Source organism: Paenibacillus aestuarii, assembly GCF_027789125.1.
GTDB classification, from domain to species: domain Bacteria; phylum Bacillota; class Bacilli; order Paenibacillales; family NBRC-103111; genus Paenibacillus_E; species Paenibacillus_E aestuarii.
The window spans coordinates 1-57,671 of record NZ_JAQFVF010000030.1; the positions used below are offsets into that span (position 1 = coordinate 1).

Annotated in this window: 45 protein-coding genes, 15 tRNA genes, 2 rRNA genes and 1 pseudogene (1 of these 63 running past the window's edge); 52 read left to right on the plus strand and 11 right to left on the minus strand. The window is 52.8% G+C overall.

Features of this window, described 5'->3' with window-relative positions; genetic code table 11:
- From O9139_RS14260 to O9139_RS14365, 22 genes are all read left to right on the plus strand, one after another.
- Positions 1–141: ribosomal RNA gene (locus tag O9139_RS14260) — 23S ribosomal RNA — on the plus strand; the annotation flags it as partial.
- Between the two features lie 114 nt (positions 142–255).
- Positions 256–372, plus strand: a 5S ribosomal RNA gene (gene rrf / locus O9139_RS14265).
- Between the two features lie 32 nt (positions 373–404).
- Positions 405–478: transfer RNA gene (locus O9139_RS14270), tRNA-Ile, on the plus strand.
- 7 nt (positions 479–485) lie between these two features.
- Positions 486–561: transfer RNA gene (locus O9139_RS14275), tRNA-Asn, on the plus strand.
- A gap of 3 nt (positions 562–564) precedes the next feature.
- Positions 565–638 (plus strand) — tRNA-Met (locus O9139_RS14280).
- A gap of 6 nt (positions 639–644) precedes the next feature.
- Positions 645–732, plus strand: a tRNA-Ser gene (locus O9139_RS14285).
- Between the two features lie 20 nt (positions 733–752).
- Positions 753–824: transfer RNA gene (locus O9139_RS14290), tRNA-Glu, on the plus strand.
- 8 nt (positions 825–832) lie between these two features.
- Positions 833–908: transfer RNA gene (locus O9139_RS14295), tRNA-Val, on the plus strand.
- A gap of 9 nt (positions 909–917) precedes the next feature.
- A tRNA-Asp gene (locus O9139_RS14300) sits at positions 918–994 on the plus strand.
- A gap of 10 nt (positions 995–1,004) precedes the next feature.
- A tRNA-Thr gene (locus O9139_RS14305) sits at positions 1,005–1,080 on the plus strand.
- 8 nt (positions 1,081–1,088) lie between these two features.
- Positions 1,089–1,162: transfer RNA gene (locus O9139_RS14310), tRNA-Trp, on the plus strand.
- Between the two features lie 10 nt (positions 1,163–1,172).
- Positions 1,173–1,245, plus strand: a tRNA-Lys gene (locus tag O9139_RS14315).
- Between the two features lie 20 nt (positions 1,246–1,265).
- Positions 1,266–1,345: transfer RNA gene (locus O9139_RS14320), tRNA-Leu, on the plus strand.
- A gap of 5 nt (positions 1,346–1,350) precedes the next feature.
- Positions 1,351–1,425 (plus strand) — tRNA-Gly (locus O9139_RS14325).
- A 7-nt stretch (positions 1,426–1,432) separates the two neighbouring features.
- A tRNA-Arg gene (locus tag O9139_RS14330) sits at positions 1,433–1,509 on the plus strand.
- Between the two features lie 20 nt (positions 1,510–1,529).
- Positions 1,530–1,603: transfer RNA gene (locus tag O9139_RS14335), tRNA-Pro, on the plus strand.
- 6 nt (positions 1,604–1,609) lie between these two features.
- Positions 1,610–1,680: transfer RNA gene (locus O9139_RS14340), tRNA-Gly, on the plus strand.
- A gap of 621 nt (positions 1,681–2,301) precedes the next feature.
- Positions 2,302–3,666 carry an acyclic terpene utilization AtuA family protein gene (locus O9139_RS14345; RefSeq protein ID WP_270880158.1) on the plus strand — a complete coding sequence of 455 codons (1,365 nt, stop codon included), beginning with the start codon at positions 2,302–2,304 and terminating at the stop codon, positions 3,664–3,666.
- Between the two features lie 3 nt (positions 3,667–3,669).
- On the plus strand, positions 3,670–4,008 hold the full coding sequence (locus O9139_RS14350) for an AtuA-related protein (protein ID WP_270880159.1): 339 nt from the start codon (positions 3,670–3,672) through the stop codon (positions 4,006–4,008).
- A gap of 22 nt (positions 4,009–4,030) precedes the next feature.
- Positions 4,031–5,170 (plus strand): acyl-CoA dehydrogenase, encoded by a 1,140-nt coding sequence (locus O9139_RS14355; RefSeq protein WP_270880160.1) that lies wholly within the window; start codon positions 4,031–4,033, stop codon positions 5,168–5,170.
- 4 nt (positions 5,171–5,174) lie between these two features.
- On the plus strand, positions 5,175–5,960 hold the full coding sequence (locus O9139_RS14360; protein ID WP_270880161.1) for an enoyl-CoA hydratase: 786 nt from the start codon (positions 5,175–5,177) through the stop codon (positions 5,958–5,960).
- Positions 5,960–7,510: an acyl-CoA carboxylase subunit beta gene (locus tag O9139_RS14365; protein WP_270880162.1), complete on the plus strand. Its 1,551-nt coding sequence runs from the start codon at positions 5,960–5,962 to the stop codon at positions 7,508–7,510. Before O9139_RS14360 ends, O9139_RS14365 begins: the two co-directional genes overlap by 1 nt.
- A gap of 205 nt (positions 7,511–7,715) precedes the next feature.
- Here O9139_RS14365 and O9139_RS14370 read toward each other — a convergent pair whose 3' ends face one another.
- Positions 7,716–7,799, minus strand: a complete 84-nt coding sequence (locus tag O9139_RS14370; RefSeq protein WP_270880235.1) for a putative holin-like toxin — start codon at positions 7,797–7,799, stop codon at positions 7,716–7,718.
- A 260-nt stretch (positions 7,800–8,059) separates the two neighbouring features.
- Here O9139_RS14370 and O9139_RS14375 point away from each other — a divergent pair, with 260 nt between their 5' ends.
- Positions 8,060–8,932 (plus strand): NAD-dependent epimerase/dehydratase family protein, encoded by an 873-nt coding sequence (locus O9139_RS14375; protein ID WP_270880163.1) that lies wholly within the window; start codon positions 8,060–8,062, stop codon positions 8,930–8,932.
- A gap of 52 nt (positions 8,933–8,984) precedes the next feature.
- Here the strand turns inward: O9139_RS14375 and O9139_RS14380 are convergent, their stop codons facing one another.
- The gene (locus O9139_RS14380) at positions 8,985–11,891 is read right to left on the minus strand and encodes a DEAD/DEAH box helicase (protein WP_270880164.1); all 2,907 of its coding nucleotides are present in this window, start codon (positions 11,889–11,891) and stop codon (positions 8,985–8,987) included.
- Positions 11,888–13,444, minus strand: coding sequence for an SWIM zinc finger family protein (locus tag O9139_RS14385; RefSeq protein WP_270880165.1), 1,557 nt, complete (start codon positions 13,442–13,444; stop codon positions 11,888–11,890). Before O9139_RS14385 ends, O9139_RS14380 begins: the two co-directional genes overlap by 4 nt.
- A gap of 177 nt (positions 13,445–13,621) precedes the next feature.
- Here O9139_RS14385 and htpG point away from each other — a divergent pair, with 177 nt between their 5' ends.
- From htpG to O9139_RS14400, 3 genes are all read left to right on the plus strand, one after another.
- Positions 13,622–15,505, plus strand: coding sequence for a molecular chaperone HtpG (gene htpG / locus O9139_RS14390; protein ID WP_270880166.1), 1,884 nt, complete (start codon positions 13,622–13,624; stop codon positions 15,503–15,505).
- Positions 15,506–15,599: 94 nt separating this feature from the next.
- Positions 15,600–16,700 (plus strand): glycosyltransferase, encoded by a 1,101-nt coding sequence (locus O9139_RS14395; protein ID WP_270880167.1) that lies wholly within the window; start codon positions 15,600–15,602, stop codon positions 16,698–16,700.
- Positions 16,697–17,296 (plus strand): glycerol-3-phosphate acyltransferase, encoded by a 600-nt coding sequence (locus O9139_RS14400; RefSeq protein ID WP_270880168.1) that lies wholly within the window; start codon positions 16,697–16,699, stop codon positions 17,294–17,296. The genes O9139_RS14395 and O9139_RS14400 overlap by 4 nt, the downstream gene beginning before the upstream one ends.
- A 10-nt stretch (positions 17,297–17,306) precedes the next feature.
- Here O9139_RS14400 and O9139_RS14405 read toward each other — a convergent pair whose 3' ends face one another.
- Positions 17,307–17,516: a cold-inducible protein YdjO-related protein gene (locus O9139_RS14405; RefSeq protein ID WP_333742646.1), complete on the minus strand. Its 210-nt coding sequence runs from the start codon at positions 17,514–17,516 to the stop codon at positions 17,307–17,309.
- 216 nt (positions 17,517–17,732) lie between these two features.
- Between O9139_RS14405 and rlmD the strand changes: the two are divergent.
- Positions 17,733–18,704 (plus strand): annotated as a pseudogene (gene rlmD / locus O9139_RS14410) (23S rRNA (uracil(1939)-C(5))-methyltransferase RlmD); the annotation flags it as partial.
- A 19-nt stretch (positions 18,705–18,723) separates the two neighbouring features.
- Positions 18,724–19,158 carry a class I SAM-dependent RNA methyltransferase gene (locus O9139_RS14415; protein WP_270880169.1) on the plus strand — a complete coding sequence of 145 codons (435 nt, stop codon included), beginning with the start codon at positions 18,724–18,726 and terminating at the stop codon, positions 19,156–19,158.
- Positions 19,159–19,318: 160 nt separating this feature from the next.
- Here the strand turns inward: O9139_RS14415 and O9139_RS14420 are convergent, their stop codons facing one another.
- Both O9139_RS14420 and O9139_RS14425 read right to left on the minus strand, forming a co-directional pair.
- The gene (locus O9139_RS14420) at positions 19,319–20,095 is read right to left on the minus strand and encodes an ABC transporter ATP-binding protein (protein WP_270880170.1); all 777 of its coding nucleotides are present in this window, start codon (positions 20,093–20,095) and stop codon (positions 19,319–19,321) included.
- A 145-nt stretch (positions 20,096–20,240) separates the two neighbouring features.
- On the minus strand, positions 20,241–20,417 hold the full coding sequence (locus O9139_RS14425; RefSeq protein ID WP_270880171.1) for a YjfB family protein: 177 nt from the start codon (positions 20,415–20,417) through the stop codon (positions 20,241–20,243).
- 166 nt (positions 20,418–20,583) lie between these two features.
- On the opposite strand from O9139_RS14425, the gene O9139_RS14430 reads away from it, so the two are divergent.
- The 10 genes from O9139_RS14430 (at position 20,584) to O9139_RS14475 (ending at position 33,341) form a co-directional block, all read left to right on the plus strand.
- Complete coding sequence (locus O9139_RS14430) at positions 20,584–20,982, plus strand: MerR family transcriptional regulator (protein ID WP_270880172.1); 399 nt, start codon at positions 20,584–20,586, stop codon at positions 20,980–20,982.
- Between the two features lies 1 nt (position 20,983).
- Positions 20,984–21,892: a DMT family transporter gene (locus tag O9139_RS14435; protein ID WP_270880173.1), complete on the plus strand. Its 909-nt coding sequence runs from the start codon at positions 20,984–20,986 to the stop codon at positions 21,890–21,892.
- A 70-nt stretch (positions 21,893–21,962) separates the two neighbouring features.
- Complete coding sequence (locus tag O9139_RS14440) at positions 21,963–22,766, plus strand: aminoglycoside N(3)-acetyltransferase (RefSeq protein WP_270880174.1); 804 nt, start codon at positions 21,963–21,965, stop codon at positions 22,764–22,766.
- A gap of 259 nt (positions 22,767–23,025) precedes the next feature.
- Positions 23,026–24,609 carry a histidine ammonia-lyase gene (gene hutH, locus O9139_RS14445; protein WP_270880237.1) on the plus strand — a complete coding sequence of 528 codons (1,584 nt, stop codon included), beginning with the start codon at positions 23,026–23,028 and terminating at the stop codon, positions 24,607–24,609.
- 36 nt (positions 24,610–24,645) lie between these two features.
- On the plus strand, positions 24,646–26,325 hold the full coding sequence (gene hutU, locus O9139_RS14450; RefSeq protein ID WP_270880175.1) for a urocanate hydratase: 1,680 nt from the start codon (positions 24,646–24,648) through the stop codon (positions 26,323–26,325).
- Between the two features lie 23 nt (positions 26,326–26,348).
- Positions 26,349–27,635 carry an imidazolonepropionase gene (gene hutI / locus O9139_RS14455; RefSeq protein ID WP_270880238.1) on the plus strand — a complete coding sequence of 429 codons (1,287 nt, stop codon included), beginning with the start codon at positions 26,349–26,351 and terminating at the stop codon, positions 27,633–27,635.
- Entirely contained in the window at positions 27,632–28,603 is a 972-nt protein-coding gene (hutG, locus tag O9139_RS14460; RefSeq protein WP_270880176.1) for a formimidoylglutamase, read from the plus strand. Before hutI ends, hutG begins: the two co-directional genes overlap by 4 nt.
- Positions 28,604–28,788: 185 nt before the next feature.
- Positions 28,789–29,946 (plus strand): YecA family protein, encoded by a 1,158-nt coding sequence (locus O9139_RS14465; protein ID WP_270880177.1) that lies wholly within the window; start codon positions 28,789–28,791, stop codon positions 29,944–29,946.
- Positions 29,947–30,084: 138 nt separating this feature from the next.
- Entirely contained in the window at positions 30,085–31,149 is a 1,065-nt protein-coding gene (locus tag O9139_RS14470; protein WP_270880178.1) for an FUSC family protein, read from the plus strand.
- Positions 31,150–31,352: 203 nt separating this feature from the next.
- Positions 31,353–33,341, plus strand: coding sequence for a transglycosylase domain-containing protein (locus O9139_RS14475; protein WP_270880179.1), 1,989 nt, complete (start codon positions 31,353–31,355; stop codon positions 33,339–33,341).
- Positions 33,342–33,451: 110 nt separating this feature from the next.
- On the opposite strand, the gene O9139_RS14480 is transcribed toward O9139_RS14475, so the two are convergent.
- Positions 33,452–34,444 (minus strand): hypothetical protein, encoded by a 993-nt coding sequence (locus O9139_RS14480; RefSeq protein ID WP_270880180.1) that lies wholly within the window; start codon positions 34,442–34,444, stop codon positions 33,452–33,454.
- A gap of 237 nt (positions 34,445–34,681) precedes the next feature.
- On the opposite strand from O9139_RS14480, the gene O9139_RS14485 reads away from it, so the two are divergent.
- The 12 genes from O9139_RS14485 (at position 34,682) to O9139_RS14540 (ending at position 50,227) form a co-directional block, all read left to right on the plus strand.
- Entirely contained in the window at positions 34,682–35,263 is a 582-nt protein-coding gene (locus O9139_RS14485; RefSeq protein WP_270880181.1) for a DUF5317 domain-containing protein, read from the plus strand.
- 346 nt (positions 35,264–35,609) lie between these two features.
- On the plus strand, positions 35,610–37,376 hold the full coding sequence (locus O9139_RS14490) for a bifunctional diguanylate cyclase/phosphohydrolase (RefSeq protein ID WP_270880182.1): 1,767 nt from the start codon (positions 35,610–35,612) through the stop codon (positions 37,374–37,376).
- Positions 37,377–37,569: 193 nt separating this feature from the next.
- Positions 37,570–38,328 carry an IclR family transcriptional regulator gene (locus O9139_RS14495; protein WP_270880183.1) on the plus strand — a complete coding sequence of 253 codons (759 nt, stop codon included), beginning with the start codon at positions 37,570–37,572 and terminating at the stop codon, positions 38,326–38,328.
- Between the two features lie 105 nt (positions 38,329–38,433).
- Positions 38,434–39,900: an alpha-ketoglutaric semialdehyde dehydrogenase GucD gene (gucD, locus tag O9139_RS14500; RefSeq protein WP_270880184.1), complete on the plus strand. Its 1,467-nt coding sequence runs from the start codon at positions 38,434–38,436 to the stop codon at positions 39,898–39,900.
- Between the two features lie 36 nt (positions 39,901–39,936).
- Positions 39,937–40,818: a fumarylacetoacetate hydrolase family protein gene (locus O9139_RS14505; protein WP_270880185.1), complete on the plus strand. Its 882-nt coding sequence runs from the start codon at positions 39,937–39,939 to the stop codon at positions 40,816–40,818.
- A gap of 100 nt (positions 40,819–40,918) precedes the next feature.
- Positions 40,919–42,868, plus strand: coding sequence for a YjhG/YagF family D-xylonate dehydratase (locus O9139_RS14510; RefSeq protein WP_270880239.1), 1,950 nt, complete (start codon positions 40,919–40,921; stop codon positions 42,866–42,868).
- A gap of 204 nt (positions 42,869–43,072) precedes the next feature.
- Positions 43,073–44,398, plus strand: coding sequence for an extracellular solute-binding protein (locus O9139_RS14515; RefSeq protein WP_270880186.1), 1,326 nt, complete (start codon positions 43,073–43,075; stop codon positions 44,396–44,398).
- Positions 44,399–44,486: 88 nt separating this feature from the next.
- On the plus strand, positions 44,487–45,425 hold the full coding sequence (locus O9139_RS14520) for a carbohydrate ABC transporter permease (protein ID WP_270880187.1): 939 nt from the start codon (positions 44,487–44,489) through the stop codon (positions 45,423–45,425).
- 20 nt (positions 45,426–45,445) lie between these two features.
- Complete coding sequence (locus tag O9139_RS14525) at positions 45,446–46,273, plus strand: carbohydrate ABC transporter permease (protein WP_270880188.1); 828 nt, start codon at positions 45,446–45,448, stop codon at positions 46,271–46,273.
- A 95-nt stretch (positions 46,274–46,368) separates the two neighbouring features.
- Complete coding sequence (locus O9139_RS14530) at positions 46,369–48,168, plus strand: cache domain-containing sensor histidine kinase (protein ID WP_270880189.1); 1,800 nt, start codon at positions 46,369–46,371, stop codon at positions 48,166–48,168.
- On the plus strand, positions 48,140–48,916 hold the full coding sequence (locus O9139_RS14535; protein ID WP_270880190.1) for a response regulator transcription factor: 777 nt from the start codon (positions 48,140–48,142) through the stop codon (positions 48,914–48,916). The genes O9139_RS14530 and O9139_RS14535 overlap by 29 nt, the downstream gene beginning before the upstream one ends.
- Positions 48,917–48,940: 24 nt before the next feature.
- Positions 48,941–50,227 carry an ABC transporter substrate-binding protein gene (locus O9139_RS14540; RefSeq protein WP_270880191.1) on the plus strand — a complete coding sequence of 429 codons (1,287 nt, stop codon included), beginning with the start codon at positions 48,941–48,943 and terminating at the stop codon, positions 50,225–50,227.
- Between the two features lie 71 nt (positions 50,228–50,298).
- Here the strand turns inward: O9139_RS14540 and O9139_RS14545 are convergent, their stop codons facing one another.
- The 4 genes from O9139_RS14545 to O9139_RS14560 form a co-directional block, all read right to left on the minus strand.
- Positions 50,299–50,466: a hypothetical protein gene (locus tag O9139_RS14545; protein WP_270880192.1), complete on the minus strand. Its 168-nt coding sequence runs from the start codon at positions 50,464–50,466 to the stop codon at positions 50,299–50,301.
- Positions 50,467–50,561: 95 nt separating this feature from the next.
- Positions 50,562–51,932: a DUF4129 domain-containing protein gene (locus O9139_RS14550; RefSeq protein WP_270880193.1), complete on the minus strand. Its 1,371-nt coding sequence runs from the start codon at positions 51,930–51,932 to the stop codon at positions 50,562–50,564.
- A complete protein-coding gene (locus O9139_RS14555) occupies positions 51,913–53,052 on the minus strand; it encodes a DUF58 domain-containing protein (RefSeq protein ID WP_270880194.1) in 1,140 nt (379 codons plus the stop codon). The genes O9139_RS14550 and O9139_RS14555 overlap by 20 nt, the downstream gene beginning before the upstream one ends.
- Before the next feature lie 3 nt (positions 53,053–53,055).
- A complete protein-coding gene (locus tag O9139_RS14560) occupies positions 53,056–54,012 on the minus strand; it encodes an AAA family ATPase (RefSeq protein ID WP_270880195.1) in 957 nt (318 codons plus the stop codon).
- 337 nt (positions 54,013–54,349) lie between these two features.
- Here O9139_RS14560 and O9139_RS14565 point away from each other — a divergent pair, with 337 nt between their 5' ends.
- The gene (locus O9139_RS14565; protein ID WP_270880196.1) at positions 54,350–56,005 is read left to right on the plus strand and encodes a response regulator; all 1,656 of its coding nucleotides are present in this window, start codon (positions 54,350–54,352) and stop codon (positions 56,003–56,005) included.
- A gap of 3 nt (positions 56,006–56,008) precedes the next feature.
- Positions 56,009–57,671: the 5' portion of a cache domain-containing sensor histidine kinase gene (locus tag O9139_RS14570; RefSeq protein WP_270880197.1), read on the plus strand. It continues 125 nt past the right edge of the window; the window shows 1,663 of its 1,788 coding nt (coding positions 1–1,663); its start codon is at positions 56,009–56,011; its stop codon lies beyond the right edge, outside the window.

Below are 57,671 nucleotides of genomic sequence, written 5' to 3' on the forward strand. Positions count from 1 at the left end.
GCATCTAAGCGTGAAGCCCCCCTCAAGATGAGATTTCCCAATTAGTAAGACCCCTTGTAGACGACGAGGTTGATAGGTTCGAGGTGGAAGTGCAGTAATGTATGGAGCTGACGAATACTAATCGGTCGAGGGCTTAACCTAATAGAGGGATCTTTGAACGGAGTTCAAAGTCTCTCAGATTTGCTTCTTACTCAAAGAAGCAACACACTTTACGTAAGTTTCGTATCTAGTTTTCAGGGTGCAAGTCTTGATTCGTTTGGTGATGATGGCGGAGGGGACCCACGCGTTCCCATCTCGAACACGACCGTTAAGCCCTCCAGCGTCGATGGTACTTGAACCGAAGGGTTCTGGGAGAGTAGAACGTTGCCAAGCGAACGCCCACCAGGTGGGCTTTTTTATTCCAAGGGCCCTTAGCTCAGCTGGTTAGAGCGCACCCCTGATAAGGGTGAGGTCGGTGGTTCGAGTCCACTAGGGCCCATTATTATTCCCTGATAGCTCAGTTGGTAGAGCACTCGACTGTTAATCGAGTTGTCACAGGTTCGAGTCCTGTTCGGGGAGCCATATGGCGGCGTAGCTCAGCTGGCTAGAGCGTACGGTTCATACCCGTAAGGTCGGGGGTTCGAGCCCCTCTGCCGCTATATTATGGAGAGATACCCAAGTGGCTCAAGGGGACCCTCTGCTAAGGGGTTAGACTGCGCAAGTGGTGCGAGGGTTCGAATCCCTCTCTCTCCGTTGGATAATTTGTTGGACAAGGCCCGTTGGTCAAGGGGTTAAGACACCTCCCTTTCACGGAGGTAACAGGGGTTCGAATCCCCTACGGGTCACTATTTCTGAACGCTTAGCTCAGCTGGGAGAGCATTACCTTGACAGGGTAAGGGTCGGCGGTTCGATCCCGTCAGCGTTCACCATATTTTCGCGGAGCCGTGGTGTAGAGGCCTAACATGCCTGCCTGTCACGCAGGAGACCGCGGGTTCGAATCCCGTCGGCTCCGCCATTTTTCATACGCCGTTGTAGCTCAACTGGTAGAGCAACTGACTTGTAATCAGTAGGTTGGGGGTTCAAGTCCTCTCGACGGCACCACATCCTTTAGGGGCATAGTTTAAAGGTAGAACAAAGGTCTCCAAAACCTTTGGTGTGGGTTCGATTCCTGCTGCCCCTGCCAGGATTACTAAGAGCCATTAGCTCAGTTGGTAGAGCACCTGACTTTTAATCAGGGTGTCGTAGGTTCGAGTCCTACATGGCTCACTTTTAACATGTTTACATGCGCGCGTATGGCGGAATTGGCAGACGCACTAGACTTAGGATCTAGCGGGCGACCGTGGGGGTTCAAGTCCCTCTACGCGCATCTTTGCGGAAGTGGCTCAGGGGTAGAGCATCGCCTTGCCAAGGCGAGGGTCGCGGGTTCGAATCCCGTCTTCCGCTCCATTTATTTGTGCCCTTAGCTCAGCTGGATAGAGTGTTTGACTACGAATCAAAAGGTCGGGAGTTCGAATCTCTCAGGGCACGCCATATTATTGCTCACAATTTATCGGGATGTAGCTCAGCTTGGTAGAGCACCTGCTTTGGGAGCAGGGGGTCGCATGTTCAAATCGTGTCATCCCGATAACACGCGGGTGTAGTTCAATGGTAGAACTCCAGCCTTCCAAGCTGGTAGCGTGGGTTCGATTCCCATCACCCGCTTAGCGTCAAAAAACTCTTGCTACTCTTGTGTAGCAAGAGTTTTTTCATTAGTAAAATATCATCCCGTTTCCGTCTTTGGAAACCTCCTGTTTTTCTCCGCTTTGTCAATCTCTGCGAAACAGCTTCTCTTTTTCCATGCCTGTCCATGCGCCTCTCTGGCGAACGATATTGGATTGTGAGGAATGTGGAATGTAGTGAGCTCTATAAGAATGAAATATGTTCAAGGTCGCCTTCTTGAAGGCGATCTTTTTTGCGTTTATTGGGTTTTGCCCAATTGCAGAGGAGGGATAGCGGCTAAATCTCACTGCAGTCGGAAAAAACACAACTAAATCGTGTCTTTGAGGCGTCATAGCAGATTAGGGGGCGTTTAGTTGGGCAAAGTCGGACTCAGAGGGGGAGGTAACAGATGTCGCCACTTTAACTGGGCAAAATCAGACTACAGTATCGTAAAGGATAGATTAGCCAATTTAGGCGGGCAGAATCGGATTAATGAGTTGGTCGAGGCGCTCGCATACAATACCAACTGTACGATGCGGTTTGCAATGACGATTAATTCGAATAAAACTCATTTCGGATTTCATAGAATGTACCAGATGTCTACAACTTGGAGAGGGGGACGACATGAAGACGATTCGGATCGGAGCAGGCCAGGGCTTTTATGGGGATTCAATTTTACCTGCCATTGAAACGGCAAAGAACGGAAACATTCAATACCTCTGTTTCGACTGCTTGGCGGAATTGACGCTGGCTATTCTGCAAAAAGACCGGCAGAGAGACCCGGCCAAAGGTTTTACCGGAGACATCACCCGAACGATGAGGGAATTGCTGCCTTTGGTTAAAGAGAAGGGCATCAAGCTCTTAACGAATGCCGGCGGCATGAACCCGCTTGGTGCCCAGCAGGAGATTCTGCGCATTGCAAGAGAGCTAGGCGTATATGGCTTTAAGGTAGCTGTAGTCACAGGCGACGATGTGCGCGAACGACTAGCCGGCTGGAAGGCGCAAGGGATATCGCTTGCGCATATGGAGGACGGCAGAGAGATCGAGCCCATTCTTGAGCGCATCGTATTTGCGAATGCGTATGTAGGGGCTGATCCCGTTGCCGAGGCGCTCCGTCAGGGAGCGGATATCGTGGTAACGGGACGCGTCGCGGATTCGGCGTTATTTGTGGCACCGCTGCTTTATGAGTTTGGCTGGGACCGAGAAGATTGGAATCGGCTGGCTCAAGGCATTCTGATGGGACACCTCATGGAATGTTCCGGGCAGGTGTCAGGCGGGAACTTCAGCGGGGATTGGCAGTCGATTGCCGATTTGGACCAGATCGGCTTTCCCGTGGCCGAGGTCAGCGAAGACGGCGAATTCGTGATAACCAAGACAGAAGGGACAGGCGGGCGTGTTTCCATCCAAACGGTTAAAGAGCAGCTGCTGTATGAGATTCACGATCCAGCCGCGTATTTGACACCGGATGTCGTGCTGGATGTGACGAAGGTTCAGCTTGAAGCAGCCGGCGATAATCGGGTGCGGGTCACAGGCGCACAAGGCTCTAAACGGCCGGATACGCTCAAAATTGTCATGGGCTACTCCGACGGATGGTTGGGGCAAGCGATATGCGGCTATTCGTGGCCGGATGCGCTAGAGAAGGCCAGAGCAGCCGATCGCATCATTCGGAAGCAGATGGAGCGAATCAGACTGCAGGTAGAGGAGATCCAGACGGACTATCTCGGGTATAATTCGCTGCACGGCCCCCTTGCTGCACCGCCTAAGGAAGAGCTGAACGAGATTTACTTGCGGATCGCTGTCCGCTCGAGAAGTAAGGAGAAAGCAGCAGCATTAGGCAGGCTGTTTCCTCCGTTAATGCTCAGTGGTCCTCCGGCATTAGGCGGGTTTTTGGGTGTTATGAAGCCGCGCGAGCTGCTGGGTATGTGGTCATGTCTTATTGCGCGGGATATGATCGAAGACGGCATTCAAGTGAATGTGCTGGAGGTGTGAGGCATGGCAAGAAGACAGTTGAGGCACCTGGTACAGGCTCGCTCTGGCGACAAAGGAAACACCATCAACATCGCTGTAATTGCCCTGAACGATGCGATCTATCATGTACTCGTGCGGGAATTGACGGCAGAGCGGGTGAAAGCTCATTTCGCGGGAATGATGTTGGGCGAAGTGAAGCGTTATTTGGTGCCGAATCTGCAGGCGATGAACTTCGTGTGCAAGGAGGCATTAGCTGGCGGAGGTTCTGCATCGCTACGTATGGATAATCTTGGAAAATGCTACGCTTCAAACCTGATGCGGCTCGAAATCGAGATCGAAGACGAGGCGCTCTCCCAAGTCTGACAGAAGAAGGGATGTGGAGACAATGCATTTCGATTTAACGCCGGAGCAGGCGATGATTCGCAAGATTATCCATGATTTTGCCGATGCGGAAGTTGCTCCGGGAGCTGTGGAAAGAGACCGCACCGGCGTGTTCCCGAAGGAGATATTTGAGAAGCTGGCGATACTCGGCTTCATGGGACTCCCGTTTCCTGAGGCATACGGGGGGGCTGGCGCGGATACGATCAGCTTTGCGATCGTTGTTGAGGAGCTGAGCCGGGCATGTGCCTCGACCGGGATTACGTATTCGGCGCATATCTCGCTAGGAGGCGCGCCTTTATATGCATTCGGGACGGAGGAGCAGAAAGTGCGCTATTTGACCCCGCTGTGCAAGGGGGAATATTTGGGCGCATTTGGCTTGACGGAACCGGATGCCGGGTCGGACGCGGCGGGCACGCGAACGACGGCTGTAAGAGATGGAGACGACTGGATAATTAGCGGCTCCAAATGCTTTATCACGAACGCGAGCTATGCGCGAAGTCTGGTTTTGACAGCCGTGACCGACCGCAGCAAGGGAGCTGGCGGCATTAGCGCTTTCATCGTGCCAACGGATGCGCCAGGGTTTACGGTGCTGAGCCATTATGAAAAAATGGGGCTGCACGCCTCTAACACGACGGAGCTGGTCCTGGACCAAGTGCGTGTTCCGAAGGAAAGCCTGTTGGGCACTCAGGGCAACGGCTATAGGCAGTTTCTGGCTACGCTGGACGGAGGGCGAATCGGCATTGGCGCTATGGCCGTGGGCATCGCCCAGAGCGCATTTGAGAAGGCCGTGCAGTATGCCAAGCAGCGTAAACAGTTCGGAAGCACGCTATCTGCCTTCCAGGCGATCCAGTTCAAGCTGGCGGACATGGCCATGCACATTGAAGTGGCCCGCAATATGGTCTATAAAGCTGCGTGGCTGAAAGATCAGGGCAGGGCTTTTAAGAAAGAGGCGGCAATAGCGAAATTGTTTGCTTCTGAAATGTGCATGCGGGTGTGCGATCAGGCGGTGCAAATTCATGGCGGGTATGGCTACATGAGGGAATATGAAGTGGAACGCTGCCTGCGGGACGCGAAGCTGCTGGAGATCGGAGAAGGGACCTCGGAAATTCAGCGAATGGTGATTGCCAGCCAGATTTTGAGGTGAAGGGATGAATCAACAAGTTGTGCTGCTGGAAAAAAAGGACGGGGGAATCGCTGTCATTACGCTAAACAGGCCGCATGCCGCCAACGCCTTATCGCTGCAAATGTTGAGTGAGCTGCAGGCGATTTGCGACGAGCTGCGGAGCGAAACGTCCGTACGTTGTGTCGTCATCACAGGGGCGGGCGGCGCTGTATTTTGCGCGGGGGCGGATCTGAAAGAAAGAGCAAGCATGAGCGAAGAGCAAGCACGCCAAGCCGTAGCGAGAATCGGGGAGACAATCCAATCACTGGAAGCGCTTCCCAAGCCAGTGATAGCGGCTATGCAGGGTGTGGCTTTTGGCGGAGGGCTGGAGCTGGCCTTAGCCTGTGATATCCGCATGGCCTCGCACAATGCCCAGTTCGGCCTGACGGAGACGTCGCTGGGCATTCTACCCGGCGCCGGGGGGACGCAGCGTCTGCCAAGACTCGTTGGGATCGGCCGGGCGAAGGAGCTGATTTTTACCGCAAGGCGGATCACGGCAGAGGAGGCGTTGCAAATCGGGCTTGTCGAATTCGTCACACCAGCCGGGTCCGTTCTGCATCAGGCGATGGAGATCGCCGGGCAAATCGTCCGAAATGCGCCGCTAGCGATTGCCGGAGCCAAGCTGGCGATAGATCAGGGGCTGCATCAGGATATTCAAACAGGCTTAGGGATTGAACGCCAAGCGTACGAAGCTATTCTTTCTACCAAGGATCGCCTGGAAGGGCTGCTAGCGTTCCGTGAGAAACGCCACCCGATTTTTAAAGGGGAGTAATGGAGATGTCAAGCGAATATGAATCCCAGGAAGCTGAGCTGCAAGCGCGTATCGATCGGATTAAAAAAGGAGGGGCGGCTAAATACCACGAAAAAAATGCGGAGCAGCGAAAGCTTTTTGTCCGTGATCGGTTGAAGCTGTTATTTGATCCTGATTTTGAGATTGAGGATGCGCTATTTGCCAACTGTGCAGATGCGGAGCTGCCTGCTGACGGGGTTGTCACCGCAATTGGGCGTATACATGGGCAATCTGTATGTGTGATTGCCAACGATTCGACAGTGAAAGCAGGCTCTTGGGGCGCGCGGACAGTCGAAAAAATCATTCGCATGCAGGAAACCGCCGATAAGCTGCGGGTACCTTTGCTGTATTTGGTTGACTCGGCGGGAGCGCGGATCACCGAACAGGTGGAGATGTACCCCGGACGGCGCGGGGCTGGGCGGATTTTTTACAATGAAGTGAAGCTGTCCGGAAAAATTCCGCAGGTATGCCTGTTGTTTGGGCCGTCCGCGGCAGGCGGCGCGTATATCCCAGCATTTTGCGATATCGTCATCATGGTGGAAGGCAATGCCTCGATGTATCTCGGGTCACCGCGTATTGTGGAGATCGTCACCGGCGAAAAAGCGACGCTGGAACAGCTCGGCGGCGCGAAGATGCACTGCTCAACGTCCGGTTGCGGCGATGTGCTCGCGTACAGCGAGGAAGAAGCGATTGCGCTGGCGCGGGAATATCTCGCTTTTTTCCCAGCAAGCTTTGCTGAAAAACCACGGAACGGGGAGCCGAAGCCACCCAGACCGACGAAAAAATCACTCGAAGAGATCATTCCCAACAATCAATATGCGTCGTTCGATATGTATGATCTGATCGAGCGGATCATTGATGAGCATTCTTTTTTCGAGATCAAAAAGCTGTTTGCCAAAGAGCTGATAACCGGTCTCGCCCGGTTTGACGGTAAGCCTGTGGGCATTATCGCGAATCAACCGCGGGTTAAGGGGGGCATTTTGTTCCACGATTCTGCGGATAAAGCGGCGAAGTTCATCTGCTTGTGCGATGCTTTTCACATACCGCTTCTATTTCTGGCAGATGTACCGGGGTTTATGGTCGGCACTAGCGTCGAACAGGCGGGGATTATTCGGCATGGCGCCAAAATGATTGCCGCCGTATCGGAAGCGACCGTACCGAAAATATCGATTATCGTCCGCAAAGCGTATGGCGCGGGTCTATATGCTATGGCTGGGCCGGCGTTCGAGCCCGACTGCTGTCTGGCGCTGCCGTCTGCGCAAATCGCCGTCATGGGCCCGGAAGCAGCGGTCAACGCAGTATACGCCAATAAGATTGCCGGGCTGCCGGAGCAGGAACGGTCGGATTTCATCACAAGCAAGCGGGAGGAGTACCGCAAGGATATCGATATCTACCATCTGGCTTCCGATATGGTGATTGACGGGATCATACCGGCTAATTCGCTGCGGGGCGAGCTGATCAAGCGTTTTGCGGCGTACGCCTCGAAAGATATCGTATTTACAGAACGGAAGCATCCGGTATATCCGGTTTGATGGGCAAATAGATGCGATTTATCTTAATTGAGAAAAATATATTAAAAATTGGGAAATGATGTGGTATACTGGAAGTATGATTTGTGTAGAATGCAAAATGGAGCCGGGTGCTAGCGACTCCATTGCGCAATAGCCGCTTTTAAGGGCGGTAGGCTTCTAAATTAGGTAGCTAGCGAAATAGACTGCATCCTTATCCCAGGGCGGTCTATTTCCGTTTCAGGTAGGTTAGCAACGCTAAGATGAACATTCCGAATAGGAACATTAACTGTAACGCTTGATGTACCTCCATAGGCTGCACCTCCCTTCCGGGAGACTAAGCCAGACCGCCCATAAAGCCTATTCTATTGCACAGTCTATTATAGCATGATTTGTATAAAATGTAATATTGTAGAAAAATAGTTTTAATGTTGACGCATCCTATAAGGGGTGCTTTTTTTATACTTACTTGCATGTAACTAACTGACAATTTTTTCAGTTCTTATCAGAACCCAGCATTCCTCGTATAATGGTTGGGATAGCAGCTAACCGAATTCATACCAGGAGGACGTTATGGGAAAACCACGCGTAATTGTAACAGGCGGCAGCGGAAAAGCGGGCCAATGGATTTTGAAAGATTTTGTTGAACACGGTTATGAAGTGATTAACTTGGATATGAAGCTGCCGGAGGAGCCGATTTGCCGGACGATCATTACCGATTTGAACGATTTGGGACAAGTTCATAATGCGCTCGCGCCTTACAGCCAGGGCAACCGCCAGGAAGTGGCGGGGATCGTGCATTTTGCTGCGATTCCGCAGGCTTATACCCATACGAATGACGTATGTTTCCGTAACAATGTAATGAGCACTTACAACATTCTCGAGGCAGCGGCTAACTTCGGTATTCAAAAAGTCGTGATCGCATCCAGCGAATCGTCTTATGGCATCTGCTTTGCCAGCGAGTTTTTTGAGCCGAAGTATTTGCCGATTGATGAGGAACACCCGCAGCTGCCGGAAGACAGCTATGGCCTGTCCAAAGTCGTGAACGAGGTGACAGCGCAAGCGTACCATCGGCGTACCGGCATGCAGGCTGTCAGCTTCCGTTTAGGCAATATTTTGGTGCCTGAAAGCTATGCGCAGCTGAAAGCTAATTTTGACAATACGGAAGCTCGCCTGCGGATTCTCTGGTCGTACATTGACGCAAGAGACGTTGCTTCGGCTTGCCGGAAAGCGATCGAAGCGGAAGGGCTGGGCGCGGAAGCACTCATTATTGCTGCAGACGACAGTTCGTCGAACCGCCAGACGAAGGAGCTCGTGGAGCAATATCTCCCTGGCGTCAAAGACATTCGCATGCCGCTGGAAGGTCGTGTGTCGCTGATCTCCAATGCGAAAGCGAAAAAGCTGTTAGGCTGGGAGCCGCATTATAAAGTGATGGAGCAAGAGTAAAAAAAAGGCAGCCTTCAGTCCGTAAAGAACGACTGAAGGTTGCCTTTTTATGTTACCAAGATTGCCGCAGCGTAAACAAGTCGCGCAGCTCCTCGTTGGATAGCTCCGTAATCCAGCCCTCGGAGGTGGAGATGACGTTCTCGCTGAGGCTCATTTTGCTCTCCAGCATCTCGTCGATCTTCTCCTCCAAGGTGCCGAAGGAGATAAACTTATGCACCTGCACGTTGCGCTTCTGGCCCATCCGATAGGCGCGATCGGTGGCCTGGTTCTCAACGGCAGGGTTCCACCAGCGGTCAAAGTGGAACACGTGATTGGCCGCCGTCAGGTTGAGGCCGACACCGCCGGCTTTCAAGGATAAAACGAAGATGCCAGGTCCGCTTCCAGACTGGAACCTGTCGATCATCTTATCGCGCTCCGTCTTCGGCACGCTGCCGTTCAAGAACAGCACAGGCTCGTCGCGCTGAGCCTGCAAAATATCAGCCAGCATGCGGCCCATGCCGACATACTGGGTAAAGATAAGGCACGAGTCGCCTTCATCACGAAGCTCGTCGACCATCGCGATCAGCCGCTCGAGCTTCGCCGACCGAGAGATAAACGCTTCGCGCTGCTCTTCGTCATGCAGCATCTCTTCGGGCAAAGCGGTTTCTTTGGTCATCAGGATCGGATGATCACACAGCTGCTTAAGCTTGGTCAGAGCCGCCAAGATCGCCCCCTTGCGCTCGATGCCCTCGAGCTCTTTCATCCGCTCCAGCAGATCCTTGACGGCTTGCTCGTAGAGGGCGCCTTGCTCAGCGGTCAGGTTGATGTAGACCTTCGTTTCCAGCTTATCCGGCAAGTCTAGCTGAATGCCGGGATCTTTCTTCTTGCGGCGCAGCATGAAGGGCTTGACCAGCTTCTGGAGCTGGGCGGTGCGCTCTTCGTCGCCGTGTTTTTCGATCGGATTGGCAAAACGGTGCTGGAAGCCCCGCTGATTCCCTAGATAGCCGGGATTAATAAAATCATAGATCGACCACAGCTCTGATAATCGATTCTCAATCGGTGTTCCGGTCAAGGCGATGCGATGCCGGGCGCGAAGTGAGCGAATGGCGATGGATTGTTTGTTTTGCGCGTTCTTGATGTTCTGGGCCTCGTCCAGGCAAAGCGAGCTCCACATCGTCTCTTGCAAGGTCTCTACATCCAGCAAAGCCGTTGTATAGGAAGTGATGACAACATCCGTATGTTTGAGTGCCTCAGCCAGAGCTTGACCGCTCAGCCGTCCTTTGCCATAGTGGAGCATGACGGTCAAATCGGGGGCAAATCGCGCCAGTTCTTTTTGCCAGTTGCCGAGCACGGAGGTCGGGCAGACCAACAGGGCGGGATGCTCCGATACTTCCTGATGATGCAATAGATAGGTGATGAACTGGATCGTTTTGCCGAGGCCCATATCGTCGGCCAGACAAGCGCCAAGGCCGAATTGGCGCAGGAAGCTCAGCCAAGTGAAACCTTCGCGCTGATAGCTCCGCAGCTCGGCGTGCAGCCCGGCAGGCACAGCCAGCTCCTGCAGCTCGGACGGCTTTTCCAATTGGCGAAGCAGTGCGGTCAGATGCGTATTCAGCTCAACTTCCATCTGAATGCGCGCCTCGTCCTCTTCATCCGTTGTCTCGTTGCGGGAGGACGCGGATGGCTGTCCGTTAGCTTCCTGTAGCAAATGGAGTTGCAGGACGTCCTGCAAGGACAAGCCTTCTTCCGGGCTCACGCTCTCCATGAGCCGGCGGATTTGTTCCAGCAGCGCCGGGTCGAGATAGACCCATTCCCCACGGAAACGGATGAGGCGCTGCTTGCGGCTGAGCAGATCGGCGAACTCACGTTCGCTAAGATCGGCGCTGCCGATGGCAATCCGCCAGTCGAAGTCGACGATGGCGTTCAGCCCGAACAGCGACTGGCGCTTGCCTTGGCCGCCACCGCTGCCGAACTCGTCGGCCACCTGCGCGCGCAGCCGCGGCCGGCGCTTGGATGCAGCTTCCCACCAGGCGGGAAGCATAACGTTCCAGCCGTCGCTGAGCAGCTGACGGCTGTCTGTCGTCAGGAACCGCCAAGCGTCTTCATCGCTAAGCGGTTCCGCAAACAGTTCGCCGCCGCTGTCCGTAGGCAGGGCGGCGGTCAGCCTCGCCGCCCATCCGGGAGCGCGCTCGCGGATGAACGGCGTCCACTCGCTGGACCATGTGCCATGGGCCAGACCGTCCGCCTCGAGGCAAATCGGCACGAGCGAGGCGCCGTCGGTTTTGTCCTGGAGGACGAGGCGCAGCTGCCAGTCGTACTGTTCGTGTTCGTCACTGGGCTCGAGCAGCTGCAGCGCAGGGCGGAATGGTGCCGTATCCGGCTTCCAGCCGAGGCTGACGAGCCATTCCTCTTCGGTGAAGCCCGCCGCCGCAGCGCTGCCATTAAACAGCGACGGATAGTCTCGCCGCAAGTCCGCGAGGGCAGCTTCATCAGCGTAGCGCTCTGCCGTGACGACGGCGGAGAACGCGGCGCGGAGGCCAGCGTTAGATCCGTCGCTTAGACCGTCCAGCTGCGAGAGTTCGCTCCGGCCGCTGTCCCAGCTCCACTGCAGCTTTCCTTCGCGGAAAGCTTGGTAGCTTGGCAGGAAGCGGCCTTCCTGCGCTTCGTGATACAGAACAGGCGCGACGTGCAGCAAGCTTGCCGCAGCTTCATTGCCGCTCTCCCAGCGCAGAACTTCCATGAAGTCCGGAGCGGCAAAGAACGGAAGCACCATCTCTGCGGGCAGAACCGTTACGGCTAGCTCTCCGGCTTGCTGGAGTTCGAGCATGGTGCCGTAGCAAGAGGGCTCGTGCCAAGTGAACAGCAGCCTCCGCAGCTTGTCCCCTGTCAGCTCAAGTCCATCCTGTGTGCCCCAGAGGAGGGCGTCTCCGCTGTCGGTCAACATGACGTGAAGCTGCATGTTATGCAATTTTGTGGTCATGGCAGCAGTTTTCCTTTCTTTAATTCCTCTTGCAGCGCACGCAGCCGGCTGTAACGCTCTGCGAAGGCTTGAAAGAAGCGGTTCCAAGCTTCTGGTTTCTTCATCTTTTTGTATATTTTTTCCAAACGCTTCAGCAGCTTGACGGCCGCTTTATAATCTTGTCTATTTTTCAGCCCGACATGCTGCTCCACGGCTTGATGGTAGTAAGGGAGCAGCAGTAGTGGGGATTCTTTCTCGATCGGCTGCAGGACGCTGACCCTATGGTGAAGCGGGGTCCGCCCTTGCACGATTTGCATTTCCAGCCAAGGTTTCCACTGTTCGCGCTCATATAGAATGTCCTCGATGATCCGCAGCGAATGCGGCAGCATCTCTTCCAGGACGATCCACATTTCCTGCTCGGCCGGCGGGTAATGCGCAGTGACATCCTTCCAGTAGGTCGTGTAGGCATCCAGCTCGTGAGTCCGTTTGCCATAGAAGCAGGAAGCGGTCTTCACCAGCCAGAACGTGAGGTCCTCCCACAGACCGGCGCTCTGCAGATGGCTCAGGAACGGGAGGAACACGCTTAGCTGCGCATGTTTCAAAGCTCCAGCCGCTTCTAAGGTCTGCCAAGCCATCTTGCCTTTGCCGAGCTGCATGAGTAGAAAGGACTCGGCTGCGGATAAGGAGGCGGAGAAGGGGGCAACTTCCATATGCCGAATGGCATCCAGCTCCTGCTCCGCCCAGCGGGCTGTATCGGCGTAAGGTGCAATCCAATGCGTCCAAAGCTCGGTGTATAAGCCGAATTCCAAATAGCGCTGCCCCGTTTCTCCGGCCAACTGCTCTCTCAAATAAGCGAGTGTCTGCGTTAACCGCTCTTCCGCAAGCGCAGGGTTGAAGGCGGATGATATTGCCGCCCTCAGCGATGCTTGGATATCGTCGTAGATCCGGTACAAGGCGAAGGATGTGTAATAGTTGACGCTGCCTAGCGCGTTTTGTTCTTTTACTTTTTTTAAAATAAACAGCTCCTGATGGAGAGCCCAAAATCGTTTGTCAGTTTCGGAAAACGGGATCTCCTTGAGCATCTGCAATTGAACCCGCAGCATGTCTGTATACATGCCTTGATCGTAGGCGGGCTTAATGGTAGCTGTGAATTCGCCCATCTTTTTGTGCCACTCGGGCACATCCATCGCAGGTAATTGCTGCTGTAAAGCCCCAAGCGCGGGAGCGGCAGCTGCCCGTTTCAGCTGGTGCTTGGCATTCATGATATGCGAAGCGGGATAGCCCATCCGGTCGGCGAGTTCCATCAGCACGGCTGCCATATGCTTGCAGGAAGCATGGACCGGGCACGTGCAGTGGCTGGAACGAGGCTTGTCGAGGCTGATCGTCACCTCATAGGATTCATTGCCCTCGACTCTGGCCTTCACGATGCGGTCCTCCGTCATGGTTACAGAGGTCACGTGCTGTTGTTTAAAATAGTTGAACCCCCGGCTCAGGGTGACCTCGTTATAGGCTTCAGCGACGTGTTCCAGCAGCTTGGACCACTGTGCGTCGTTCAATGCGGAAGTTGCGTTCATAGTTGGAAGGCTCCTTATAAAAAATAAAAAGGATGATTGCCTCTATTATAAAGGTACGAGCGCCTAAATACGACTTGACATCTAAAAAACCGATATGGTATATAAAAATTAGTAATTAGCACTCTTAATAAAAGAGTGCTAAACAATATGCCAGCCACTTTTGAAAGGAGTCTATTCATGACAACAAAGCAGCAGTTTAAAGCCGAGTCCAAACGATTATTGGAAATGATGATTAACTCCATTTATACGCAGCGAGAAATCTTTTTAAGAGAATTAATATCGAATGCCAGTGATGCGATCGACAAAATTTATTACAAGGCTTTAACTGATGATACGCTGGTATTTAACCAGGCCGATTACTACATTAAAGTTACGGCAGATCAAGCAAACCGGACGCTAACGATTTCGGATACGGGAATCGGGATGACGGAGGAAGAGCTGGAGAATCACCTGGGTGTGATTGCAAAGAGCGGCTCGCTCGCTTTTAAGAGTGAGAATGAAGCTAAAGACGGACACAACATTATTGGTCAGTTCGGGGTCGGCTTCTACTCCGCATTCATGGTGGCGGACGTGGTGACGGTCATCAGTAAAGCGCTGGGCAGCGATCAGGCGTACAAATGGGAGTCCGAAGGCGCGGACGGTTATACGATTGTGCCTTGCGAGAAGGCGACGGTCGGTACGGACATTATTTTGAAAATTAAAGATAACACAGAAGACGACCAGTACGATGAGTACTTGGAAGAGTACCGTTTGAAAGCGATTATTAAAAAGTACTCTGACTTCATCCGCTATCCGATTAAGATGGACGTCACAGGACGCAGGCCTAAGGAAGGCAGCGACGGCGAGTACGAGGACTACCGCGAAGAACAAACGGTGAACAGCATGGTGCCGATCTGGCGCAAAAATAAAAATGAGCTGACCACCGAAGATTATAATAACTTCTATTTTGAAAAGCGATACGGCTTTGATCAGCCTTTGAAGCATATCCATATCAGCGCAGACGGCGCGGTTGTCTACAACGCTATTCTGTTTATTCCGGAGAATACCCCGTTTGATTATTACACCAAGGAGTATGAAAAAGGGCTGGAGCTGTATTCCAACGGTGTGCTGATTATGAATAAATGCGCGGACCTGCTGCCGGATTATTTCAGCTTTGTCAAAGGGATGGTTGATTCCGAAGACTTGTCGCTGAATATTTCCCGGGAGATGCTGCAGCACGACCGTCAGCTGACTCTGATCGCAAAAAACATTAAGAATAAGATCAAAAGCCAACTGCAAAGCTTGCTGAAAGACGAAAGAGAGAAGTACGAGCAATTCTACAAATCGTTCGGCAGACAGTTGAAGTTCGGCGTTTACAGCGATTACGGCGCGAACAAGGATGTCTTGCAGGACCTGCTGCTGTTCTACTCCTCCAAGGAGAAAAAGCTGATTACCTTAGATGAGTACGTCTCGCGCATGCCGGAAGATCAGAAGTTCATTTACTACGCTTCAGGCGAGTCGATTGAACGCATTGACAAGTTGCCGCAAACCGAGCTCGTAGCGGATAAAGGTTACGAAATTCTGTACTTCACCGATGACATCGACGAGTTCGCGATCAAAATGCTCATGAACTACAAAGAGAAAGAGTTCAAATCCGTCTCCAGCGGCGACCTCGGGATCGAACCGGATACGAAAGATGCACCAACGGAAGCGGAGGAGAGCGACAACAAGGAGCTCTTTGAAGCGATGAAGGGCATTTTGAGCGATAAGGTGAAGCAGGTGAAAGCGTCCAAGCGCCTGAAGTCGCATCCGGTCTGCCTCTCGACGGAAGGTGAAGTGACGATCGAGATGGAGAAAATTCTGAAGGCGATGCCGAACAATCAAGATGTCAAAGCTGACAAAGTGTTGGAGATCAACGTCAACCACGACGTGTTTGGCGCTCTGAAGAACGCGCATCAGCACGATAAAGAAAAGCTTAGCCTGTACACGAACCTGCTGTATAACCAAGCGCTTCTGATCGAGGGCTTGACTGTTCAGGATCCTGTTGAGTTTACGAACAGCATTTGTAAAATTATGGTATAGATACTTAGGGATAACCCGCTCTGGCGCAAGCCGGGCGGGTTATTTGTTTTACCACTCACATATATATAGGTACTAGGAAAAGGAGTGATCATGGATGTGGATATTGGCGCTATGTATCGCCGGTTGTCTTTGCGGATTCGTCCTATTTCGCACACGCCTCCTTGCCACCCGTCACGGTCACGAGCCCTCCCTGAACGAGCGGAGGCTATCGGTTATTATTCCTGCCAGGAATGAAGCCTGTAACCTGCCTCATCTGCTCGAGTCGCTTCGCTTACAGACCGTGGCACCTTATGAAGTGATCGTCGTTGACGATGGTTCCGTGGATGGAACCAGAGAAATCGCCGAAAGCTATGGGGTTAAGGTCGTGACAGGCATGAGCCTTCCTGCAGGGTGGACAGGTAAGAACTGGGCGGTCTGGAACGGCAGGCAGCATGCTGCAGGAGAGCTCCTTCTTTTTCTAGACGCCGATATTCGGCTTGCTCCACAGGCGGTAGGCTCGTTGATCGAAGCGAGGGAGCGGTCAGGGGGCGTTATTTCCGTCGTTCCCTATCATCAAACGGAGAAGTTGTATGAGAAGCTGGCGCTGATCACCAATTTGCTCGGCGTTTTCGCTTTTACGTCGCCTGGGGAGCGGCGAAATCCGCGCAAAGGCTTGTATGGCGCCTGCATCCTGGCCACCAAAGAAGATTATGACCGCATCAACGGCCATGCGAGCATTAAGTCGGAAGTGCTGGACGATCTGTTTTTAGGTTCCAAATTTATGGAGGCCGGGATCCCGGTTACGAATTTTCTCGGCTGCGGCATGGTTTCATTTCGCATGTATCCGCAAGGGATTCGCAGTGAATTGGAGGGCTTCAGCAAAGGGGCGATTTTAAGCACCTCAACATTAAGCAAGTGGACGATTATTCCGATCGCCTTATGGGTGATTGGACTGATCGTGTCCGGGTCTGCTGTATGCTTGATGCACACACCATGGGCGCTGCCGCTTGCTATCGCCTATTTACTTTATATGCTGCAAATATTTTACCTCATTAAATATGTGGGGGCATTTGGCGTTGTAATGCCTGTCCTTCATTGCGTGTCATCGTTATTTTTTATTGTGATTATGCTTTATTCGGCGTATCAAGTGGTGTTTCTGAAGCGTGTCGCTTGGAAAGGCAGGCACATCCAGGTGGGGGGCCGACGAGACCGATGATCATTTGGCTGACGGCAGGCGCTTTTGTGTCGGGATCTCTGATGTTCTCCTATTGGTTGGGGCTGCTCATGAGCAAGAATCTAAAAACCGTTGGTGACGGCAATCCCGGCGCCCTGAATCTGTGGAAAGCATCCGGCTATAAATTTGGGCTGGCGGGCATTGTACTTGATTTTTTAAAAGGCTATCTTCCGGTCTATGCGGCACTCGGGCTTGTACAAGGGCTGGGGATGATCCCGATCGCGCTGGCGCCGATTGCCGGGCATGCCTTTTCTCCATTCCTCAAAGGGAAAGGGGGCAAAGCGATTGCCGTGACGTTCGGCGTCTGGAGCGGGCTTACGATGTTCGAGGTATCTTTGGCTTATGCAGTCATTATGGCGGTGCTTGTTGTGATTCTTCGTTTCGCCAATAGGGGCGGGCTCTCTATTACAGAGGCGGATGGCTTGCAGGTGGTGACCGGCATGCTGCTTGTTGGCGTTTATTTATATGCGCGTTCGTTCACGCTTGTTGTGTGGTGGGTATGGCTGGGGACGTTCGTGCTGCTCGTGTATACGCACAGGCGCGAGGTTTGGGCTTGCTGGAATAAAATAAAATCGTGAAGCGGAGGCTTCACGATTTTTTTCGGCTTTTTTTGTTCACCAGCTTTGGCAAATGCTTGATGCTTTTGACCATGCCGCCCTTGCACAGAGGGCATTCCGGCGAAGGGGAGGTGGCTAGTTCCTCACGCATCCATGCCTTGCATTCTTTGTCTTTGCATCTCCATATAGGTACTGGGGATAAATCCGGTTTGCTCACATCGGTATCCAAGCCAATTAACACCTCCTGCTTGCCTTAAGCTACCCGATTGGAAACATCTTCATTCAGTAAGATGGGTGAAACATTTTGTGCTGGATATGCGCATTTTTACAGTGACACTCAATCGTATATAATAAGGGCATTAACCCAAATATTTACAAATAAAACGAGTAATGAAACCATAAATAATTAGGTGCGTGAGGGGTGTAATTCGTGTCTAAGCAGAATGCTTCGTTAAAAATGGATCAAGAGCCTGTTCCTCATCCTGCAGGGAAAAGGGGGCGTTCTGCCGCATCCGCAGAAGATGTGAAAACCGGAGACCGCGTTGTTGTGACTGTAAAGCAAATTGGCATCAATGGGGAAGGTGTCGGGTACTACCGCCGAAAGGCGGTATTTATTCAAGGCGTGCTGCCGGACGAGGTTGTGAAGGCACGGGTTACCAAGGTCGAGCCTTCTTATATGCAGGCGGAGCTTGTCCAGATCGAGAAGAAATCGTCGGATCGACAGAAGCCCGCATGCCCGGTGTACGAAGCTTGCGGGGGCTGCCAGCTCCAACATATGACTTATCCGGCGCAGCTGCGGGCCAAAGAGCGGCTTGTGCAAGAAGCGTTCGAGCGCTACACGGGCTTGCGCAATTTGCCGCTGAAGCCGATCATTGGCATGGATCACCCTTGGGGCTATCGCAATAAAGTGCAGATGCAAGTCGGCTTGAAAAACGGCAGGGTTCAAATGGGCCTGTATGTGCCAGGCTCGCATGAGCTTGTCGATATCAGCGGCTGTCCGATCCAGGATAAAAGTGTTAACCGTGTGTTGGATGAGGTCAAGGTGATCGTCTCCGAGCTGCGCATCCCTATTTATCAAGAGAAGCTGCACAAAGGGGGACTGCGGACGGTTGTCGCCCGTATCGCTCAGGAGAGCGGCAATGTGCAGTTGACGCTGATTACGGCGTGTGATGATTTGCCGCGCAAGGATGAGCTCGTCGCACGTATTCGGCAGCGGCTCCCGCTCGTCACTTCCATCGCGCAAAATATCCATACAAGCAAAACCTCTCTCGTCTTCGGAGAGAAGACCGTCATGCTCTGGGGACAGGAGCGGCTGCGTGAACGGTTGAGCGATGTGCAGTTCTCGCTGTCACCGCGGGCGTTCTTCCAGCTCAATCCGGAGCAGACGGTGAAGCTCTATGACGCGGTTCAAGAAGCTGCGGCCCTGACAGGCCGCGAGCTGGTTGTGGATGCCTACTGCGGCACGGGCACCATCACTTTGGCTGGCGCCGCATGCGAAGGAAGTGCGCGGCATCGAAGTCGTCCCCGAGGCGATCGAGGACGCCCGGCGCAACGCGCGCCAGAACGGTGCAGCCGGCGCCAGCTTCTATGTCGGCAAGGCGGAGACACTGCTGCCGGAGTGGATTCGCGCAGGCTTTCGCCCCGACGTGATCGTCGTTGACCCGCCGCGCACGGGCTGCGACCGCGCGCTGCTAACGGCGATCCTTGCGGCGCAACCGAAGCGGCTGGTGTATGTATCTTGCAATCCATCGACGTTGGCGAAGGATTGCAAGATGCTGCTCGAGGGCGGAGGGTTCCGACTGGACTCGGTGCAGCCGGTGGATATGTTCCCGCAGACGGCGCACGTGGAGTGTTGTGTTGTGTTGGTTAGGAACGGAAGATAACGAGAAGTAACGGTAACTTGCTCTCCTAGGTTAAGGAGGGCCTTTTCTTTTGCTTCTGCCACAACGGAAGAACGACTGGCCTCCAATGGAGGGAATCTACACAGCAACAACTACACTGGCTAGGATGGCAGAGTCAAGAGGGGCGCGCAGCCCCTCTTTTTCAATCAGCAACGCGCACGTACACGCGTTCTCCGTGCTTTTCCACAACGACGGGAGACTCAAAGAAAGCGCTCAGCCCGCCGGTCGTGAGCACATCCTCCGTCGGTCCGCTGCGCATGATCTCGCCCCCTCGGATGAGCAGCGCATGCGTAAACACCGGAAGGATTTCCTCGGTGTGGTGGGTAACGTAGATGAGCGTCGGAGCATCCGGACTTCCAGCCAAGTCCTTGATGCTGGCGAGCAGTCGCTCACGTGAGAACAAATCGAGACCTGTGCACGGCTCGTCCAGGATGAGGATGCGGGGCTTCGCCATGAGAGCTCGCGCAATGAGCAGCTTCTGCTTCTCGCCCTGCGAGCAGGTGCGGAACTCCCGATCCCACAGATGAACGCAGCCCATGGTTTGCATCAACGATCGCGCGAGGTCCAGATCCTCGTCGGAGATATGATCATACAGCCCGATCGTGGCATGCCGGCCGCTGATGACGATATTCTGCGCCCGATCCGTCGGGTACAGCTTCTCCTGCAAGGAGGTGCTGACCCAGCCGATAGCTTTGCGCAGCTCGCGCAGATCGACATCGCCAAAGCGATGACCCAGCACGCTCACAGCCCCCTCCGTCGGCCAGTAGTAGCCGTTGACCATATTTAGCAGTGTCGTTTTACCGGACCCGTTCAGGCCAAGAATGGCCCAATGTTCGCCGGGCGCGACCTGCCAATTCACGTTGTTCAGCAGCGTCAGCCCCTCCCGGCGCCAAGTGACATTATTCAAATCAATGATCATATACCTTGTTAAACTCCTTTCACGTTGCGATAATGACCAGCCGAGTCGTTGCGCCTAGCATGTTTCATGTATCTCCATTGTACGCCTGCGAGCATGTTTTCTCCATAAAAAAACCGCATGAGTATGAACTCATACGGTTGTTCTTTTAAACTCGGATATCGAAATTCCCGCCCACATTTGGCTGAACGCTGCGTTCCATCATTTGGGTAAGAGCTTGACCTTGCTGCTCAGCTTGGTCTTTCTGCATTTTTAAAACGCTGATTCCAACTTGAGTTCCAAGACTGCCCTGATTCATTGATACGGATAAAGCTGCAATGTCCATTAATAGGCCTCCTCTCTAAGAAGATGTATGCTTACTATTTATCGGTCGCCCCTGTAATATTTTTTAGAACAGTTTAATCTGCGGGATTTTTTTGCTGAACATTCTTGACTTAGAGTTAACTCTAACCCTTAGGATAAGGGTATAACGATGTTGGAGGGATGAAGCCATGTATTCAATTAGCCAGGTGGCGGAACTAACCGGCGTGAGTGCGTACACACTTCGCTATTATGAAAAGATCGGCGTACTGCCGTCTCCTGAAAGAAATAGTGGGGGCATGCGGAAGTTTTCGGAGCGGGATCTTCGGTTTGTGCGATTCTTGAACAGTTTGAAGAAAACGGGCATGACGCTGGAGGACATCACGGAATTTGTGAGGGACGGGTGTATCTTGGAAAAAATCGATGCAGGCCAGGATGTGCACAATTCCATCGATAAACGAATGGAGATCCTAGTCAAGCACTTGCACGCCATGGAGGCTCAGCGTGAAGAATTGGAGCGGGTGATCACGGTAACCAAAGAAAAACTAGCGATATACCGGGATATACTGGAGAAGCGGGAGGAGCGGTAAGATGAGACCCAAGACATGGTTCATGCTGCTGTCGTTCTCTATTTTTACGGGAGCGACCTTTAACTTGGCCAAATATACGGTGAATTACTTCACGCCCTATTCAGCGGCCGCCTGGCGATTCGGCATAGCTGCCGTTATCATGATCATCTTCGTGTTGGGCAAAGAAAAGGCTAATAACAAGGCAGCGCTGGTGCAAAATGGCTGGATGTACGCGGTTCTCGGCTTCATTGGCATTTTTGGCTTTAACGCTTTATTTTTCATGGGGATGAGGGAGACTTCGCCCGTGAACGGCGCTTTGATTATGGCGACGAATCCGCTCATCACGACCCTTCTTTCGGCCATTGTGCTGAAAACACCAATGACGAAGCGCCAGGGGCTGGGCATCGGCTGTTCATTAGCAGGTGTCATATTGGTTTTGACACAAGGCTCATGGTACATGGTGAGTCGGCTTGCCTTTTCGATAGGGGATATAGGGATCTTGCTCGGCAATTTTTGTTGGGCGCTTTACGGTGTTTGGGGTCGGAGGTTTTTGCGCCAAAGCTCGTCACTGCAAACGACATCCTTTACGATGGTCATAGGTGCAATTATTCTTATTTTGTTTGCGGTCGTTACGCCTAACCAGCACCAAGTAGCGGCAGCACCACTAGCCGCTTGGGGAGCGATCGTATTCATGGCGGTGTTCACGACTGTGTTGGGCTACTTGTTTTGGAATGAAGGAATGAAAGAAATTGGTGCCGCCAAAACTTCCGTTTTCTTCAATTTAGTCCCTGTCGTCACGATGCTGATTACGGCGCTATCGGGTGCGGCGATTTCAACCGTCCAAATCATAGGGGCGGCGCTGGTCATTCTAGGCGTAGCGTTATCTTCCGGTCTCCAGCTAACTCGAAAAGTGAGGTCCGTAGGCGTTTAGTGCCCTTCGGCGCGGGTTTTGATAAAATGGGAAATAGTTTCCATGGGACAATAAGGAGCGGAGAAAACAGATGAGCGAAAAAGAAATTGTGAATGCAACCCGTATGCCGATCACAGTACGAGGCATGGTACAGGATTTAGTGAGTTTAGGAATTCGCGAAGGTGATCGCCTCCTCGTGCATGCCTCACTATCCCGATTGGGATGGGTTTGCGGGGGCCCTCAAGCCGTTGTGCAAGCATTAATGGATGCTGTCGGCAAAGACGGGACGCTCGTCATGCCCGCGCAAAGCGGGGATTGGAGCGATCCGGCTGAATGGGGAAATCCGCCTGTACCTCATGATTGGATAGAAGTTATTTACCGCGAGCTGCCTGCGTTCGACCCGGCGATTACTCCGACTCGCGGAATGGGGCGGATCGCCGAGCTATTCCGGACATTTCCGGGTACTTTGAGATCGCGGCATCCACAAGTTTCGTTTTGTGCGAACGGGTATGATGCCGAACAAATTACCACAGACCATCCTTTAACGCCACAATTCGGCATGTCATCGCCGCTCGGCAAGCTGTATGAGCTTAATGCCAAGGTGCTTCTGTTAGGCACGGGATTTCGTACGTGTACAAGCTTTCATCTCGCCGAAACGCTGCTGGCAGGAATGCCTGTGAAGCGGATGGGTACGGCTATGCTGGATCATGGCGAGCGGGTCTGGAAATGGTTCGACGACTTTGCTTACGATTCCGAAGATTTCGCAGCATTGGGAACGCAGTTGGAGCAAGTGTGCAGCGTGCGGACCGGGAACGTAGGCCATGCGGCATGCAAGCTGTTGGATATGAAGGAAGCGGTTGATTTTGCGGCGCAGTGGTTGAAACGGAACAGATGAAAAGGCAACCCGGGCGGTTTTCCATCTTGACAGCTGGTAATTGACCATGTGACAATAAGAGGGATACCAATATGAATTTCGAACACCAATATAATCAAAAGTGAGTGAGCGCGATGATGTGTCGGCAAGAGTACGAGCACGATACCGGACAATCGCATAAAGCCCTCTTTTTTCAAAAGAGACCGTATGGAAGTCGATGACTTCTGTACGGTCTCTTTCTTTTGTTAAAGCAAGAAAGGAGTCTGATGAGACTATGGCAATGGTATACAAACAAAGGAATGAACAGGAACTACAGCAAGCAGGAGGTGAAGTGGTGAATTCCATTCTGCTCGATGGCGCGCAGTTAACCCCGGAGCACGTTGCGGAGGTCGTTTACAACCGGGCGCCGGTGGTGCTGCAGAACGAAGCCCTGCAGCGCGTGAACGCCTGCCGCAGCATGGTGGAGGACCTTGTCGCTGCGGGTAAAGTCGTCTACGGCGTCACGACCGGGTTCGGCAAATTTAGCGACGTGCACATTTCACCGGAGGACGCCGTGCAGCTGCAGCTGAACTTGATCCGCAGCCACGCCTGCGCGGTTGGCAAGCCGCTGCCGGAGCCGACGGTGCGCGCGTTGATGCTGCTACGGGCCAACGCGCTGGCGAAAGGGCATTCCGGCATCCGCCTGGAAACGCTGCAGCTGCTCATCGACTGCATTAACCGTGGCGTGCACCCGGTCGTGCCCGAGCAGGGCTCGCTTGGCGCAAGCGGCGACTTGGCGCCGCTATCCCATCTGGCGCTCGTGCTGATGGGTGAAGGCGAAGCCTTCTATCGCGGGCGGCGTCTTGCGGGCGCAGAGGCGCTGGCCCAGGCAGGGCTGAAGCCGATTACTCTGCAGGCGAAGGAGGGGCTGGCCTTAATCAACGGCACGCAGATTATGACATCCATCGGCACGTTGGCGTTAGTGAAAGCGCAGAACCTGGCCAAAGTCGCGGATGTGATCGCAGCGCTGACGGTAGAGTGCCTGCGCGGCATCCCGGAGGCTTTTGCCGAGGAAGTGCAGCTGGTGCGCCCGTATCCGGAGCAGATCGGCGTCGCCCGCAACCTGCGCACCCTGCTGGCCGGCAGCAAGCTGACGACGCGTCAAGGCGAGCTTCGCGTGCAGGACGCGTACTCGCTGCGCTGCTTGCCGCAAGTGCACGGCGCGACGCGCCAGGTTCTCGCCTACGCGGAGGACAAAATCGCCGTCGAGATCAATGCAGCGACCGATAACCCGCTCTTGTTCGTCGATCAGGGGCTGGTCATCTCCGGCGGCAACTTCCATGGGCAGCCGATCGCTTTTGCCATGGATTTTCTCAAAATCGGCATGAGCGAGCTTGCCAATATCTCTGAACGCCGCACCGAGCGGCTGGTGAACCCGGCGCTGTCCGGCGGTCTGCCGGCTTTTCTCAGCCACAACCCTGGCGTCGGTTCCGGCATGATGATCACGCAATACGTCAGCGCTTCGCTCGTATCGGAGAACAAAGTGCTGGCCCATCCGGCCAGTGTCGACTCCATTCCGTCATCGGCGAATCAGGAGGACCATGTGTCCATGGGCACCACGGCGGCGCGTCATGCGGCGCAGGTCATTGACAATGTGTCCAAAGTGCTGGCAATCGAGCTGATCTGCGCCGCTGAAGCCGCCAACTTCATCGGAGCTGACGGACTCGCACCGGCGACCCGGGCGCTGTACGATAAGCTGCGCGCGCTCGTGCCGCCAGTGCTCGAAGACCGCTCCACATCCCATGAGATTGAACAGGTGGCGGTTGCATTAATGGAAGGCGAATGGCTGCAAGCGGTGGAGCAAGTCGTAGGTGAATTATTTTAACCGGACTCATACACTTCATTGAGGGGGAAATCAATTATGACCACGAACCATGCATCGGATTCCAAAAGAGTGATTCGCGCCGCACGAGGCACTGAACTGTCCAGTAAAGGCTGGGTTCAGGAGGCGGCATTGCGTATGCTGATGAATAATCTGGACCCTGAAGTCGCAGAGCGCCCGGAGGATCTTGTCGTCTACGGCGGCATCGGGAAGGCGGCCCGCAATTGGCCGGCCTTCGATGCCATCGTCCGCGAATTGCAGCGCCTGGCCAGCGATGAAACGCTGCTGATTCAATCCGGCAAGCCGGTCGGCGTGTTCCGAACGCATGAGCGCGCCCCGCGCGTCCTGCTGTCCAACTCCGTTCTCGTGCCGAAATGGGCGAATTGGGAGCATTTTCGCGAGCTGGAGCAAAAAGGGCTGATGATGTACGGCCAAATGACCGCGGGCAGCTGGATCTATATTGGCACCCAAGGCATTCTGCAGGGTACGTATGAAACGTTCGCCGAAGCGGCGCGCCAGCATGCCGGCGGAACGCTACAAGGCACGCTGACGCTAACCGCAGGACTTGGCGGAATGGGGGGCGCGCAACCGCTTGCGGTCACCATGAACGAGGGTGTCGTCATTGCCGTTGAGGTCGACCGTTCGCGCATTGAGCGGCGCATTCAGACGCGCTATTGCGATGTGCTCGCCGAAACCCTGGATGAGGCGTTGGCGCTGGCGAATCAGGCGATCGCGGACAAGAGAGCGCTTTCGATTGGGCTCCTTGGCAATGCGGCGGAAGTTTATCCGGAGTTTGTGCGGCGCAGAATCAAGCCGGATTTTGTTACGGACCAAACTTCGGCGCACGACCCGCTGATCGGCTATATTCCGGCAGGTTATTCCCTGGCTGAGGGGGCGAAGCTTCGCGCCGAAGACCCGGACCGCTATGTCGCGCTTGCTAAGCAAAGCATGGCCGTTCATGTGCAGGCGATGCTGGACTTGAAGCAAATGGGTGCAGTCGTATTCGACTACGGCAACAACATTCGTCAAGTCGCTTTCGATCAAGGCGTCGCGAACGCCTTCGACTTCCCGGGTTTCGTGCCGGCTTATATTCGTCCATTGTTCTGCGAAGGCAAAGGCCCGTTCCGTTGGGCAGCGCTCTCCGGCGACCCGGAAGACATTCGCAAAACCGACGAGCTGGTGCTGAAGCTGTTCCCGGACAATGAACATCTGCGCCGCTGGATCACGATGGCCGGTGAGCGTGTCGCGTTCCAGGGCTTGCCGGCGCGAATATGCTGGCTCGGCTACGGCGAGCGCGAGAAGTTCGGCCTTGCGCTCAATGAGATGGTCCGCAAGGGAGAGCTGAAAGCCCCGATCGTCATTGGGCGCGACCATTTGGACTGCGGCTCCGTGGCTTCGCCAAACCGCGAGACGGAAGCGATGAAAGACGGCTCTGATGCAGTCGGCGACTGGGCGATTCTCAATGCGCTGATCAATACATCCGCAGGTGCATCCTGGGTTTCCATTCATCATGGCGGCGGGGTCGGCATGGGCTACTCGCTGCACGCAGGCATGGTCGTGGTTGCCGACGGGACGGATGCGGCGGATGAGCGGCTGCGCAGCGTCCTGACGTCGGATCCGGGCATGGGCGTGATCCGCCATGTGGACGCAGGTTACGAGGAAGCGGTCGAAACGGCCGAAAAGCACGGCATCCGCATTCCGATGCGTGAACAGGGATAGTGGGGGTCTTGGAAATGGAAAATATGGGTAAATTCGATATGCTCATTACCGGCATTGGTCGCATGGTCACCCCGCCGGGGAATTCACCGCGTTTCGGGGCGGAGATGAAGGAAGTGCGCGAAATCGTGGACGCGGCGGTCGCCATCCGCGATGGGCGCATTGCGCTGTTCGGCGCGGAGCAGGACGTGCGGGGTGCCTTGGCGGGAGCCGACATCGTGCAATCGCTGGATGTTGGCGGCCGCATGGTCACGCCTGGGCTTGTCGATCCGCACACCCATCTGGTGCATGGCGGATCGCGCGAGCACGAGCTGGCGCTTAAGCGCGCCGGCGTGCCGTACTTGGACATTCTCGCGCAGGGAGGCGGGATTCTTAGCACCGTGAAGAGAACGAGAGCCGCCAGCGAGGAGGCGCTTTACGAGAAGGCGCGGCGCAGCCTGAGCGAGATGCTGTTGAATGGCGTGACTACCGTGGAGGCTAAGAGTGGTTACGGTCTTGCACTAGAAGATGAGCTGAAACAATTGCGTGTAGCGAAGCGCCTGAACGAGACGCACCCGATCGACATCGTCTCGACATTTATGGGCGCCCACGCGGTGCCGCCGGAATTCAAAGGCCGCAGCGACGCGTTTGTCGAGCTGATCGTAACGGAGATGCTGCCTCGGGTTGCGCAGGAAGGCCTTGCGGAGTTTTGCGATGTGTTCTGTGAGCAAGGTGTCTTCTCCATCGAGCAGTCACGCGAAATCCTGCTGGCAGGGAAACGCTGCGGCTTGCGCCCCAAAATCCACGCGGACGAAATTGTGCCGCTTGGAGGCGCAGAGTTATCCGCTGAAGTGGGCGCGATTTCAGCCGAGCATCTGCTCGCTGCCACGGATGATGGCCTTGCGGCCTTGGCAGCGCGCGGCGTTGTTCCGGTGCTGCTGCCAGGAACGTCATTCAATCTCGGGCTGAGCCGGCACGCCCGCGCGCGTGACATGATTGACAAGTACGCGCTGCCTGTCGCCCTCTCGACGGACTACAACCCAGGCTCATGCCCGACAGAATCCATACAGCTGATCATCATGCTGGCTTCGCTGAACTTAAAAATGACGCCGGAGGAAATTTTGACCGCCTGTACGCTTAACGCTGCGAACGCACTGGACCGCGGGGCGGATATCGGCTCCATTGAAATCGGCAAGCGCGCGGATCTCACGGTTTTTAATGCGCCGAATCTGGCCTATCTGCCGTATCATTTTGGGGTGAATCATACGTATGGTGTGATCAAGAACGGCCATGTTGCTGTATGGGACCGCAAGGAGGTTGGGGCAGGCGTATGAACAATCCTGACATTCCATATTTAAAATCGCCTGATCAGGCTGCCTTTCGCGATCATCTTGAAACCAAAGTCGCTCACTGGCTGCGGCAGTGGGATGGCAAAGAGGAGCTCGTCGCCGGCATAATCGGCGTACCGCTCTCGAAGCCCTCGATTTCGCTCTCGGGCGCGTCGACAACCCCTGCGGCCGTCCGCGCCGCATTCAAATCTTTCACCACCTACTCGATGGAGTATGGTGTCGATTTGCAGCATATGGCCGTCCGCGATCTTGGCGACATTCAAATGCATGTGACGGATATCGCGGAATGCCACCGCCGGATTGAAGACAGTTTGCGCGCATTGTACCGCTTGCAGCCCCACATGATCCCGATTATCTTCGGCGGGGATCATTCGACGAGCTGCCCGTCGCTGAAAGCATTCGCGGACCGGCATCCGGGCAAAAAGGTGGGCATCCTGCATTTCGACGCTCATCATGACGTGCGCAACTTCGAAGACGGCGGAGCGACGAACGGGACGCCGTTTCGCGGTATTTTGGAATCCGGCGTTGTGGAAGGCCGCCACATTGTGCAGATTGGCATTCGTGGGTTCATGAATGCGAAGCCGTACCATGACTACGTCAAGAGCAAGGGCGTACATGTCTATACATCTCGCGATGTGAGGCGCATGGGCATCGATGCCGTGCTGGATCAGGCGCTGCAGCTTGCTAGCGATGGCACGGATGTACTCTACGTCAGCTTTGACGTAGACGTGATCGACCAAGCCTATGCGCCAGGCTGCCCGGCCATTGGTACGGGCGGCATGCATCCGTGGGACGCGCTGGACGCGCTCTACCGGCTCGGCGCTTTGCCGCAGGTGCAAGGGCTGGACTTCGTCTGCATCGATCCGACGGTCGATGTGCGCAACGTCACCTCGCGTCTGGTGGTGCAGTTTATGCTTAGCTTTTTAGCCGGTGTGGCGATGCGGCCGATGTAGCCGGTTGGGTTCAAGCACCTTCCTCGTGGTAGAGGGAGGTGTTTTTTTTGTGGTCCAAAAGAACCAAAAATGCGAACTTTTTATGGAAACTTGTGGAAAGACCTATCGGAAACGGCCAATACATTGTACAATGTATGAGTTATTTTTACATGGACACGTTTTTCTTTTTGGAAAGGATGAAGGAAATGAACAAGCACCAAAGCGCAACAGACCAGCAGGAAGCTAAAGAGGTGGACCAGCAAAAGCTGGAGCTGGATGCTTCGTTTGCACTCGCTGAAATTCTAGCCCCATTAACGAAAGGCGAGTTAACGGTACTTCGCACGAACCTAGGCATTAAAGGCGTAAGCAATTTGAAAAAACAGGAACTTGCCCAGACGCTGGCGCAGCATATTCCTCAGGCGCTGCCCGAGCTTTTTCATAAAATGGACGAAACGCGCTACCAGATCCTGAAACAAATTGCCGGCCAAGGCGGCTTTACGCATACGCTGCTTCGTCCGGATCAGTTTGCCTATTTTACAAACAGAGGTTTGCTGTTCTCTGGCACCTATCAGGGGGATACGGCGCATTACATCCCGGCTGAAGTGTTGAATGCATTCCACAATTTGGACTTTACTGACTATCGGGAAACGTTTAAAAGGAATGCGGAATGGATCAAGCTGGTGCGCGGCATGCTGCTTTATTATGGTAAACTGAGCCACAGCGAGTTTGAGACTCTGCTGAAGAAGTATGCGGTCCCTAGCGGCAAAAATAGCAACTTCATGGTCGTACTGGGAGAAGCGCTTGCGTTCTACACGGATATGAAGTCCGAGGCTAACGGCCTCTACAGCAGCTTGTACCTCGATAACAGGCTCTTGAATCCGCTGACAAACTTGGATTTGATGTTGTATCCGTTCACGGCCAAGCAGCTGCAGGAAGCCGGCGAGCCAGGGTTCGTTGACCGCCATGCAAGCCATAAAGCCTTTATTGAGTTTATCCGGAAAAACTATACGATTACTTGGGAAGAAGCCGATCGCATCGTGCAAGAATGCGTGGAAGCGCTAAGACTCGGCAGATCGACTAGTCAAGTTTTGCAGATGCTGCAGGAGCAGCTGGAACTCGACGATGCGGAATTAATGCGCGGTTTTATGGGCGCCCTCGGTACGCTTCATAACAATACGCGCCAATGGCTGCTCAAAGGCTACACGCCGAACGAGCTGTCTCCGGCTGCCCAGCCGACTGCGGTCACCATGCAGCGCGCAGCTGTGCCTGTTGTTCAGACCGAGGCCGCGAAGGTCAAGGTCGGACGGAATGACCCGTGCACTTGCGGCAGCGGCAAAAAGTATAAGAAGTGCTGCGCATCTTAATCGTAAAGCAATCCATAGCCTGCTTGAGCCGTTTCGGCGCTCTGGCAGGCTTTTTGTTTGGGCGATTCTTTTGCATAAGATCGCGCACCTGTGTAAGATAAGACTTAGGTATGGGTTAAAAGGAAGAGGAGGAACTTTGTGGTTTTTGGTGCTCGCGTTTGGAAGACGGGCATTGCGGTGACTTTAGCCTTGTATATCAGTATGTGGCTGGATTTCTCACCTCCCGTTATTGCGGCTGTGGCAGCGATTTTTGCCGTGCAGCCTTCGATTTACCGGTCTTGGCGATATTTTCTCGAGCAGTTGCAAACGAATGTGTTGGGCGCGGTGCTGGCGCTGCTTGCCGGTACGTTTTTCTCGAATAATGTTATAGCCGTCGGCATTGTATGTATACTTGTTATCCTTCTCTGTTTACGCATGCGTATGGAAGAAACGATTGGACTTACACTGGTTACTGTTGTAGCTGTTATGGAAGCCTCGGCAGATTGGAAATTTGCGGTTAACCGCTTTTTATTGAGCTTGATTGGGATTGGCTGCGCGTTTTTAATCAATGTGCTCTTTTTCCCGCCGAAGCCTAAGGAGCAATTTGCCGCGCAAATTCAGACGGCGTTCAGCAAGATGTCGCTGCTTCTGCGCACAGTGATCTCCAATGAAATGAAAGAAACGGTGTTTCGCGATGAAAAAGTCGCTTTAGAGGGCGCGCTGCGCGCCTTGGCTGATAAGTTTAAGCTGATGGAAGAGGAAGTAAAGAAGCTGAAGCGTTCCAGCTTTACCAGCATCCGGCACCTCGTGATCTATAAGCAAAAGCTGCTGGCCATGCACAAAGGGCTTGAAGTGCTGGAAGCGGTGGAGGAACACTACTTCCAGGCGGCGCGAACGCCGGAAATTAATCATTTTTTTGATGATCATGTAGAGCGCCTTATTAAGTTTCATGAGCATGTGCTACTTAAGTTCGATGACAAGCTGAAGGCGGATTGCTCGGAGGGAATGGGAATCGAAGAGGAGAATGAACGCTTCATGTCCAACCTCATCGGAAGCTACCAAGAGCGGCCTTCAGGGATGCTGCGCTTATCGATTGTCGCGGCGGCGCTGTACGATTACGGGCACCAAATCGCTAGATTGGATAAGCTGGTCGAGCATATTCATCGCGGTGATGAGGAAAAGGTCCCTTTTGACACGTTGCTGAAAAGTATGAGGCTGAAATAAGGAAGCGGGCTATTGTCTCAGCTGGCGGTAGGCCCGTCTTAAGCGTAAAACCCGCTTTAGAGGCGCCGCCGCAGCGATCGCAGCCCCGTCACTGAACCTGAAGCGCCTATTCCATCAACTGGAATAGGCGTTTTTTGCATAAATAGGTCACTTTCGATCCCCTTGTTACGAATACCTATATGGATAAGGGGAGGAACGTGCAAATGAAGCATTCTTTTTGGAAATCGAAGTGGAAGTCTATTGTAAAAATTACGGTAATCGCTGTGCTGGTCGTCACTGTGATCATAAGCGCGGCATCTTATATGTACATTCGCGGTTTGGACGTCTCCAAGCTGAACCAGCCGCTTCCGGAATCGACACTTGTACTCGACAGAAACGGGAAACCGGCATCGCAGCTATCATCTTCAAAGATTGAATTTGTGAGTCTTTCGCAAATGCCAAAAGCATTGACCGATGCAGTCGTGGCGGTGGAGGACCGAAGATTTTACGAGCACTCGGGCATCGATTTGAAATCGATTGTTCGTGCGGTTGTCCGAGACGTGGTGAGAGGCGGATATTCAGAAGGGGCCAGCACCATCACCCAACAGCTAGCGCGAAACTTGTTTCTAAACGCGGACAAAACGCTGGGACGTAAGCTGCGAGAAGCGGCCTACGCGGTCAAGATTGATATGACCTACAGCAAGGACGAAATTTTGGAGATGTATTTGAACAGTATTTATTTCGGCGAAGGAAGCTGGGGCGTGCAGGGGGCGGCGAAAACCTATTTTAGCAAAAATGTGCACGACCTAAGCCTGTCGGAAGCCGCCGTGCTGGCTGCTTTGCCTAAAGCGCCCAGCCGGTATTCCCCCTTTCAGGATGAGGCACAGGCGCTGGAGCGGAGGAATACGGTCTTGCAGCTGATGCGAGATGAAGGCAAGATTACGCCGCAGGAATATGAGAAGGCCAAATCTGCCAATCTGGGCGTTGTCAAAGGCGGCAAGGGCAATGATTTGAAAGGCCGGTTCCCTGCCTATGTGGATGCTGTGATTAACGAGGCTGTGGAGAAGTACGGATTTACTGAAGAGCAGCTGTTAACAGGGGGTTTAAAAATAACGACGGAACTGGACCCCACTGTGCAGCAAGCCGTGCTCGACGTCTATAATGATGACAGCTATTTCCCGGCAGGGAAGCCGGATCAGCTCGTGCAGAGCGGGGCCGTGATTTTGGACCCGCGTACTGGCGGTATTCGCGCGCTGGCCGGGGGGCGGGGCGATAGTGTTTTTCGCGGCTTCAGTCATGCGACCCAGCTGCGCAGGCAGCCGGGCTCGACCTTTAAGCCGATTGTGGTGTATGGGCCGGCGCTCGAGAAGGGCTATGCGCCTAATTCTTCCTTATACGACGGCCCATTGAATATCGACGGCTATCAGCCTGAGGACTGGGACCATCAGTCCCGGGGCCAGGTCACGATGCAGGAGGCGCTCACTTCGTCGTGGAACGTGCCTGCTGTGTGGCTGCTTCATGAGATCGGCATCGATCAGGGGCTGCAGTTCGCCAAATCGCTAGGCATTCCGCTTCCGGCGAACGACCGCCAGCTCGGCATTGCGCTCGGCGGATTATCGGAAGGCGTGTCTCCGCTTCAAATGGCGCAAGCGTTTGGCGCGTTTGCCGATGAAGGCAATCTGTATCCCGCCCACACGATTATGAAGATTGAGACAGGAGACGGACATATTCTGATCCAAGCCAGTCCAAAAGGGACGCAGGTGATGAAGCCTGACACTGCGTATACGATGACAGCGATGCTGCAGCAAGTGGTAGCCGGCGGCACAGGGAAGAACGCTGCGATGAATCGTCCGGTCGCAGGCAAGTCGGGAACAACACAGCTTCCCGACACAGCGGAGTTCAAGGGCATTGACGCGAACAGCGCCAAGGATGCCTGGTTCGTCGGTTATACGCCGGAGCTGACGGCGGCGGTCTGGGTCGGTTACGATCATACCGATCGCAACCATTACTTGACGACGTCCGGCGGCGCAGTGCCGGCCGTCCTGTTTAGGGAAATGATGACGCGGGCGCTGGCTCAGGCGCCAGTCGTAGCTTTTCATCCGCCATCGGCGGATATGTCGCGCCCTGCTGTGGAGCAGGTGGCTCCCGGGCCAGAGACACACGAGAAAAAGCCTCCCGAGCACGGGCGCGGCAAAGGGAAGAAGAAGGATTAAGGTCTCGTAGAAGAGCTGACAATGTGCCGCCAGAAACGCAAAAATATCCTGCAGGATCTGCAGGATATTTTTGCGTTTCGCGTATTTGCCAGGCGGCGGCTCAATGTCAATTAATCATCCTGATTGCCGCCACGTTTCTCATTGTCGTTCTTTTTGTGATTCTCCGGTTTTTCGGGCTTCTTTGCGTGCTCATCCTTTTTCTCATGTGGATCATCATGTGCGGCACGCTCTTTGGCCTCGTCTTTAGTTGGATTCGGCTTAGGGGAATCGGCTTTTTGCGAGTTCTCCTTTTTGTCGCCATTGTCATCTTTGTCATCATCATTATGGTCAGATGCGGACTGCTTCCAGTTGGTCTTTAGCTGGACGTTCAATTGGGTCGTATCCAGCGTGTAATGCTCGGCGAGCTCCTGAAGCAGCGCTTGCTGTGCATTGGCGGACTTCAAGTCGACGCCAGCCAGCAGCTGCTTGATCCACATCGCGGCTTCGTCGCCTTTGAGATGCACGGTGCCAGAGCCTTCAGGCTTGATTGATAAATCATAAAGCGTGCGGCCGTTGCCAGGCACTTGTTTGATTTGCAATTTGAAATGCTTGCCGTCGATTTTCAGGTCAATGCCGGCTAGACCCGGATAGACGGTGTCATCTTTGGCGGCAGCGGTCGTGCCGAGCGTCGGCGATGCTGGAGCAGCTTGCGCAGCTGGTGTCGCAGATGGCGTTGCAGTCGGAACCGCTGACGGCGACGGCACAGGCGTTGCGCTCGGCGCAGGCGAAGCAGCAGGGGCTTCAGCTGATGAAGCTTTCACATAGGCGGCTTGCTGCTTGCTGTTCATGATCAGTTCGATCTGATCCCCAGGTTTCAGATCGGACAGCTGTGCTTTCTGGTCGTTCCGGTACACCCAGACGGATTTCGCTAATGAAATCGTTTGCGTCCCACTAGTCGTTGATATGGATACTTGGGTTTGGTCAGATGAAGTGGATTGGAACGTGCCCACAACGGATGCAGAGGTCGCCGCATCTGAAGAAGTTGCAGCAAATGCGGTCCAACCGCCAAAGATCAGGATGATAGCTAGAATCGAAAAAAGCGAGATTCTTAAACGTTTGTTCATAATTCAGTACACCTCCACCAACAAGGTTCGGAGGGGGAAGAGCTTTTAGGTCGGTCATTACACAGTCCTTGTTGTCAGGGTTAATTCTTCTATAATTTTCAAAAAAATGGAATAAAAAAATGGGAGTTATTGACGATTGACAAGGGAAGTCGTATAATTTTTGTAAACACAAGCATACAATTGTCAGGGTTGACAGCATTTTCAGACAATAATTGCTAGAGAAGAAGGGGCTGCTTCATGGTTTATGATGGCATCGTTATTGGTTTAATCGTTGGCTTCATCCGAGCCGGTTTCATGAATGGGCTAACAGCTCTATCGATGGTCCGGATTCGGGGCGGATATATCTTCCCAGCGCTATTACTCTTTCAATTTGTGCTTATGTATTTTCAGGGCTCCAATCAGTTTCTCGCCCATTACAATGGGTACTTTTTTATTGCCGTTTATTTGGTAGGACTCTATGTCCTCTGGTTGAATCGGCATGAAAGAGGCTTTTGGTTCATTTTTGCCGGTGTCGTGCTGAATACAGTCGTTATGTTAGCTAATGGCGGACGTATGCCGGTCTCCGAAGAGGCCGCATCGGTATTGGATCCGATTTATTTGAAAATGCTCAAAGAAGATCCTGTGATTTATAAGCACGTACTTATGACCAGCGCAACACATCTCCCGTTTCTAGGAGATATTATTCCGCTATCACCGCCTTATCCAAGAAGGCAGGCCATCAGCATCGGGGATGTCATCATGAATTTTGGCATGTTCATTTATCTACAAAAAGTGATGCTTTCCCACAAAGTGGAGGCCTCTCTTGTAGAAATAAAGTAATTCCATCGTACATTTAAAGCGAAAGGAGAGTTACTATGAAAAAGTTACTAGATATGAAGTACAGCCGTGTCGTTATCAATGCGATCATCGTTACATCCGTCATCATCGCGCTTTCTTCTGGCTTTAAACTAACAGGACCTTGATAACTCGATATTAATTTAATTGCATAATTATGCTATATTAAGGGAAACAGGATTTTTGTCTGTTTCCCTTAATTTATTTTGATAGATTTTATCGAGAAAGGTCGTATGAACCCATGGAGGCCGCGCGTAGAGTCATCGCCCAATTGCGTCAACCTAGTAAAAGCTATACATTACTAGTTTATCTAACAGGTGCCTTAATTTTTATGGTGACTTTTAAGTGGTTCCATCATAGTTTTTCACTCTCCCAGTGGGTCATGATCTACTCTTTAGTTATTGCTGTCCTGGTGTTAGATTATTTCACGTTCCAACTGCCTCCGGAAGGTAATCTGCAATCGATGGATTCATCTGTCTATCTGGCGGCAATTTTTGTTTTCGGCGGAAGTTTTGCGCTAACGATCCTGATCATTAGCGCTGTGATTTTTATGATGATTCATCGCAAGATGGCCTGGTGGAAGCATCTATTCAACTTTGCTGTGTATACGATCATGATATCGGGGGCAAACCTGACTTATTATTGGTTGGGTGGCAAAGTAGGCGAACTGGACGCTCAGCGTTTGCCAGCTTATATTATGGCTTTGACGGTATATTTCTTTATCAATGTGATGTTAATCGGGTTCTATTTCTATCTGCTGTATAAAGGCAATTTATTTGATGTGATAAGAAGCTTTATTAAAGACGCGCTTTTTGCATATTTAAGCACACTCTTGCTTTCTATTGTATTAGTGGTGTTAATAACGAGCAGCCAGTACTTGGGACTGTTCCTCTTCTTGGCCATTACCATGATGCTCTCGCATGCGTTTCAGCGGTTATTTAAGATGTACAATGAGATGAGTGAAAAGGCGAACAAGGACAGCCGGACAGGGCTGTTTAATCATAGTTATTTTGAAGAGAAATTAGAATCATCCATTCAAGAATATCGTGAACAGGATCGTTCATTCTCGCTGGCGCTGTTGGATTTGGACGATTTCAAAAAGTATAATGACGCATTCGGGCACCCACAGGGTGACAAGCTGTTAAGTTTCTATGGAAAACTGATCAAAGAAGAGTGCGAAGCCAGAGAGATTCTGGCAGCGCGTTACGGCGGCGAGGAGTTTGCCATTATTATGCCGGGCTATGACAAGGCGAAAGCTTTTGCTTTTGTTAACGATCTGCGCAAGAAGATTAATGATATCCCGTTTGATGGCGTCGATGTGCTGCCGCATGGATGTGTGTCGTTCTCAGCCGGTATTTATGAAGTGTCGAGAGAAAACTATTATAAATCTCAGCTCATCGATCTGACCTACCGGGCGCTCTCTGCAGCGAAGGAAAAGGGCAAGAATACCGTAACGGTTTACGGCGAGCAAAGTCAGCTTCCGCAAAGCATTGAACAGGAAATTCACGATTTGGAACAGCAGTTGAAAATATTCCTGTCGAAAGATGTCTATACCTTTAAGCATTCCAAACGTGTGTATTCTTACGCCGTGGATATGGCGGACGTGCTGGGACTTAGCGATGAAGAGCGCAGGCTGCTTATTTTGGGCGCTTTGGTGCATGACATCGGCAAGCTGGAAATTCCGCGAGACGTTCTGAACAAGAAGTCCAAGCTGACGAACGACGAATGGGAAATGGTGAAGAAGCACGTGCTTTGGGGCAAAGAAATCGTCTTGGCGACGGGCAAGTATAATGACCTTGTGCCACTGGTCGAACTGCATCATGAGCGGTTTGACGGCAAGGGCTATCCGTACGGGCTGAAAAACGACGAGATTCCCAAGTTGGCCAGAATGCTGTGTATCATTGACTCGTTCGATGCCATGACGACGGAGCGGCCGTATCAAAAGACGAAGACGGTGGAGGAAGCGATTGAGGAGCTAAAGCGATTCGCAGGCCAGCAATTTGATCCGAAGCTTGTTATTCCGTTTATCGAGTACATCGAGGTTAAAAGGAAGACGGGTTTGACGGTGGATACGAAAGATTCGAACGAAGCGGTTTAGATATAAAGCACAGTCGGCGCTGGGGAGCGCTGGTTGTGTTTTTTTGTGTGAAAATTAGAAAATGAGGAGAAGCTTGAATACTGCCAAAAATAGTCTTGAAAAAGTCGGCCAAATTTTTTAAGATATAGTTGTATAATATAGATGCTAGTTTTACAATATAGAACATTTTGCAAATGGTAGCAGGAGTGAATACATGCCAATTATACAAGCGTTAGATCGGGCAATGAACATTTTAGAGTTGTTCGACGAGCATACGACAGAACTGAAGATCACGGAGATCAGTGCGAGAATGGACCTGCACAAAAGCACGGTTCATTCGCTTTTAAGAACCTTACAGCTTCACGGGTATATCGATCAAAATCAAGAATCAGGCAAGTACCGCCTCGGGCTAAAGCTAATTGAGAAAGGCCAGCTCGTGCTTCAAGGAATGGATGTCCGGAGCGTTGCCCGCAAGCATTTGGAAGCGTTGTCGGAGCGGACGGGACAAACGACGAACTTAGTCATACTTGACGGTAAAGAAGGCGTATATATTGATAAGGTAGAAGGCGCCAAAGCGGCTATACGTTATTCGCGCATCGGGCGCCGGGTCCCACTCCATAGCAGTGCGGTAGGGAAAGTCCTGCTGGCGCACATGAGACAGGATAAGCTCGAAGACCTTCTGCGCCAGTATCATTTCCACGTCCAGACCGCGCAGACGATTCAAGATCAGGATACACTGCTGCGCGAGCTTGTACAGGTTCGGGAGCAGGGCTTCGCTATTGACAATCAGGAAAATGAAGCAGGCGTCAGGTGTGGCGCGGTTCCCATCCGTGATCATTCGAACCAGGTGATTGCAGCGATGAGCCTTTCAACGATGACATCCGCAATCGATGATGAGCAATTTCAAGTGTACATAGCCCAGCTGCAACAAGAGGGGGAGTCCGTCTCCCAACATCTTGGTTTCAAGCGATAGGATAAGTTGGCGATTAGTGAATACGTACCCCCAACGGGGTATTTATTTATAAATTTTTAAGAACATAGTTTTATAATGTAAAACAAAATAAAAGGAGATGACAGTATGGGTGCTTTTACCGCAGATCAAGTGTATTTGAACTACATCAACGGAGAATGGATGGGGGCTTCCTCAGGCAAGACAGTTCCAAGTGTGAATCCGGCCAATCCAAAGGAAGTCGTAGGCTACGTGCAAGCGTCGACGAAGGAGGACCTGGATCGGGCCGTTGCGGCGGCGAAGTCAGCTTCTCGTTCTTGGCGGAAGCTATCCGGTGCGGCGCGAGGAGACCTTCTTTATAAAGCGGCTAATCTGTTGGAGCAGCGAGCCGACGAAGTCGCCGAAGCGATGACCCGGGAGATGGGGAAGACGTTCCCCGAAGCGAAAGGCGAGACGCTGCGAGGCGTTGCGATTTTGCGTTATTACGCCGGAGAGGGAATGAGACCGGTTGGTGATGTCATTCCATCCAGTGACAGCGAGGCGCTGATGTTCACGACGCGGGCTCCACTCGGTGTGGTCGGGATCATCTCGCCATGGAACTTCCCGGTTGCGATTCCGATTTGGAAAATGGCGCCGGCGCTGATCTACGGCAATACGGTCGTCCTGAAACCGGCACAGGAAACAGCGGTTACCGCAGCCAAAGTGATCGAGTGCTTGGCAGCAGCAGGTCTGCCTGCAGGCGTAGTTAACTTTGTATGCGGCAGCGGTTCAGTGATCGGACAAGGTTTGGCGGAGCATCCTGACGTGAATGGCATTTCTTTTACCGGTTCGAATCAGGTCGGCAAGCAGGTTGGTCAGGCTGCATTGGCACGAGGGGCGAAGTACCAGCTAGAGATGGGCGGCAAAAATCCGGTCATCGTCGCTGCTGATGCGGATTTGGATCTGGCTGTCGACGGTACGATCAGCGGAGGACTGCGGTCAACTGGGCAAAAGTGTACAGCGACGAGCCGTGTCATCGTTTTGAATGAGGTATATGACGCTTTTAAAGAGAAGCTTGTGGAAAAAGTAGCAAATATTCAGGTCGGCAATGGGATGGACGCTGGCATCTGGATGGGACCTTGTGCGAATGAGAAGCAGCTGGAAACCGTACTGGGTTACATCCAAAAAGGGGTAGACGAAGGTGCCAAGCTGCTAATTGGCGGCAGCAGACCGTCCTCGGCTGACTTGGCGGAAGGCTTCTATGTGCAGCCGACAGTTTTTGATCAAGTCTCGCCGCAGATGACGATTGCCAGAGAAGAAATTTTTGGACCTGTGCTGGCCCTGATTCGGGCGAATTCGCTCGAGGAAGCTATCGCGCTCGCGAATGATAGCGAGTTTGGTTTAAGTGCATCCGTGTACACGAGCAATATCGGCTCCATTTTGTCGTTTATCCAGGATATGGATGCAGGTCTGGTTCGGGTTAACGCCGAGACAGCAGGCGTGGAGCTGCAGGCACCATTCGGCGGGATGAAGCAGTCCAGCTCGCACTCCAGAGAGCAGGGGCAGGCAGCAATAGAGTTTTTCACTTCAATTAAAACAGTTTTCGTGAAGGCTTAGCTGGCATTAACCAAATCCGAAGGAGCGTGTGTGCGAATGAGAATTATTCGTTATCAGAAGGAAACTCAGCTTCAGCTTGCCGCAGTGACTGATCAAGGGGATGTTTACACTTTGCCGCAGAGCGATTATTTGAGTCTGCAGCAGGAAGCGGAAGGTCAAGGCGTTACGATGCTGGAACTTGTTCACGCAGCGATTCGCGATCAGCAGCCAATTGCCGAGCGCCTTGAGGAATTGACCTTAGCCGTACCGATCGAAGCGCCGGAGGTATGGGCAGCCGGGGTGACGTATCAGCGAAGCCGGGAAGCACGCAACTATGAAGCAACGGGCGGTCTCGCCAACGCGTTAACGTTCTACGATAAAGTTTACGATGCGGAGCGGCCGGAAATTTTTTTCAAATCGACGGCAGCCCGTACGGTAGGGCCAGGCGAAGAAGTGCAGCTGCGCAGCGATTCCCACTGGCAGGTACCGGAGCCGGAGCTTGGGCTTGTGCTTGGCAAGCAGGGGAGCATCATCGGGTATACGATCGGTAACGATATGAGCTGCCGGGATATCGAAGGGGAGAACCCGCTCTATTTGCCTCAAGCTAAGGTGTGGAAACGTTCCTGTGCCCTGGGCCCGGCGATCCGGCTCGTGGAGACGGTGGAGAACCCGTACGATCTGCAGATTGCCTGCCGGATTTATCGCCATGATGAAACGGTGGTTGAAGGCACGGCGAACACCGGCCAGTTGAAGCGCAAACTGGAAGAGCTGGCATCTTACTTGGTAAGGGATAACGAGCTCTTCGAAGGCACGGTATTGCTGACGGGAACCTGCATCGTGCCTCCGGACGATTTTACATTGGCAGATGGGGACCGAATTGAAATTGATATTGCCGGGATTGGAACACTCATCAATCCTGTAGCGGGCGCAGGCCGATAAGCTGTCATAATGGAAGCGGTCACAATGGAGCCGTCGCAATGGGGACGGACGACTGTGGCCAGGGAGGGTGAAGGTCTTGAAGGAGAATGTGGAGTTCATCATGGGACAGGACAACGACGAGTTGTATGCCGTTCGCACTCATGCGAGCGGTCCGGCGGGTTCACTCCCTTTGACCAAAGAAATGCTGCTGAACGCACCGAGCGGCGAGTTGTTCGGATTAACGCAAAACGTGGGCATGGGCTGGAAACCTTCGCGTCTCAAAGGGAAGCAGTATCTGCTTCTAAGCACGCAAGGCGGCATCCGCAAGGAAGACGGTACGCCCGTTGCTCTCGGCTATCATACGGGCCATTGGGAGGTCGGCTTGCTGATGCAGGCCGCCGCCTCCGAAATTACCGACAGCGGCGGCGTGCCTTTTGCCGGGTACGTCAGCGATCCGTGTGACGGACGCTCGCAAGGGACAGAAGGCATGTTCGACTCCTTGCCCTACAGGAACGATGCAGCGATCGTATTCCGGCGCTTGATCCGCTCTTTGCCGACGCGCAGGGGCGTCCTCGGTGTGGCCACCTGCGACAAAGGATTGCCGGCCATGATGATGGCGCTGGCCGGCATGCACGATCTGCCTTGCGTGATCGTGCCAGGCGGGGTGACGCTTCCGCCGACGGCCGGCGAGGACGCGGGGAAAATCCAGACCATTGGGGCGAGATACGCCAATGGGGAAATGACACTGGAGGAAGCCGCTGATCTCGGCTGCCGGGCGTGCGCAACCCCTGGTGGGGGTTGCCAATTCCTAGGGACGGCTGCGACTGCGCAAGTCGTGGCGGAAGCGCTGGGCATGACCGTGCCGCATGCAGCGCTCGCCCCGTCGGGGCAGCCCGTATGGGAAGAGATGGCCAGGCAGTCGGCCCGGGCGATGATGCAGCTGGAAGAGAAGGGCATCCGCATGAAGGACATCCTCACCGAAGGAGCCATTCGCAATGCGATGGCGGTACATGCCGCTTTCGGCGGGTCGACGAACTTGCTGCTGCATATTCCAGCCTTCGCGCATGCGGCAGGGGTGCCCGTGCCGACGGTGCAGGACTGGATTCGCGTCAATAAACGCGTGCCCCGCCTAGTCAGCGTCCTGCCGAATGGGCCGGAATACCATCCTACGGTGAGGGTATTCCTGGCGGGCGGCGTGCCGGAAGTGATGCTGCATCTTCGCAGCTTGGGCGTCCTGGACGAAACCGTAATGACGGCATCCGGAGTAAGTCTTGGCTCGGTTCTCGATTGGTGGGAGACCAGTGAGCGCCGCCAGCGGATGAAACGGCTGCTGAAGGAGTTGGACGGCATCGACGCCGACGCTGTCATCATGAGCCCGGAGCGTGCCAAGGAGCGTGGTTTGACGTCCACGGTGACGTTCCCTATGGGGAACTTGGCACCGGAAGGGTCTGTTATCAAGTCCACGGCGATTGACCCGGCGGTAGTCGGTGAGGACGGCGTGTACCGCCATCGCGGACGGGCAAAAGTATTTACGATGGAGAAGCAGGCGATTGCCGCCATCAAAAATGGCCACATTGAGCCGGGCGATATTATGGTGCTGATGGGCCGAGGGCCGTCGGGAACGGGGATGGAGGAAACGTATCAACTGACATCTGCGCTCAAGCATTTATCTTATGGCAAATATGTCTCCTTGATCACGGATGCGAGATTTTCCGGTGTCTCCACAGGGGCATGTATCGGCCATGTCGGTCCGGAAGCACTCGCAGGCGGTCCGATAGGCAAACTGCGGGATGGAGACCTGATCGATATCGTTGTAGACCGTAACCATTTAGAGGGCAGCATCAACTTCATCGGTACGGGGGGCGAAGTGTTGACCCCTGAGGAAGGAAGTCGGGTACTCGCCTCCCGAGAGCCGCACCCGGAATTATCGGCCGATCCGAAGCTCCCGGCGGATACACGGTTATGGGCCGCCTTGCAAGCGGCCAGCGGAGGCACTTGGGCAGGCAGTGTGTATGACGCAGAGCGCATTATAGCTGTGTTGGAAGCGGGGAAAAAAGCGTTGTCCCTGTAAAGCAAGCTTAGGAGCAGCCGGCAAAAAAGCTGAGCCGTCGCAGACCCTTTTTAGGCCGCCTCGCCTGAAAAAGGTTACGGACGGCTTTTTTTACGGGCACAATCTAATGAAATTGGTATTTTACCAAATCAATCGGGCTTATGGTGTAACCGCTTACTTGATAAAATGAAAGCGTAACCAAACATGCGAGGGGAGAGACAAGAAATGAAGAAATGGGCCTCACTTTCCATTGTTAGTATGCTTTTATTAAGCGCCTGCGGGGGCAACGTGCAAACGGCAGCGACGGATAGCGGTAAAAAAGACACCGGCGGCACTGAGCCGAAACAGACGGCGCAAGCGTCATCCGGCGAGAAGAAAAAGCTTTCCTTTTGGTATATCGAAACGGGGCAAAGAAAGGAATTAATTGAAGCTACGGTTCAAAAGTTCATGCAGCAAAATCCGGATGTGGAAGTCGAAGCGGTGCAAATTCCGAACGACGCCTATAAAACCAAGCTGTCTGTAGCAATGGGCGGCGGCAGTCCGCCGGATGTGTTCCACTCCTGGGGAGGCGGCTGGCTGAAGCAGTTTGTATCCGCTAACCAAGTGCTGGATCTCACGGGCAAAGTGAACAGCGATTCCTACGTTCCTGCAGCGATAGGCGCAGCTACGTTTAATTCCAAGATCTATGGAGCTCCACTGGCGATGTCGGTTGTTCCAATGTTCTATAACAAGGAAATTTTCGCCAAATATCAGCTGCAGCCACCGAAAACGTATGATGAATTCCTGGCGATTATCGACAAGCTGAAGAAAGAAAATATTATTCCCATCGCCATGGCGAATAAAACGAAGTGGCCGGCCGCCTTCTACCTCATGTACTTTGCCGAGAAGCTTGCAGGACCGCAAATTTTCTCGGAGGCGTTTGAACGCACAGGCCGTACTTTCGACGATCCGGCTTACGTAAAGGCCGGTGAAATGATTCAGGATCTGGTCAAGCGTGGCGCGTTTAACCCGGGCTTTAACGGACTGACTTATGACACGGGGCAATCCCGCCAGCTGCTCTATACGGGAAAAGCGGCCATGGAAATGCAGACCGCCTCTTATGTCAATAACGTGCGCAATGAAGCGCCGGATTTTGAAAAGAAGCTGGGCATGTTCCCATTCCCTGAGATTCCAGGCGGAAAGGGGAACATCTCCAACGTCGTCGGTGGCGTCTCCCCGGTCTTCTCCGTGGCAGCCAAGTCCAAATATCCGGATAAAGCCGTCGAGCTTGTCAAAATGTTAACGTCCCAAGAGCTGGCGCAGCAGTTCACCGATAAAACGAGCGCGATCTCTGCGGTGAAAGGCGTGGAATATAAAGACCCGTTTGCTATTCAACTGAACGATATGCTGAGCAAGGCAGGGTACTTGCAGACATTCTATGATCAAACTTTGCCGCCGGATCTGGCTGAGCTGCACAAAGATACGACGCAAGCGTTGTTTGGGGAAACGATGACACCAGCGGAGGCGGCCAAACAGATGGAAGCCAAAGCGAAAGAGATTTTGAAGAAGTAGTTCGAAAAGAACGATCACTCGGAGGGAAGGGAGAGCTAGCCTTCCTTCCGATGATTTAGATTCAGCTGAACGGAGGTAGACCGAGGGGATGAACAGCTTAGCAGAAAAACGTACCGGCCAAGTGGAGCTCCAGAAAGCCGTTCCATCGCGCAAACATAAGCATACGGCTTTTATTATCGGATTTATCGGTCCGGCCTTACTTATTTATCTGACATATGTCATATTTCCAATCTTTTCAACGTTCTATTACAGTATGTTTCATTGGAGTGGTATCGAATCGAACAAAACCTTTATTCTCTTCGATAACTATATCAAGCTGATGGCGGACTCCGTTTTTTGGAAAACGGTTCTGAACAACTTGCTGTTGGTCGTCGCCTCCATTTTTACGCAGCTACCGTTGGGACTCGCTATGGCACTGCTGCTCATGGCCCCGATCAAAGGCATTCGCCTGTTCCGTACCGTGTATTTCATGCCGCTGCTGATGTCTACCGTCGCGCTAGGTATCTTGTGGACGTTTATTTACGATCCGACGATGGGGATTATTAATCAGGCGCTGGAGCTTCTGGGGCTTCAATCATGGCAGATGGGTTGGCTCGGGGACTCCAAGACTGCATTCCTTGCTGTAATCGTTACGATTTGCTGGCAATTTACACCGTTTTACATGATCTTATTCCGGGCGGCGATTTCCGGGATTCCGGAGGAAATTTATGAATCGGCCAAAATCGACGGCGCAAGCGGCTGGAAGCAGTTTTGGCGCATCACACTGCCTTTATTGAAGCCGACCATTGTCACGTCCTCGGTTCTATCCGTGATCGGATCGCTCAAATATTTTGATTTGATCTATGTCATGACCGAAGGCGGTCCGGACAGCAGCACAGAACTGATGGCTACCTACATGTACAAGCAAGCATTTGCTAAGTTCAACATGGGCTATGCGAGCACGATTTCGTTCACGATGTTTGTCATCTCGTTAATCGTCGCCATCTTCATACTCACAGCGGATAAGAACAGAGCTCAAGCGTCGTAACAAGGGGAGGAGGACAGCGAGTGACTGCGGTAAATTCAATTCAACGCGTAGGTCTTTATGTGATTGCTATTCTTGTGCTAGTTGTCACAGGATATCCTTTCATCTATATGGTGGCTACTTCTTTAAAAACGCAGCCGGAATTTTTTGAACATCCTGTTTCACTGCTGCCCAAGTTCAATTTTGAAAACTATGCCCTCGTTTTTAAACTGGGGATCGATACATATTTTCTCAACAGTGTCATCGTCTCGCTCATCTGTGTAACAGCCATCATCTATCTGTCAGCGATGATCAGCTTTCCGTTAGTGCGCATGCGCTTTAAGTTGAATCGGCCGATATTCTACTTGTTTCTGGCCGGCATGATGATTCCCGTGCATACGACATTGATTCCGATTTATATGCTCACTAAACAGATCGGATTATACGATTCAATGTGGGCGCTCGTCGGCCCTTACATCGCTTTCAGTTTGCCGATTTCGGTCATTATTCTTACGCAATTTATTCAAGAAATTCCGAAAGAGCTGGACGAGGCGGCTGTCATGGATGGTGCTAACCCTGCGCGCCTGTTCTGGAGCATCGTATTTCCTTTGTTAAGCCCGGCACTTGCGACGATTGCCATCTATAACTTCATTCATATCTGGAATGAGTTTGTCTTTGGTCTCGTCCTGATTACGACACCGGCAAAGATGACCCTCCCGCTCGGATTGAAAGCTTTCTACGGGGAATTCTCCGTGAATATTCCCGGCATTATGGCGACGCTTACGCTTGGCTCACTACCTCTGATGATTGCTTATTTTCTCGCTCAAGAAAAAGTGGTTAGCGGATTGTCGGCTGGCGCCGTCAAAGGATAGGATATATTTTACTGCGTACTTCCGAAAAGGTAGTGCGCTATTTCTATTCTTACTTTATAGTCATAAGAAAGCAGCAAGTCGTTAAGGAGTGGCCCATGTACAAGCTTATTGACAGACTGCGTTTAAACCGGACGCGTGTGCAAATATCACTCAGCTTTTTGTTTGTGATGGCTGTGGTGATCTCCTTGAGCGGAGGATTGCTTTATAAATCTACAACAGCGCTTTTTATTCAAAATACGGAGGGCTACTTGGGGGAGACGGCCAAGCAAGCCAGTGCTAGGGTAGATGCCGTATTGTCGCAGGTGGATACGATTAGTTTGCAAGTCGTGATGGACGCGCGAATTCAATCGCTTTTATACCGCTCTAAGCAGGGGCTGCAAATTCCCATCGACCAAAAGCTGTCCGTCCGCCCTGTCATTGATCAACTTGTCGCCTTGTCTTGGATAATCAAAGACATTGCTATTTACTCCGTCAATGATCCGTTCTACCCCTTGGCGAATCGCCAGTTGGACGATATCATCGGTAACGATCCGCTAACGATCAGCAGACTAAAGGCGGGACAGCTAGTGTTCACAGGCACCGATCCCCAGGATGACCAAGTGCTGCTGGCGGTTCGGCAAATCCGGCTGGAGCGGGATCATCTTTCTCCTGGCGGCTATGTTGTGATTAAAGTGATGAAATCGCTCGTCGATTTTTTTAATGAGGATTTTTCCTCGATAAAAGGCGGCAGCATGCATCTCTATGACCATAACAAGCTGTTGATAGCCTCGACCATGCCGTCTATGCTGATCGACAGGAATTTAAATGTGGGCACCCAGTCGGAGACGGATGGCATGTACCCCCGGCTGCAGATCAATGGCAGCGATTATTTGCATATTATCGAGCATTCCCGGCAGTTTAACTGGTCGATTCATATTTTGGTGCCGATCAGCACGATTACGGAGAAATCAGTTGTGCTGAAGCAGGTGCTGTTGTTTGCACTGGCAGCGGGTGGCATCGTGTTCATCGGACTTCTGTGGGTAGTGTCCAGGATGATTACCCGGCCCATCGGGCACCTGCGCAAAAAAATGCGCAGCGTTCATTTTGCACTGCCCACGATGAATGAAGTCACTTATTTTAATTATGAGATGAACGATTTGAATGCGGCGTATAACAAGCTGGTCCGGGAAATTAATGAGCTGGTTGAGACGGTTTATGAGAAGGAAAGGCTCAAAAATCAGGCGGAGATCAAAATGCTGCAAGCGCAAATTCATCCTCATTTTTTATTTAATACGCTAGAAGCGCTTTATTGGACATTGCGGGACAAACAAGATGCGGAGAGCGCAGATCTTGTGTTCCATCTGTCCAAGCTGTTCCGATATTCCATCAAGCATTCCGAGGGAGATGATTGGGTGGAATTGAGCAGCGAAGTCGAGCATTGCCGCAGATATTTGGAAATTATGAAATTCCGGATGGGCGACCGCTTATCTTGGGATATCCGAATGGAGTCCGACTTCAAGATGATCCGTATTCCCAAACTTCTGATTCAACCGCTGGTGGAGAATGCGATTCAACATGGCATCGAGCCTAAGGTACAAGGCGGCTCCATTGTACTGAATGTGAGACGAGTTGAAAGCGAGGGAGCTGTCTATCTGCAGATTAAGGTCAAGGATGATGGAGAAGGGATGGCCCAGGAGGATGTCGAGCTGCTGACGAAACGCTTGGCGAAAGCTGGGACCTTGCGCACGACAGGAGGCGGCATCGGCCTGACGAATGTGAAATCCCGTGTCATGCTGCATTATCCGGACAGAGGCGGGCTCACCTTGAGCAGCAGAAAAGGATGGGGGACGGAAGTTAGCATATATCTCCCGTATGAGGGGTTGAACGATGATGAAGCTGCACGTGCTAATCGCTGAGGATGAGCTCCCTACCCGGAGAGGCGTCTTCAACGCGCTACAGCAATATTCGCAAGGGGAGTGGCATATTCACGCTGTTGAGAACGGGCTGGAGGCCTTGGACTATGCGCTTCGCCATCCGGTCGATTTGCTGATTACCGATATTCGGATGCCTGGATTAACCGGCATTCAGCTCTTGGAGAAGCTGAAGATGGAGGGCCAAGCCATCGTTTCTATGCTGCTGACAGGGTATGCCGAGTTTGAGTACGCCAGAGCCGCCATGAAATTCGGCGCGATCAATTACATCCTCAAACCGTTCGACCACGAGAGCTTGCTGACAGCCGTTCAGGCGGCGTGTGAAGAGATTCTCGTTCGTCAGCGCCAGCAGGATGTACAGCAGGCGGAAGCGGAGAACGAGGAAGAGGCGCTGGCTGCGAAGATTCGGAACGAGTCGATTCGCAAGGCGCTAGCCTATATTACAGCCGAGCTGCACCGTCCGACACTGAGCATTAAGGATGTAGCGGATCATATTCATCTCAATCCGAGCTATACATCTGTGCTGTTTAAAGAGGAGACGAAAATTACGTTCAGCGAATTCGTCAACCGAAGCCGGCTGCGGCGAGCTAAATCGCTGCTACATGCCACCGACAAGAAAATTTATGAAATCGCGGATTGCGTCGGCTTTTCATCTTCCAAATACTTCGTGCAAGTGTTTCGGGATGTTGAAGGCATGACACCGAATCAATACCGGAATCATCATGCTGAATAGCAAGATAAGGGGGGTTCCTGGGTAATGCGCTTCCTATGTGTATGGCTAATTAGCTGTTTGTTGGCGGTATTCAGTGCCGGCTGCATGTCCTTCCGTCCTTCGGAAAATCAAGCTCTTCCGACTGCCACGCCCCCAGTAAAAATTACGATATGGGCTCAGGAGACCAAGGATCCCCGGCAAGTATCTTTGCAAGAGAGCATTCAGAAATTTAATCAAGCGCATACGGATATGCAAATTGTCCCTTTTTACTACGAGTCGGAGACGTATAAAAATAAACTAAGAGTCGCCGTGGTCTCGGGAAACATGCCAGATCTGTTTTATTTCTGGACCGGGGATAACTTCAAGCAGTTGGTTCAATCCCGAGTGGCTGCGGATTTGAACGGTTTATTGGAAGCCCACCCCGATTATAAGCAGCAATTTGCCCAAGATGCTTTGCAAAGCACCTCCTATGAGGGTCATGTGTACGGGATCCCTTATGCGGTGCGTCATGTGGTGATGTGGTATAACAAATCTTTATTTCAAGAGAATGGCCTGACACCGCCCTCCACCTGGAATGAACTGTTGAACATCGTAAAGGTCCTATCCAACAAAGGAATTACGCCGGTTGCGGCGGCTGGCAAGGAGCGCTGGCCCTTGCTTCATTGGTTCGCCTATTTGTCCAACCGCTTAGGTGGCGATGAGCCGATGCAGCGCGTCCTGAAGCGGGAGTCTTTGACCGATCCGAGCTTTATCGAGGCCGGGCTGCGATTCCACGAGCTCGTTAAAAAGAAGGCGTTTGCCCCGTCATTCCTCGGCATGGATGTGACAGCTGCGGAACGCATGTTCTTGTCCGGCAAAGCTGCCATGTACTTGGAGGGCGATTGGACGGCCGGCAAATTGTTCAGCTACAATGACTACAGCACGGATGTTGGCTACTTCCGCTTCCCGACGGTTGACGGCAAGGGTGATCCGACCCAATACTATGGAGGGTATTCCTCCGGCTGGGCCATTTCGGCTGGAAGCCATCATATGCAGGAGGCTTTTGAGGTGCTGAGCTTTTTGACAAGCGCAGAGGAAAACATGCGGCTCGCAGAGAACAGCGGCACCATCTCACCCATTCACAATTTGCAAATCTCAAAGACGAATACGATACCTGCTTTATATGACTATATGCAGTTTATCGAGCGGGATCCTACGGGCTATTTCGGATATTATGATCAGCAAATGGATGATGGCAGGGCACAGCAGCTGCTGGATGCGGTAATCACCTTCGCCGGTGAAGAGGAGATGAGCCGGCAAGATATCGAAGCCGTATTAGCGAATATTCGATAAAAAAAGAACGCTTTGCGCCGCATGTGCGCAAAGCGTTTTAATCATTTTTGCCGTTTTCTATGTAGATGCAGCTATCTATAAACGCCGCATTTTTTTGCGAGTGTAGGCCATGTTGCGACGAACATGTTTTCCCATCTGTCCTCGGGCAGCACTCTGATCCATCTGGCGATTTGATCCAAGCCCATCTCGCATAGTGTGTTCATAACTTCTTCTTTTTCGCATGTTTTTGTTGCCAACATCCTTAACCACCTCAGTCAGTCGTATTCAAACAATTATGTATATGCGCCAAATTGAAAATATGTTCCACCTGCTGGAAAGGCATGTGTGTTTGGTGTCATTTTTTTTGTGAATCCTTCAAATCTTTGGGCAAAATCGGTTGCGCAGCCTGTAGCACTTCGTCCAGCTTCCCCTCGGGAACCTCCTTGTCTCCATACCGGGCTTGGTTATAAGCCTCCGTAATCGCATGAACCGCCTGCGTGGGGATGTGAAAGCGGTCTTCATGCACCAGCTCCTGCCTGTTCTCGTTAGGCGTCAACGTTCGATTATAGGTGTACCCGCGTACTGAGGCATGATCGACTAAGAGAGCATACAAATAGCGGATACGTTCACGGTTGTCGGTCAACTCCGACCACTTGATGCGTCGATCCTTATGGCGCAGAGCTTTCGCTGTCAGCCGCCTCCACCATGCCTCTCGAGCGGACTTCCAGTCAATTAGGCTTTCCTTTTCATCGGTGAAATTGGCCGTTTCTATTTGCTGCTGGTTCATCCGCGTTTGTTGCAGCAGTCTGTGAATCAAGCGGCGAACTACGGGAGCCAGTTTGGTGACGATGAAATAAATCGCGAAACCAATAACGGCCGCAATGAAAACATAGGCGAGAGCGATCTTCGCATACTCCCAAAACGTATCCCACCAGGAGGGCTCAGACTTCGCAGGAGGCAGCGGCGGGAACGGCTGCTGCATCGGCGCGTCGGGCTGTGGAGGCTCGGGAGGCGAATCGGAATGAAGCAATCGGAACAGCCAGATGAAAAAAGCGTGCAGCATGTCGGACAGGAACTGCTTCAGCTTCTGGAAGTAAGCGACAGCGGCGATTACGGCCAGGAGTACGATGAGCCACAAGCGGCCGGCTCTGCGCACGGAGCCTGACAAGGCCGCGTCAGCGTGTTCGGCGCTTGCCAGCGTAGCCCGCAGCAGCTGCATGCGATTGAGCGTAAATACAGTAATTGCCAAAGTGCAGAACCCGAGGCCGTTCATCCAGCCGATCCACGCGTGATAATCACCCATACGCCCCATGATGGGAACAACAATAAAATTAAGGCAAATGGCGATGGCAAACAAGTGAATCGGGAATAGGTTGAGCGAGATGTCTTTGGCATAGCGGTTACCGCGATAAACAGCCCACACGCCAGGCAGGGCACAGACCCAACCGTGCCAGTCGTTACCGTGAAAGAGACAGGAGAGACCATAGGCAGCGGCCAGAGCAAACAAATATTCATAAAGCCGCTTGGTCAACAGTCGTGTTGTTGCGCCTGCATAGCCTGCTATGTAGGAAAGCAGGTATTGCAGAAGAGTCGAGGCCAGCGGTGTGCCGGCTGCTTGAACTTGTAGAATGACGACGAGCGGAAAATAAAGGGTTAGCTCGGCCGCTCCCCATAACAGGGTGAGTCCTAATCCGTAAAGCCACTGTTTAGCGTCGGTTGACCGCATGATAAGGCTGCACCTCCTGTTCGGGCAAATCTGTGCCGGTCAGGTGATGTGCCAGCGGCACGATGCTTACGGCATGCCCACGCGCCTCCAGCTTGGCCATGCTGGCTTCGATATCAGCAGCTACAAAAGGCGTGATCAGCACGATGTCCATCGGCGAGCCGTCATCTTGTATCCATTGGTCGAGATAATCATGAAACGTCCGGCAGCACGATATTGCCAGCTTTGCCATCGTCTCGAACATAGCTTCGAGATGAGGCGTTCCGCCTTCCGGTGCGAGATAGACAGGTGTGCCGCTTTCGTCTTGCACCCAGCCGTTGTAGCCGAAACCGACCGGAATACCTTGACTGACGGCATATTCGGCCAGCGTGGCGGCGTAGGAGAGCCCGCGTTCCACTAGCTCAGGGTCAGTGACCGCGTCCCACATCGTCTCAGTAATCTGGCTGTTGACGATCAGCATAAGCCGCGGGTCTGCCGTGAAATCACGGTTGAACACCTGCAGCCGTTGGCTGCGGGCAGTCGCTTTCCAGTGTATGCTGCTCATCGTGTCCCCGTAACGGTATTCACGCACTCCGGAAGTGAGGAACGGGTCCTGGACGATCCACCGTTTCACGGTTATATCTCCCTGCCAGCGGCTGGAGGGAAGCGGGATGTCTTCCCAGCGGGCCAGCTGCGGGTAGACCAGCAGCTCCAGATTCAGCCGCTGCGTCCTGCCTGCAGCCTGCAGGCCAAAGAAATCGCCAATGGAAACGGCGGTCGTTTCCAGTTTATACCATCCACGTTTAACGCACAGTACTTGATGACGCCTGACAATTTTTGTAAAAGGCATAAGGCTGAACAAACTGCGATGATTTTGAAAAATCGCCCCGCTGCTGATCTCCAGATTCGTTTGCTGGCCGAAGCGGAGCCCGGTATGGATCGTCGACTCCAAGCGCAGCCAAGGGACAGGGGCAAGCTTGCGGTTCACAATCGTCTCGACCATCACCACCTCCTCACCGGCGTGACAACGGCCTGTGGAGAAGGTGCGGTCGATGCGCACTCGGGCTAAGCCGAAGCGGGCGAACAACTGATGCTGGACGAGGCCGAGGACGACAGCGATCAGAACGATCCAGCTGATTCCCATCGGCTAGCCCAGCTTTACTTCGGTCGGCACCGCAGTGGCCGCCAGGATCTTATCCAGCAGCGCCTGCGCCTGCTGGTCCTGCTGGCGCGAGCGCGTGCGCAGCAGCAGGCGGTGCGCCCATACGGGCTTGACCATGCCCTTGATGTCATCGGGCAGGACATAGTCGCGGCCGCGGAGCGACGCGTGAACCTGCGCCGATTTCATCAAGGCGCGGACTCCACGCGGGCTGACGCCGAGCGCGGCCTCGGGATGCGTGCGCGTCGCTTCGGCGAGCTGCACGATGTACCGCAGCAGGTCGTCGCTGACGCGCACCTGCGTGTAGCTTTGCTGAGCGTCGAGCAGCTCAGCCCGGCTGACGACCGGCAGCAGCTGGTCCAGGGGGTCGTGCTGCCGGTACATGTTCAAGATCTCGAGCTGCTCAGCCGACGTCGGGTAGCCCATCGAGATCTTCATCAGGAAGCGGTCGAGCTGTGCTTCCGGCAGTGGGAACGTCCCCTGATTCTCCACAGGGTTCTGCGTGGCAATGACGAGAAACGGCGACTCCAGGCGGCGCGTTTCTCCATCGATGCTGACCTGCCGTTCTTCCATGCACTCCAGCAAGCTGGACTGCGTGCGCGGCGTCGCGCGGTTAATCTCATCGGCGAGCACGATGTGCGCGAATAACGGCCCCGGGCGGAATTCAAACTCGCCCAGCTTTTGATTAAAATAATTGATGCCGCTTACATCTGACGGCAGCAGATCCGGTGTGAACTGGATGCGCTTCATCGTGCCATCCAAAGAGCGGGCCAGCGCTTTGGCCAGCTGGGTTTTGCCGGTGCCCGGCACGTCCTCCAGCAGCACATGCCCGGAGGCGATTAGCGCGATGAGCATCAGCTCCACGACGTCCTCTTTGCCGACGATGACTTTGCCTACATTATGCTGAATACGTGAAGCTAAGGTTGCGATCGATGTGAGATCCAATGTGTTCCCCTCCCGTGAAGTTCTGTTTACCTAATTTTAGCAGATAATCGGGTTTTGAGGGGACGTGCAAATTTACAAAAATCTTGTATGAAAGTTACAGCGAAGCTGGGTCGGAGCAGGCTTATTATACTTTAAGCTGTGTCTCCCGAATGTGATATGATTTGCCGTTTCAATTACACTGGAAAGAGGGTGCCCCTTAGCCATTTTTATAGCTTGTGGGGCACCCTCTTTGCAAAAGGTTGTGTATTCCCCAACCACTTAGTACAATGTTGTTGAAGAAGCAGATACTGTCGGAACGTGTCTTCTCTTGAAAACACGCAGGGGGATATTCATATATATGTACAAACTGATTTTGGTGGACGACGAAGAAGATGTGCGGGAAGGGGTCGTCCAGGAAATTGACTGGGAAGCGATCGGCTTCGAAGTCGTAGATAAGGCGGAGAACGGCCGGGAAGCACTGGAGCTGGTAGAGAGGCTGCAGCCGGACGTCGTCGTAACGGACATCCAGATGCCGTTTATGAATGGGTTGGAATTCGCTGAAGCGATTCGAGAGCGCTTTCCTACCATTAAGATCATCATCTTGACCGGGCATGATGAGTTCGAATATGCGCAGCGCGCGATCAAACTGCACATTGATGAGTATGTGCTCAAGCCTTTTTCGGCGCAGGAGCTTATTCATGCGCTGCTCAAGGTGAAGGCGCAGATTCAGGAGGAAGTTGCACATCGAGAGAACGTGCAGCTGCTGTTGGAGCATTACCGTAAAAGTATGCCGGTGCTGAAGGAGAATTTTCTTGCATCGCTGATGAACCGCAAGCTGCCTCGAGACGAAGTGATGGAGAAAGCGTCGAATTATGGCATATCGCTCGATGGCAGCAGCTTCGTGGTGGCCATCATCAGCATCGACGGTGTGCTGATCGCGGAAGATGATCCGGATAAGCGTGCCGAGCTGGCGTCGAATGTTTCATTGAAATATTCGGAGGACCAGGCCTTGAAGTATTTTGCTCTGCTGAATATTACCGAGGAAATTGCCGGCAAACGCAATCTCGGTCTCGTTTTCATGCATAACGATCAGGTTGTCGTATTAGCTGTACGGGCTGCCAGTGATCGGGATATTGCCCTGCAGGAGACGATGAAGGCGCTTGAAGAAGTGCGCCAGAACGTGGAGAAGTATTTGAAGTTCTCCGTGACGGTCGGCATTGGCTCTGTGATGAAGGATGTGACCAAGATCAGCTACTCCTATGAGGATGCGGAGCTGGCGCTGGATTACAGGCTGATCCTCGGCAATAACCGGATGATCAGTATCGATGATGTGGAGAATCGCAGCGTGGAGAAGGTACGCTTCGATGACCGCAAGGAGCACGCCTTAATAAGAAGCATTAAGGTAGGCACGAGCTTGGAAATGAAAGAGACGATGGATGAACTCTTCATGGGTGTGGAGAGTAGTGTTTCCGTGAAGGACTACCAAATTTACTTGCTCGAGATGCTGACGTGCATCTTGAAGGCGGCGAAGGACGCGAACCTGAACTTGGACGAGGTGTTCGGCGAGAACTTCGTGCCTTTTACAGAAATTAACAAGTTTACTTCGTTGGAAGAGGCGAAGCATTGGTTTATGGAGCTGTGTGCCGGCATCATGAACCATATTGCGGCGGACCGTCAATATACGTATAAGAATTTGGTGGAAATGGCCAAAGATTATACAAAGAGTCACTATCATGAAGGCGATATCACCATTAATAAGGTGTGCAGCCATCTGCATATTAGCGCAGGTTATTTCAGCAGCATTTTCAAAAAAGAGACCAAGATGACGTTCGTCAACTATTTAAACCATATCCGCATGGAAGCGGCGATGGAATTGCTGCGGACGACAGATATGAAGGCACTGGAGATCGCGGAGAAAGTCGGCTACGCCGATGCGAATTATTTTAGCTTCAGCTTCCGCAAAAATGTCGGTGTTTCCCCGAAAGAGTACAGAAACAGTTTCAGAGGGGTGTAAGGCTTGGGTAAAAAAATCAAAGCACTATTCAAGGCATTGTATACCGTACTGCTTGACACGATCAGTGTCAGGAGCATCCAGTTTACGATTACATTGTCTTTTATTTTTATCGCCGTGACGATCATGCTGATCGTCTCTTTGGTGCTGTATAACAAGTTCTCGAAAACAGCGGAAGAGAACGCTTTTTTGAATACGCAGCAAATCATTGAGCAGATGCAGTTCAATCTGGAGAACTACATCAAAGGCATGTCGGACACATTCCAGGTGGTGGACGCGAAGATCGCCAAGGCTCACGGCGTTCCGTCGGATAAGTTGCTGGAGCAGCTTAACACGATCGCGAGCACGCGGGAAGACATCGTGTCGATTGATCTTTTTACCGCTGACGGGCAGCTGGTGACCGGGATCAACAATACGGACATGCGCAGCAATACACGGCTGACCGATCAGTCCTGGTTTAAGTCGGCGCTGGAGAATCCGAATCATCTTACTTTTTCGCTGCCGCATATTCAGAATCTGTTCAAGGAGCCGTATAAGTGGGTCGTTTCCATGAGCAAAGGGGTGACGATTCAGCGCGGTGGTCAATGGGTGGATGCGGTGCTGCTGGTCGATGTCAATTTCAAGACATTGGATGATGTATTCCGGACGGTTTCGCTTGGAAAAAAGGGCTATGTCTATATCATCGATGAATCAGCGGGTAATATTGTGTACCACCCGCAGCAGCAGCTCATTTATATCGGCCTGAAATATGAGAATGTCGAGCAGGCGTTGAAATTTTCGTATGGCAAATATATGGATGTCGCGGACGGCGAAACACGACTTAATGTGGTAAAAACTGTAAGTAACATCGGTTGGAAAATTATCGGCGTTTCTTATCTGGATGAGATCGTGACGACACGAAAAGAGATCAGTACGTTCATGATTTGGCTGTTCGTTATTGTACTGTTTTTTATTCTGCTGATCTCCGCTTTGATGTCCGCGCGCATTACCCAACCGATCAAGCGGTTGAAGAAGTCGATGGAGATGGTGGAGAAGGGGCATTTCGACACCTATATCCATGTGCGCGGCGCGGATGAGGTCGAGCAGCTCTCCCGCCGGTTCAATCTGATGGTCAGCCGGGTGCGGGAGCTGATGGATCAGAGCATTCACGAGCAGGAAGTGAAGCGGAAGAACGAGCTTGAGGTGCTGCAGTCGCAGATCAATCCGCACTTTCTCTATAATACGTTGAACTCGGTGGTGCGCATGGTGGGCAGCGGCAAGAATGAAGAGGTCGTCACGACGATCACTTCGCTGTCGAAGTTTTTTCGCATTTCGCTGAGCAAAGGGAAAAACATTATTACCGTCCAGGAAGAGATCGAGCATATCCGCAACTATCTGATCATCCAGAAAATGCGCTACAAAGACAAATTCGAGTATGAGATCGAAGTTGACGAAGAAGCGCTGCCCTACAAAACGTTAAAACTCATCATCCAGCCGATTGTCGAGAACGCCCTTTATCACGGAATCGAATATATGGCTGACGAAGGGCTGATCCAGATTTCCGTGAAGATCGTGCATGAACGGATTTTGTTCCAGATCCGCGACAATGGCGTCGGCATGTCGGAAGAGACGCTGAAGAACATCATGAACGGTAATGGCAAAAGCGCCAAAGGCTCCGGCGTCGGCCTGC

What these genes read in the sequence shown, in the direction of transcription:
- O9139_RS14355 (WP_270880160.1), top strand. Translation starts at nt 4,031, where the DNA reads ATGCATTTCGATTTAACGCCGGAGCAGGCGATGATTCGCAAGATTATC.
- O9139_RS14540 (WP_270880191.1), top strand. Translation starts at nt 48,941, where the DNA reads ATGCGCTTCCTATGTGTATGGCTAATTAGCTGTTTGTTGGCGGTATTC.
- O9139_RS14465 (WP_270880177.1), top strand. Translation starts at nt 28,789, where the DNA reads ATGAACAAGCACCAAAGCGCAACAGACCAGCAGGAAGCTAAAGAGGTG.
- O9139_RS14365 (WP_270880162.1), top strand. Translation starts at nt 5,960, where the DNA reads ATGGAGATGTCAAGCGAATATGAATCCCAGGAAGCTGAGCTGCAAGCG.
- O9139_RS14380 (WP_270880164.1), bottom strand. Translation starts at nt 11,891, where the DNA reads ATGACCACAAAATTGCATAACATGCAGCTTCACGTCATGTTGACCGAC.
- hutH (WP_270880237.1), top strand. Translation starts at nt 23,026, where the DNA reads ATGGTATACAAACAAAGGAATGAACAGGAACTACAGCAAGCAGGAGGT.
- O9139_RS14400 (WP_270880168.1), top strand. Translation starts at nt 16,697, where the DNA reads ATGATCATTTGGCTGACGGCAGGCGCTTTTGTGTCGGGATCTCTGATG.
- O9139_RS14545 (WP_270880192.1), bottom strand. Translation starts at nt 50,466, where the DNA reads ATGTTGGCAACAAAAACATGCGAAAAAGAAGAAGTTATGAACACACTA.
- O9139_RS14370 (WP_270880235.1), bottom strand. Translation starts at nt 7,799, where the DNA reads ATGGAGGTACATCAAGCGTTACAGTTAATGTTCCTATTCGGAATGTTC.
- O9139_RS14520 (WP_270880187.1), top strand. Translation starts at nt 44,487, where the DNA reads ATGAACAGCTTAGCAGAAAAACGTACCGGCCAAGTGGAGCTCCAGAAA.
- O9139_RS14535 (WP_270880190.1), top strand. Translation starts at nt 48,140, where the DNA reads ATGATGAAGCTGCACGTGCTAATCGCTGAGGATGAGCTCCCTACCCGG.
- O9139_RS14485 (WP_270880181.1), top strand. Translation starts at nt 34,682, where the DNA reads ATGGTTTATGATGGCATCGTTATTGGTTTAATCGTTGGCTTCATCCGA.
- O9139_RS14480 (WP_270880180.1), bottom strand. Translation starts at nt 34,444, where the DNA reads ATGAACAAACGTTTAAGAATCTCGCTTTTTTCGATTCTAGCTATCATC.
- O9139_RS14550 (WP_270880193.1), bottom strand. Translation starts at nt 51,932, where the DNA reads ATGCGGTCAACCGACGCTAAACAGTGGCTTTACGGATTAGGACTCACC.
- O9139_RS14420 (WP_270880170.1), bottom strand. Translation starts at nt 20,095, where the DNA reads ATGATCATTGATTTGAATAATGTCACTTGGCGCCGGGAGGGGCTGACG.
- O9139_RS14555 (WP_270880194.1), bottom strand. Translation starts at nt 53,052, where the DNA reads ATGGGAATCAGCTGGATCGTTCTGATCGCTGTCGTCCTCGGCCTCGTC.
- O9139_RS14565 (WP_270880196.1), top strand. Translation starts at nt 54,350, where the DNA reads ATGTACAAACTGATTTTGGTGGACGACGAAGAAGATGTGCGGGAAGGG.
- htpG (WP_270880166.1), top strand. Translation starts at nt 13,622, where the DNA reads ATGACAACAAAGCAGCAGTTTAAAGCCGAGTCCAAACGATTATTGGAA.
- O9139_RS14350 (WP_270880159.1), top strand. Translation starts at nt 3,670, where the DNA reads ATGGCAAGAAGACAGTTGAGGCACCTGGTACAGGCTCGCTCTGGCGAC.
- O9139_RS14430 (WP_270880172.1), top strand. Translation starts at nt 20,584, where the DNA reads ATGTATTCAATTAGCCAGGTGGCGGAACTAACCGGCGTGAGTGCGTAC.
- O9139_RS14375 (WP_270880163.1), top strand. Translation starts at nt 8,060, where the DNA reads ATGGGAAAACCACGCGTAATTGTAACAGGCGGCAGCGGAAAAGCGGGC.
- O9139_RS14505 (WP_270880185.1), top strand. Translation starts at nt 39,937, where the DNA reads ATGAGAATTATTCGTTATCAGAAGGAAACTCAGCTTCAGCTTGCCGCA.
- O9139_RS14435 (WP_270880173.1), top strand. Translation starts at nt 20,984, where the DNA reads ATGAGACCCAAGACATGGTTCATGCTGCTGTCGTTCTCTATTTTTACG.
- O9139_RS14415 (WP_270880169.1), top strand. Translation starts at nt 18,724, where the DNA reads ATGCCTACTGCGGCACGGGCACCATCACTTTGGCTGGCGCCGCATGCG.
- O9139_RS14345 (WP_270880158.1), top strand. Translation starts at nt 2,302, where the DNA reads ATGAAGACGATTCGGATCGGAGCAGGCCAGGGCTTTTATGGGGATTCA.
- O9139_RS14495 (WP_270880183.1), top strand. Translation starts at nt 37,570, where the DNA reads ATGCCAATTATACAAGCGTTAGATCGGGCAATGAACATTTTAGAGTTG.
- hutI (WP_270880238.1), top strand. Translation starts at nt 26,349, where the DNA reads ATGGGTAAATTCGATATGCTCATTACCGGCATTGGTCGCATGGTCACC.
- O9139_RS14490 (WP_270880182.1), top strand. Translation starts at nt 35,610, where the DNA reads ATGGTGACTTTTAAGTGGTTCCATCATAGTTTTTCACTCTCCCAGTGG.
- O9139_RS14515 (WP_270880186.1), top strand. Translation starts at nt 43,073, where the DNA reads ATGAAGAAATGGGCCTCACTTTCCATTGTTAGTATGCTTTTATTAAGC.
- O9139_RS14475 (WP_270880179.1), top strand. Translation starts at nt 31,353, where the DNA reads ATGAAGCATTCTTTTTGGAAATCGAAGTGGAAGTCTATTGTAAAAATT.
- O9139_RS14440 (WP_270880174.1), top strand. Translation starts at nt 21,963, where the DNA reads ATGAGCGAAAAAGAAATTGTGAATGCAACCCGTATGCCGATCACAGTA.
- O9139_RS14360 (WP_270880161.1), top strand. Translation starts at nt 5,175, where the DNA reads ATGAATCAACAAGTTGTGCTGCTGGAAAAAAAGGACGGGGGAATCGCT.
- O9139_RS14395 (WP_270880167.1), top strand. Translation starts at nt 15,600, where the DNA reads ATGTGGATATTGGCGCTATGTATCGCCGGTTGTCTTTGCGGATTCGTC.
- gucD (WP_270880184.1), top strand. Translation starts at nt 38,434, where the DNA reads ATGGGTGCTTTTACCGCAGATCAAGTGTATTTGAACTACATCAACGGA.
- hutU (WP_270880175.1), top strand. Translation starts at nt 24,646, where the DNA reads ATGACCACGAACCATGCATCGGATTCCAAAAGAGTGATTCGCGCCGCA.
- O9139_RS14530 (WP_270880189.1), top strand. Translation starts at nt 46,369, where the DNA reads ATGTACAAGCTTATTGACAGACTGCGTTTAAACCGGACGCGTGTGCAA.
- hutG (WP_270880176.1), top strand. Translation starts at nt 27,632, where the DNA reads ATGAACAATCCTGACATTCCATATTTAAAATCGCCTGATCAGGCTGCC.
- O9139_RS14510 (WP_270880239.1), top strand. Translation starts at nt 40,919, where the DNA reads ATGGGACAGGACAACGACGAGTTGTATGCCGTTCGCACTCATGCGAGC.
- O9139_RS14425 (WP_270880171.1), bottom strand. Translation starts at nt 20,417, where the DNA reads ATGGACATTGCAGCTTTATCCGTATCAATGAATCAGGGCAGTCTTGGA.
- O9139_RS14385 (WP_270880165.1), bottom strand. Translation starts at nt 13,444, where the DNA reads ATGAACGCAACTTCCGCATTGAACGACGCACAGTGGTCCAAGCTGCTG.